Raw genomic sequence first — 55,470 nt, 5'->3', positions numbered from 1 at the left:
TGTGCAGCTTGGCAGTTGAAGGTTGTCCAGACCATTGCGAGGCCTTCGCGGAACCCCCTAATGTGCCGCGCATACGGGGGGAGACCGGTTCGTGGACGTACGGCGGGTGCCTGCCGTGGTGCGGGGGAGCGGGCACCACCGGCTGGTTCTGGTTGCCGCCGGGCTCGCGGTCCTGCTCGCCGCCACGGTGCTCGCCGCGCTCGCCGCCCTCACCGAGAAGGCCGTCGAGGGCGGGGTTCAGCGTCGGCCGGCCGCCGATCCGGCGGCCGTCGTCGAGGTGTCAGGGGGCTACCGTGCCGCCGGCGGACGGGAGTTGGACCGCGATGTGCGGGCCGCGCTCGACCGCACGTACGCAGGCGTGGCGCACCACACCTGGTCCGCGCTGCGGGCGCCGTCCGCCCGCTCCACCGAACTGCCCGTCGTGGAGGCCGCCGGGCGCCCGCGCTCCGACGCGACCGTCGCCGTCGGCGCCCTCGAAGGGGCCGGACAGCACGCCGAACTCGTGTCCGGGCGCTGGCCGCATGGCGGGGATGACCCCGAGACCGCCCTGAACGAGGTGCTCGCCTCCGGACTGGGCGTCCGCGCCGGTGACAGTCTCACCGTGCGTACCGCCGACAAGAAGCGGCTCCGGCTGCGGGTCTGTGGGCTGTACCGCACCGGAGACCGCAGCCCCGCCCTGTGGGCGAGCGTCGCCTCCGCCTTCGGCACGCCCGACACGATCGCCCTCGTGCCGCGCCGAGTGATCACGGACAGCGCCGGGCTCTCCCGGGACGCGAGCGAGCTGTGGCTCGGGGTGCCGGACGCGGGGCGGCTGCGGATCGACGACATCGGGCCGCTCGCCCGGCGCGCCGAGCGGTTCAGCGGCAGTGACGTCTCGCTGTCCGTGTACCGCGGCCGTACGCCCACCACCCGGCTCGGCGTCGTGCCCGGCCTGGAGAACGCGCTCGACGAGCTCGGCACCTCCGTCGCGGTGGCCCGCGCCGGCCTGTACGTGCCCGCGACCCTGCTGGCCGCCCTCGCCGCCACCGCGCTCGTCCTCACCGCCCGTCAACTCGCCGAACACCGCCGCCCCGAGCTGGCGGTGCACGCCGCGCGCGGCGCCGGCACGCCCCGTATCGCGGCCGCCACCGCAGCGCTGTGGGCGAGCGTCGCGCTGCCCGCCGGGCTCGCCGCGCCGTTCCTCGCGGGGCCCCGATGCGGCTCCTCGGCCGGGCCGGACTCGTCCCCGGAGGCGTACCCGAGCCGACCGCGGCCGCCACGGGCTGGGCCGCGGTCGCGCACTGCCGCGACCGGCGCCCCGCCGAGCTGTCCGGTGGTGAGCAGCAGCGCGTCGCGGTCGCGGTGGCGACGGCGAACGCGCCGCGTGTCCTGCTGGCCGACGAGCCCAGCCAGCGGGGAAAACGTGTTCGCGGCTCTGCGCCGGGCCAACGAGGAGCTGGGCGCGACCGTGCTCGTCGTCACCCACGACCCGCTCGTCTCCGGCCAGGTGCGCCGCACGGTCCGCATCCGCGACGGCCGCACCTCGACGGAGACGCTGCGCGAACGCGGGGAAGAGGGCGAGGAGTTCACGGTTCTGGACCGGGCGGGCCAGCTCCAGCTGCCGCGCGACCACGTGGAGCGGTACGGGCTCCGCGGCCGCGTCCGGCTCACCGGGGAGGCGGGCCACGTGGGCGTATGGCCGGATCGTGACGACCGCTCCGACGGCTGAACTGCGGCTCTTTCTTCACCTCTTGACGGAAGGCTGGTACGTACCTAGGGTCTCCGGCCAACAGCCGCGTTCATAAAGGCACTTCACGTTCACATAGAAGAACGGATGGCCCCCCACATGCCGAACACAACGGCCCCCGCGCGCCACCGGCGCAGACGACGTACCGCCCTCCTCGCCACCCTCGCGACGACGGTCACCGCACTCGTCGCGACCCTCCTCGCCTGGCCCGGCGCCGACCGCGCCGACGCCGCACCCGCCGCCTTCGCCCACCCCGGCGTCACCGTCTCCAAGGGCCAGCTGGACTTCGCCCGCGACAAGGTCAACGCAGGCGCCCAGCCCTGGAAGGGCGCGTACGACCAGATGCTGGCGAGCAAGTACGCCTCCCTCACGCGCACCGCCAAGCCCCGCGCCACCGTCGAGTGCGGCTCCTACTCGGACCCCAACTACGGCTGTACCGACGAGCGCGAGGACGCGATAGCCGCGTACACCGACGCGCTGGCCTGGTACATCACGCGCGACGACCGCTACGCGAAGAAGTCCATCGAGCTGATGGACGCCTGGTCGGCCACCATCAAGGAGCACACCAACAGCAACGCGCCGCTCCAGACCGGCTGGGCCGGCTCCTCCTGGCCCAAGGCCGCCGAGATCATCAAGTACACGTACACCGGCGGCTGGGCGAACGAGGGCCGTTTCCGGACGATGCTGCGCGACGTCTACCTCCCCAAGATCATCAATGGCTCGAATTCCAACGGGAACTGGGAGCTGTCGATGATGGAGGCCGCCGTCGGCATCTCCGTCTTCCTGGAGGACAAGACGTCGTACGACAAGGCCATGGCCATATTCCGTACGCGCACGGCCGCCTACGTCTACCTCGCCTCCGACGGTGATCTGCCGAAGACCGTGCCGAGCCAGCACCTCGACACCAAGGCCAAGATCGTCAGCTACTGGCAGGGGCAGTCCACCTTCGTCACCGGCCTCACCCAGGAGACCTGCCGCGACTTCACGCACACCGGATACGGCATCTCCGCCATCTCCCACATCGCCGAGACCAGCCGCATCCAGGGCCAGGACCTGTACGGCACCGACGTCGGGCAGCGCCTCCAGCAGGCCCTCGGCTTCCAGGCCAAGTACGAGCTGGGCGAGGCGCCGCCGAGCTGGCTGTGCGGCGGATCCGTCAAGCGCGGGCTCGGCCCCGTCACCGAGGTCGGCTACAACGCGATGCACACCCGCCTCGGCAACGCCATGACGAACACCCAGAAGCTCACCGAGCAGAACCGCCCGGCGGGCTCCAACAACCTGTTCGTCGCCTGGGAGACCCTGACCCACGCCGAGAACCCCAACTGATCCCGGCCATTGCCCGGCCGGGCGCCGCGTGACCATACTGGCGCCCGGCCGGGGAACGCACGGGGGAGCGCACATGAGTCAGAGCACGGAAGCGGGGACCGCCGTCGTCGACCGGGACGGCGCCGGCCCCATGGTCGTCATCGAGGACCTGCACCGGTCCTACGGCACCGGGGCCGCGGCCGTGCACGCCCTGCGCGGAGTCTCCTTCGAGGTGCCGCGCGGCGAACTCGTGGCCCTCAAAGGCCGCTCGGGATCCGGCAAGACGACGCTGCTGAACCTCGTCGGAGGGCTCGACGAACCCGACGGCGGCCGCATCACCGTCGACGGCCAGGACCTCTCCGGACTCGGCGAGAACGGGCTCCTGGAACTGCGCAGGGACCGCATCGGCTTCATCTTCCAGTCCTTCGGCCTGATCCCGATCCTGTCCGCCGCCGAGAACGTCGGGGTGCCGATGCGGCTGCGCAAGGCCGACCCACGCGAACGCGAGGAGCGCGTCGAGCTGCTCCTCGCTCTCGTCGGCCTCGCCGACCACGCCAAGCAGCGTCCCGGCGAGCTGTCCGGCGGCCAGCAGCAGCGCGTCGCCATAGCCCGCGCGCTCGCCAACCGGCCCGCCCTCCTCATCGCCGACGAACCCACGGGCCAGCTCGACGCCGAGACCGGCCTCGCCGTCATGGAACTGCTGCGCGCCGTCGTGCGCAGCGAACACGTCACCGCGCTCGTCGCCACGCACGACGCGGCGCTGCTCGACCTCGCCGACCGGGTCCTCGAACTGCGCGACGGCGAGATCACGGAGATCACCGCAGGTAAGGGGCGCTGACCGAAACGCCGCCGGTGCGGCGCGGCCCGCATCAGAGTTGCGTCAAAGACGCACGTCCGCCGCCCCCTCGCCCCATTTGCCGCAATTGGTGGCCGTAGGGTCGACGCTGCGTACAACACGTGAAGCGGGAAGACAATGGGGCCATGGGACGCGGCAAGCTTCGGATCTACCTCGGTGCGGCACCGGGCGTCGGCAAGACGTACGCGATGCTCTCCGAGGGCCACCGCCGAATCGAGCGGGGCACGGACTGCGCCGTCGGCTTCGTCGAGCACCACGGCAGGCCCCGTACGGAGGTGATGCTCCACGGCCTCGAACAGATCGCCCGCAAGGAGCTCACCCACCGCGGCGCCGTCTTCACCGAGATGGACGTCGACGCCGTACTGGCCCGGCACCCCGACGTCGCCCTGGTGGACGAACTCGCCCACACGAACGTGCCCGGCTCCCGCAACGCCAAGCGCTGGCAGGACGTCGAGGAACTCCTCGCGGCCGGCATCGACGTCGTGTCCACCGTCAACATCCAGCACCTGGAGTCACTCGGCGACGTCGTCGAGTCGATCACCGGCGTGCGCCAGCGCGAGACCGTCCCCGACGAGGTCGTGCGCCGCGCCGATCAGATCGAACTGGTCGACATGTCGCCGCAGGCGCTGCGGCGCCGCATGGCGCACGGCAACATCTACAAACCCGACCGGATCGACGCCTCCCTCTCCAACTACTTCCGCCCCGGCAACCTCACCGCCCTGCGCGAACTGGCCCTCCTGTGGGTGGCCGACCGCGTCGACGAATACCTCCAGCAGTACCGCGGCGAACACAACATCCGCACCACCTGGCAGGCCCGCGAGCGCATCGTCGTCGGCCTCACCGGCGGACCCGAGGGCCGCACCCTCGTCAGGCGCGCGGCGCGGATGGCCGCCAAGGGCTCGGGCAGCGAGATCCTCGCCGTCTACATCGCCCGCAGCGACGGCCTCACCGCCGCCTCCCCCAAGGAACTCGCGCTCCAGCGCACCCTCGTCGAGGACCTGGGCGGCACCTTCCACCACGTCATAGGGGACGACATACCGGCCGCGCTCCTCGAATTCGCGCGCGGCGTCAACGCGACCCAGATCGTCCTCGGCTCCTCGCGCCGCAAGACATGGCAGTACATCTTCGGACCCGGCGTCGGCATGACCGTCGCCCGCGAGTCGGGCCCCGACCTCGACGTGCACATCGTCACGCACGAGGAAGTGGCCAAGGGCCGCGGCCTGCCCGTCACGCGCGGTGCGCGCCTCGGCCGCTCCCGGATCATCTGGGGCTGGCTCGTCGGCGTCGCAGGACCCGCCCTGCTGGCCCTCGCGCTCATCCACGGCGAGGCCGATCTCGGCCTCGCCAACGACATGCTCCTCTTCCTGTCCGTGACGGTCGCCGCGGCCCTCGTCGGCGGCCTCCTCCCGGCACTCGCCTCGGCAGCCTTCGGCTCACTCCTCCTGAACTACTACTTCACGCCGCCCCTGCACCTGTTCACCGTCGCCGACCCCAAGAACATCGTCGCGATCGTGATCTTCGTAGGGGTCGCGGTGTCGGTCGCGTCCGTCGTCGACCTGGCGGCACGGCGCACCCATCAGGCCGCCAGGCTGCGGGCCGAGTCCGAGATCCTCTCCTTCCTCGCCGGCAGCGTCCTGCGCGGTGAGGACAGCCTCGACGCACTGCTCGACCGGGTCCGCGAGACCTTCGCCATGGACTCCGTGGCACTCCTGGAACGCGCCAGCGACGTCGAACCGTGGACCTGCGCCGCCGGCGTCGGGCCGCACCCGCTGGAACGGCCGGAGGACGCGGACGTCGACGTGCCCGTCGGCGACCACATGGCGCTCGCCCTGTCCGGCCGGGTGCTGCCCGCCGAGGACCGCCGCGTCCTGGCCGCCTTCGCGGCCCAGGCCGCCGTCGTCCTCGACCGCCAGCGCCTCCAGTCCGAGGCGGACCAGGCCCGCACCCTCGCCGAGGGCAACCGCATCCGCACCGCCCTGCTCGCCGCCGTCAGCCACGACCTGCGGACCCCGCTCGCCGGCATCAAGGCGGCCGTCTCCTCGCTGCGCTCCGACGACGTCGCCTGGTCCGAGGAGGACCAGGCGGAACTCCTCGCCGGTATCGAGGAGGGCGCCGACCGCCTCGACCACCTCGTCGGCAACCTCCTCGACATGTCCCGCCTCCAGACCGGCACCGTCACCCCGCTGATGCGCGAGATCGATCTCGATGAGGTGGTCCCGATGGCGCTGGTGGGCGTCCCGGACGGCAGCGTCGACCTCGACATCCCGGAGAGCCTGCCCATGGTCACCGTGGACAAGGGGCTCCTGGAGCGCGCCGTCGCCAATATCGTCGAGAACGCCGTCAAGTACAGCCCCGAGGACGAGACGGACGGCGTCGTGCTGGTCTCCGCCAGCACACTCGGCGACCGCGTCGAGGTCCGCGTCGTGGACCGCGGGCCCGGAGTCCCCGACAGCGCGAAGGACCGCATCTTCGCCCCGTTCCAGCGCTACGGTGACGCACCGCGCGGCGCCGGAGTGGGCCTCGGCCTCGCCGTCGCGCGCGGCTTCGTCGAGGCGATGAACGGCACGCTCACCGCGGAGGACACCCCCGGCGGAGGCCTGACCATGGTCCTCACGCTCACCGCCGCGCCCGGCCACCCGCCGGCCGCCCCCACCAGCTCAGCCATTGCTCAGAGAGGCAGGTACGCATGACCCGGGTGCTCGTGGTCGACGACGAGCCGCAGATCGTGCGCGCCCTCGTCATCAACCTGAAGGCGCGCAAGTACGAGGTGGAGGCCGCCGCCGACGGCGCGGGCGCGCTGCAGCTCGCCGCCGCGTTCCACCCTGACGTCGTCGTGCTCGACCTGGGCCTGCCCGACATGGACGGCGTCGAGGTGATCAGGGGCCTGCGCGGCTGGACCCGCGTACCGATCCTGGTGCTGTCCGCCCGGCACTCCTCCGACGAGAAGGTCGAGGCGCTCGACGCGGGCGCCGACGACTACGTCACCAAGCCGTTCGGCATGGACGAGCTCCTGGCCCGCCTGCGCGCCGCGGTCCGCCGGGCCGAGCCCACCGGCGGCGGCGAGGACGAGGGCATCGTCGAGACCGACGACTTCACCGTCGACCTGGCCGCGAAGAAGGTCAACCGCGACGGCCGCGACGTGCGCCTGACCCCCACCGAGTGGCACCTCCTGGAGGTCCTGGTCCGCAACACGGGCCGCCTGGTCAGCCAGAAGCAGCTCCTCCAGGAGGTCTGGGGCCCCTCCTACGGCACCGAGACGAACTATCTGCGCGTCTACATGGCCCAGCTCCGCCGCAAACTGGAGTCGGACCCCTCCCACCCGCGCCACTTCATCACGGAGCCCGGCATGGGCTATCGCTTCGAGCGCTGACCCGCTCATCCGTTGTCCCCGACCCCCGGTACGCTTCATATATGAGTGCTGTCCCTCGTTCCGATACGCCGTCCGAGAAGCCGGCAGGCCGCTTCCGGCGCATGCTCGACCGGCTGTCCTCCTCCCAGGAGGACCTGGAGTCGGAGGAGCTGCGCGAGGACTCGCAGACCACGGGCTGTACCCGCATCGGCGACTGCCAGGACCGGCAGATAGTCACCGTTACTGGTACCTTGCGCACGGTCACCCTCCGACCACGCGCCGGAGTCCCGGCCCTGGAGGCGGAGCTGTTCGACGGCTCCGCGGCTCTGGACGTCGTATGGCTCGGCCGCCGGTCGATCGTCGGCATCGAGCCGGGCCGCAAGCTGATCGCTTCCGGACGGGTCTCGATGAGCCGGGGCCGTAGGGTGCTCTTCAACCCGAAGTACGAACTCAGACCGCTCGGACGGGAGTAGCCGGTGACGTCCCTCGACAAGCCGACCGCGGATCAGGAATCCGACTCGAAGGCGGTGACCGAGGCCGCCCTCTTCGAGGCCTTCGGCGGCGTGCGGGGCTTGGTGGAGACCGTCGTTCCCGGTCTCCTCTTCGTGACCATCTTCACGATCAACAAGGACCTGCACATGTCGGCCATCGCGGCCCTCGCGGTGTCCCTGGTCCTGGTCGTGGTCCGCCTGGTCATGAAGGACACCGTCAAGCACGCCTTCAGCGGCGTCTTCGGCGTGGCCTTCGGCGTCGTCTTCGCGATGATGACGGGCAATGCCAAGGACTTCTACCTGCCCGGCATGCTCTACACGCTGGGCCTGGCCGTCGCCTACATCGTGACCACGCTGTGCGGGGTGCCCCTGATCGGCCTGATCCTGGGACCGGTCTTCAAGGAGAACCTCTCCTGGCGCACGCGCAACCCCGGCCGCAAGAAGGCCTACGCCAAGGCCAGTTGGGCCTGGGGCCTGATCCTGCTCGCCAAGTGCGCGATCCTCTTCCCGATGTACTGGTGGGCCGACACCACGAAGTTCGGCTGGGTCCTGATCGCCCTGAAGATCCCGCCGTTCCTCCTCGCCGTCTGGCTGACCTGGGTCTTCCTCGCGAAGGCGCCCGCGCCCATCGACGTGTTCGCGGAGATGGAGGCGGAGGAGAAGGCCGAGAAGGCCGAGAAGGAAGCCAAGGCCGCGGGCAAGGAGGCGGGCGCGCGTCATCGCCGGGAGGTGTGACCGCGCCGACGGCGGACGTCACGTGAAGCGGGGCCCCGGAGTTCGCACTCCGGGGCCCCGCTTCGTACCTACGGGAGAACCCTCAGCCCGCGACGTCCTCGCGGCGGACCGACAGCAGGTCCTCGAGCTGTTCCTCGCGGGCCTGGGCGGCCACGAACAGCAGCTCGTCGCCCGCCTCCAGGGAGTCGTCCTGGGACGGGGCGAGGACCCGGGTCCCGCGGATGATCGTCACCAGGGACGTGTCCTCGGGCCACTGGACGTCGCCCACGCGCGTGCCGGCCAGCGCCGACTCGGGCGGCAGCGTCAGCTCCACCAGGTTCGCGTCGCCGTGGCTGAAGCGCAGCAGGCGGACCAGATCGCCCACGCTCACCGCCTCCTCGACGAGCGCGGACATCAGGCGCGGCGTGGAGACCGCGACGTCGACGCCCCACGACTCGTTGAAGAGCCACTCGTTCTTGGGGTTGTTCACGCGGGCGACGACCCGCGGGACCCCGTACTCGGTCTTCGCGAGCAGGGAGACGACGAGGTTGACCTTGTCGTCGCCGGTGGCCGCGATGACCACGTTGCAGCGCTGGAGCGCCGCCTCGTCCAGGGACGTGATCTCGCAGGCGTCGGCGAGCAGCCACTCCGCCTGCGGGACGCGCTCGACCGAGATGGCGGTCGGCGCCTTGTCGATGAGAAGGACCTCGTGTCCGTTCTCCAGGAGCTCACCGGCGATGGAACGGCCCACCGCACCCGCTCCGGCAATGGCGACCCTCATCAGTGACCGCCCTCCTCTTCAGGACCCTCGGCGAACGCCGCTTCGACCTTCTCGACGTCGTCGGTGCGCATCATCACGTGCACCAGGTCGCCTTCCTGCAGCACCGTCTGCGACGTGGGCAGGATCGCCTCGCCGAGCCGGGTGACGAACGCGACCCGGACGCCGGTCTCCTCCTGGAGCCGGCTGATCTTGTGACCCACCCACGCCACCGAGGCGTGCACCTCGGCGAGTTGGACGCCCCCGGTGGGGTCGCGCCACAGCGGCTCGGCGCCGGACGGCAGGAGCCTGCGCAGCATCTGGTCCGCGGTCCACCGCACGGTCGCGACGGTCGGGATGCCCAGGCGCTGGTAGACCTCGGCGCGACGCGGGTCGTAGATACGGGCCGCGACGTTCTCGATGCCGAACATCTCGCGGGCCACGCGGGCGGCGATGATGTTCGAGTTGTCACCGCTGGAGACGGCCGCGAACGCGCCGGCCTCCTCGATGCCCGCCTCGCGCAGGGTGTCCTGGTCGAAGCCGACCCCGGTGACGCGGCGGCCGCCGAAGCCGGAACCAAGGCGCCGGAAGGCCGTGGGGTCCTGGTCGATGACCGCGACCGTGTGCCCCTGTTGCTCAAGGGTCTGTGCGAGGGCGGAACCCACCCGGCCGCACCCCATGATGACGATGTGCACCGGCCGCTACCCCGCACTCCTGGTCGCCCCGATGACCTGCGAAAACATCTCGCTCACTCTTCTCTCTCAGTCTGCCGGGCAACTAGAGGCAATCGCGTGCCGCGTTGCCAGGAGACGAGCTTAAGCCGCATGGCCTCCGTTGCCAGCATCCGCGTAGCCGGAAGCTTGATCAGCTTCGCGGCCCGCCGCCCCTGCCCGCAATCCCGGCCACGTCCCGCCTGAACGCCCACTTCAGGTCCGGCTCCATCGCGAAGCGGAAGAGGCGCTGTACGGGCGGCGTGCACAGGCTGGTGATGAGGGCGGCGGCGGCCAGCGTGACGGTGATCTCGCCGAGCGGGGTGTGCAGCCACTGAAGGTCGTACCAGTCCCAGAAGCGGGAGCCCTTGGCGACGAAGCCGTGCAGCAGATAGCCGTAGAGGGTGCCTGCGCCGAGCGCCGTGAACCACATCTTGCGGCGCGGGACCCACGCGAAGAAGCACGCGACGAGCACGACGGAGCAGCCGAACATGGCGAGCGTCATGACGGCGCCCGACCAGCCGGGGGCGGCGAGTTCCTGGGCGCTGTCACGGCGGTAGAACCAGGCCGCGTTCATCCGCGGGGCCGCCCAGTACGCGAACAGCAGCGCGGCCGCGAACACCGGTACGGCCAGGATCCGCGCCTCGCGACGCCGTACGAGCTGGAAGTGCTCCGGCTTGAGGACCAGCCCGAGCACGAAGAAGGGGAGGAACTGCAGGACGCGCTGGAGGTCGAGGTCGTCGCCGATGTCGGGGGAGACGGACGCGAGCACCGCGACGGCCAGCGCGAGCGGCACCGGCCAGTGGACGATCTTCCACAGCGGGGTGGTGAGCCGCCACACGAACAGCGCGACCAGGAACCAGGTGAGGTACCAGGGATCGAGCAGGCTGATCGGGTACGTCGGGTCGTCGTCCGCCCAGCGCTTGAAGAAGGTGTACGCGACCTCGAAGATCACGTACGGCACCGCCACCCCGGTCACCAGGCGCTTGAGGCGTGCCGGGCTCGCGTCGAAGCTGCGCGAGAAGTAGCCGGAGATGACGATGAACGCCGGCATGTGGAACGTGTAGACGGTGATGTAGAGCGCGGCCGCCGTCCGGCTGTCGCCGCGCAGGGGTTCCCAGGCGTGCCCCATCGCGACCAGGACGACGGCGAGGTACTTGGCGTTGTCGAAGAACGCGTCCCGCGGCTTGGCCGACTGTTTGGCCTGCTGCTTGGCAGGCCTCTCCGCGAGCGCCCGCGGCTCGTCCGCTCTCTCCGCTCCCTCCCCGTCCTGCCCGTGCGTCGTCGGCGGCTTCTCCAGCGGGAGCGTGGCGGGCACGGACGCGTATGCGGGCAACGGCGCGGCATGGTCACCCCGAGGCGTGACCGGCCGTTGCCCGGGAAGGTGGCTGCGGGACATCTCCCGCACCGTAACCACCCCTCCTCTCCCGCGTAAACCCGGGCCACAGCGGCGTTACCGGCGTCACAGGGCCCACCTAGACTGAGGTCCTCCTCGGCCCGGTGAGCCGAAGCGGATGTGGAAGAGGACGACGACGGTGGTGACGCGCGTACGCGAATTCGGTGACCGGCCCGCCTTCGACGACCCGCCCGCCGAGGTCATCGCCGAGGCGGCCGGCGCCTTCGGACTGCTCGCCTCCTCGGCCCGGCTGCACATCGTGTGGGCCCTTGCACAGGGTGAGAGCGATGTCACAGGGCTCGCCGAACGCGTCGGCGGCGCGCTGCCCGCCGTGAGCCAGCACCTCACCAAGCTGAAGCTCGCCGGGCTCGTGCGGTCGCGGCGCGAGGGGCGCCGCCAGGTCTACTTCGTGGACGACCCGGACATCGTGGCCGTGGTGCGGCTGCTCGTGGGCCGCCTCGCCGAACGCGCCGACGGGACCCCGGCCGCCCGGCTCCGCGGGGCCGGGGCCTAAGGGGACACTGCCCTAGGTCACGGCTGCGTTCGAACTAGGACAAGGTGGGGCGATCCGCCTCCCGTTCCGGCGGCGACCGGGGCCATGAGCCCTCGCCAGGACCGCCCGGCCAGGGGCCCGGTGTGAGGTTCCGGTGCACTTGGGGGGTGGTGGGTGGGCGGCCCCCCGTTCGAACGCTTACGATCCTCTGCGTGTCCAAACTGACCGACGTGCCCAAACGGATCTTGATCGGGCGCGCTCTGCGCAGCGACCGGCTCGGAGAAACGCTCCTGCCGAAGCGCATCGCCCTCCCCGTTTTCGCCTCCGACCCGCTGTCCTCCGTGGCCTATGCGCCGGGAGAGGTGCTGCTGGTCCTGTCTATCGCGGGCGTGTCGGCGTACCACTTCAGCCCCTGGATCGCCGTCGCGGTCGTGGTGCTGATGTTCACCGTGGTCGCTTCCTACCGCCAGAACGTCCACGCGTACCCGAGCGGCGGCGGCGACTACGAGGTCGCGACGACGAACCTCGGCCCCAAGGCCGGCCTCACCGTCGCGAGCGCCCTCCTCGTCGACTACGTCCTCACCGTCGCCGTGTCGATCGCCTCCGGCATCGAGAACCTCGGCTCGGCGATCCCGTTCGTCGTGGAGCACAAGGTCCTGTGCGCGGTCCTGGTCATCGTCCTGCTCACGCTGATGAACCTGCGTGGCGTGAAGGAGTCCGGGAAGCTCTTCGCCATCCCGACCTACGTCTTCGTGGCCGGCGTGTTCATCATGATCGCGTGGGGCGCGTTCCGCGGGCTCGTCCTCGACGACACCATGAAGGCGCCCACCGCCGACTTCCACATCAAGGCCGAGCACCAGGGCCTCGCGGGCTTCGCCCTCGTCTTCCTGCTGCTGCGCGCGTTCTCCTCCGGCTGTGCGGCGCTCACCGGGGTCGAGGCGATCAGCAACGGCGTACCGGCGTTCCGCAAGCCGAAGTCGAAGAACGCGGCGACCACGCTCGCGGCGATGGGCCTGCTGGCCGTCACCATGTTCTGCGGCATCATCGCCCTGGCCATGACGACCAAGGTCCGCATGGCCGAGAACCCGGCGACCGACCTGATCCACAACGGCGTCGCCGTCGGCGGGAGCTACGTCCAGAACCCGGTGATCTCCCAGGTCGCCGAGGCCGTCTTCGGCAAGGGCAGCTTCCTCTTCATCATCCTCGCGGCAGCCACGGCCCTGGTCCTCTTCCTGGCCGCCAACACCGCGTACAACGGCTTCCCGCTGCTCGGCTCGATCCTCGCGCAGGACCGCTACCTGCCGCGCCAGCTGCACACCCGCGGCGACCGCCTCGCGTTCTCGAACGGCATCGTGCTCCTCGCGGGTGCGGCGGCGCTCCTCGTCGTGATCTACGGCGCCGACTCGACGCGCCTGATCCAGCTGTACATCGTCGGCGTGTTCGTCTCGTTCACGCTGAGCCAGACCGGCATGGTCCGGCACTGGAACCGCCACCTGCGCACCGAGAAGGACCCGGCCAAGCGCCGCCACATGGTCCGCTCGCGCGCCATCAACACCTTCGGCGCGTTCTTCACCGGTCTCGTGCTCGTCGTGGTCCTCGTCACGAAGTTCACGCACGGCGCATGGGTCGCCCTCCTCGGCATGTGCATCTTCTACGCGACGATGACCGCGATCCGTAAGCACTACGACCGCGTGGCCGAGGAGATCCAGGCCCCCGAGACGCCGTCGGACGACAGCGTCCGGCCGTCCCGCGTCCACTCGATCGTGCTCGTCTCCAAGATCCACCGCCCGACGCTGCGGGCCCTGGCCTACGCCAAGCTGATGCGCTCGGACACCCTCGAGGCGCTCAGCGTAAACGTCGACCCGGCCGAGACGAAGGCGCTGCGCGAGGAGTGGGAGCGGCGCGGCATCGACGTACCGCTCAAGGTCCTCGACTCGCCCTACCGCGAGATCACCCGGCCGATCATCGAGTACGTCAAGGGCCTGCGCCGCGAATCGCCCCGCGACGCGGTCAGCGTGATCATCCCCGAGTACGTGGTCGGCCACTGGTACGAGCACCTGCTCCACAACCAGTCCGCCCTGCGCCTCAAGGGCCGCCTCCTGTTCACCCCCGGCATCATGGTCACCTCGGTGCCCTACCAGCTGGAGTCCTCCGAGGCAGCCAAGAAGCGGGCCCGCAGGCGCCAGGACTGGAACGCGCCGGGCGCCGTGCGCCGCGGCCCCGTCGAGAAGCGCCCGAAGGAGCCCTCGAACAAGGGCTGACCCCGTCGGCTGTCGTGTGGTGAGCGGCCGGACAACACCCACGTAGACTGGTGGGCTGTTGTCCGGCCGTTCGCCGTGTCCCTTGCTTTCTTACGTTGTGGAGTCCCCCGCCATGCAGGCAGAACCGAAGAAGTCGCTGGTCGGGGAGGAGTACGAGGTCGAGATCGGCCCCGTGGCCCATGGTGGCCACTGCATCGCCCGCACGAACGAGGGCCAGGTCCTGTTCGTCCGGCACGCGCTCCCCGGCGAGAAGGTCGTGGCTCGCGTCACGGACGGCGAGGAAGGCGCCCGCTTCCTGCGCGCCGACGCGGTCACGGTCATCGAGGCGTCCAAGGACCGCGTCGAGGCGCCCTGCCCGTACGCCGGCCCCGGCCGCTGCGGCGGCTGCGACTGGCAGCACGCCAAGCCGGGCGCCCAGCGCCGCCTCAAGGGCGAGGTCATCGCCGAGCAGCTCCAGCGCCTCGCGGGCCTCACGCCCGAGGAGGCCGGCTGGGACGGCACGGTCATGCCGGCCGAGGGCGACAAGCTCCCGGCGGGCGAGGTCCCGCAGTGGCGCACGCGCGTGCAGTACGCGGTCGACCCCGACACCGGGAAGGCGGGCCTGCGCCGCCACCGCTCGCACGAGGTCGAGCCCATCGAGCACTGCATGATCGCGGCGCCCGGCGTCTCCGAGCTCGGCATCGAGCAGCGCGACTGGACGGGCATGGAGTCCGTCGAGGCCATCGCGGCGACGGGCTCCCAGGACCGCCAGGTCATCCTGACCCCGCGCCCCGGCGCGCGCCTGCCCCTGGTCGAACTGGACAAGCCGGTCTCCGTCCTGCGCGTCGACGAGAAGGACGGCGGCATCCACCGGGTCCACGGCCGCGGGTTCGTCCGCGAGCGCGCCGACGGCCGCACGCACCGTGTCGGCAGCGGCGGCTTCTGGCAGGTGCATCCGCAGGCGGCGGACACGCTGGTCAAGGCGGTCATGCAGGGCCTGCTGCCCCGCAAGGGCGAGATGGCGCTGGACCTGTACTGCGGCGTCGGCCTCTTCGCCGGCGCGATCGCGGACCGCATCGGCGACCAGGGCGCGGTGCTCGGCATCGAGTCGGGCAAGCGCGCGGTCGAGGACGCCCGCCACAACCTGGCCGCGTTCGACCGCGTCCGCATCGAACAGGGCAAGGTCGAATCGGTCCTCCCGCGCACGGGCATCACCGAGGTCGACCTGATCGTCCTGGACCCGCCCCGCGCGGGCGCGGGCAAGAAGACGGTGGAACACCTGACATCCCTGGGCGCCCGCCGCATCGCCTACGTGGCCTGCGACCCGGCAGCCCTGGCCCGCGACCTGGCGTACTTCCGGGACGGCGGCTACAAGGTCCGGATGCTGCGCGCGTTCGATCTGTTCCCGATGACCCATCACGTGGAGTGCGTGGCGATCCTTGAGCCGGTCACGAAGGGCGCCTGACCTGCGGGTGTGACAGTGCATGTGAGGTGAGGAGCCCGGCCTTTCCCTCCCCGGCCAACTGTCTGCCGGCAGTTCACAGGCCGGCTCCGCCGCCGAGGGCTTCGACGATGGCTACCGCGGCGGTCACCGCCCGCGCGGAGACCTCCTCGCGGGACAGGTCTACGTTGCCTTCGAGCCGACTCTCCACCCGGGCGAGTATCGCGCCGACGACCCTGCGGGCGGCAATGGCGGCAATGGCGGCAATGGCGGCGTCGGTGGGATCGAGCGGGCGAGGGCCGTCGCGGGTGACGAAGAGAGCCCGGCCGACCAGGGCCGCCAGGTCGTCCAGGGCCGCTTCCCGGTGCGGAGCGACAGCGCCGGCTGCACGCTGGGCGGCGACGAGGAACCGGCCCTTGACCGGCCCGACGAGGACGGCCGGCGTGGCGGTACCGGCACGGCTCAGGCTCGTCCGGGGGCCGGGGGCCGGACCGTCGGCCCCCTCGTCGACCGACGCCTTGATCACGGTGCTGATCTCCTGCGTGATCGACACGAAGATCGCGGCGATCAGAGCGTGCCAGACTTTTGAAGCTCTCGTAGAAGCAGCGGCGGGTCAGGCCCAGCCCCACCCTTGTCCACCTGCCGACCCGAGGTCCTGAGCGGAATCCGTCCGAGTTTCTCGATGCCTACTGGAAGGCCATCGAAGACCCGCGACGTTCCAGCAGCGGCGCCGTAGGGTCCGGAGGCGGTTCGGCTTCACCATCCTGCCGCCCGACGAGGTGGTCGAGGAGTACGCCCGTGGGCTCGACGACTCGGCCCCGACTGTCGCTTGGCAACCAACCATCACTTGACAGTGTCGGTCGACAATGTCAAGTGATGGCGTTGCGTGACACGGTGGAGCCCGATCGTTTCTCGACGGAACGAAGTCAACCTCTTGACCCTTGTGGCTCAACCCACTAGTTTGCGGTCAGAGTCGATCCATGAACTACCGGAAGGAGGCGGCCAGCAGATGTACACCAGCTCTGATCTCGGTCGCCTCGCCCAGTGCACCGCCTGGGTTCCCGGTCGGATCGCGCACGGCTGCTGACTCGCGCCGTTCTGATGTGCCCGTTCGTGGCACGTCCTGATGTGCCCCTTCGCGGCACGTTCCAGGTTTCCCGTTCCCTGTTTAGGCACGTCGCTGTCGCGTGCCTTTCTGCGCCCACTGTTCTCACGTGGCGCGTCTGAACACAGAAAGCTGCCTGAAATTGGCGAACATGATGAATCGATCGATCGCTTACCGAAACGAAGGCCTGTCATGGTAGCGGCGCGGATCACGGTCAACGGGAAAGAAGCACCGATCTCACCGGCTGCACCCCACACCACGGCGCTGGATTTCCTGCGCGAGCGTGGCCTCACCGGCACCAAGGAGGGCTGCGCCGAGGGTGAGTGCGGCGCCTGTTCGGTCCTGGTGGCCCGCCCCGGAGTGAACAAGCCCACCGACTGGGTGGCGGTCAACGCCTGCCTGGTCCCCGCCGCGGCGCTCGACGGTCAGGAGATCATCACCTCCGAAGGCCTCGCCACCGTCGGCGAACCCGGCACACCGGCCACCCTGCACCCCGTGCAGGAGGAGATGGCGGTCCGCGGTGGCTCCCAGTGCGGCTACTGCACCCCCGGCTTCATCTGCAGCATGGCCTCCGAGTTCTACCGGCCGGACCGCTGCGCGCACGGCACGGACGGCGATGACGCAGCCGCCGAAGCCGATGCCGATGCCGAGCACGGTCCGAACGGCTTCGATCTGCACGCGCTGAGCGGAAACCTGTGCCGCTGCACCGGCTACCGCCCGATTCGCGATGCCGCGTTCGCCGTCGGTGAGCCCTCCGACGAGGACCCGCTCGCGCAGCGTCGCGACGAGGAGCCGCCGGCACCCGTCGCCACCGATTACACCCAGGACGGCAAGACGTTCCTGCGGAAGAACACCCTCGCCGAGACTCTGCAGTTGCTGAGCGAGCGGCCCGACGCCGTGGTGGTGGCCGGTTCCACCGACTTCGGCGTCGAGGTCAACATCCGTTCCCGCAGGGCGGATTGCGTCGTGGCGATCGACCGGCTGCCCGAACTGCGGGAGCTGCGCGTCGAATCCGACCACATCGAGATCGGGGCGGCGCTGACGCTCACCGAGATCGAACGCCGCCTCGACGGCGAAGTCCCGCTCCTCGCCGAACTGTTCCCGCAGTTCGCGTCCCGGCTCATCCGCAACGGTGCGACCCTCGGCGGCAACCTGGGGACCGGGTCCCCCATCGGTGACAGCCCGCCGGTGCTGCTCGCGCTGGAGGCGTCGCTGGTGCTCGCCGACGCCGACGGTGAACGCGTGGTCCCGCTGGCGGACTACTTCACCGGCTACCGGCAGAGCGTGCGCCGTCCCGGCGAGCTGATCCGCGCGGTGCGCATCCCCCGGCCCCTGTCGCCGGTCACGGCCTTCCACAAGATCGCCAAGCGGCGCTTCGACGACATCTCCAGCGTCGCGGTCGCTTTCGCGCTCGACATCCAGGACGGGATCGTCCGCAAGGCGCGCATCGGCCTGGGCGGCGTGGCCGCCACCCCGATCCGCTCCCTAGCCGCCGAGGCGGCCCTGGAGGGCAAGCCGTGGACGGCCGAGACCGTCCAGGAGGCGGCCCGGGAGTTGCGGGGCGAGGGCACGCCGATGAGCGACCACCGAGCCAGCTCCCTCTACCGATCCGCGATGCTCGGCCAGAGCCTGCTGAAGCTGCACGCACAGACCACCGAGGCGGTGTCGTCATGAGTCACTTGTCCGAGATACCCGAGAAGCCGGTAGTCGGCGTCTCGATGCCGCACGAGAGCGCCTACCTGCACGTCACCGGTACCGCGCTCTACACCGACGACCTGGTGCAGCGCACCAAGGACGTGCTGCACGCGTACCCCGTGCAGGTCATGAAGGCCCGCGGCCGGATCACCGCGCTGCGCACCGAGCCCGCGCTCGCCGTGCCCGGCGTGGTCCGCGTGCTGACCGGTGCCGACGTGCCCGGCGTCAACGACGCCGGCATGAAGCACGACGAGCCGCTCTTCCCCGACGAGGTCATGTTCCACGGCCACGCGGTCGCCTGGGTGCTCGGCGAGACCCTGGAGGCGGCCCGGCTCGGTGCGGCGGCCGTCGAGGTGGACCTCGAGGAACTGCCCTCGCTGATCACGCTCCAGGACGCGATGGAGGCGGGCAGCTACCACGGTGCCCAGCCCCTGATGGTGCACGGCGACATCGACGCCGGCTTCGCCGAGTCCGCGCACGTGATCAGCGGCGAGTTCCAGTTCGCCGGCCAGGAGCACTTCTACCTGGAGACGCACGCGGCGCTCGCCCTGGTCGACGAGAACGGGCAGGTGTTCATCCAGAGCAGCACCCAGCACCCGTCGGAGACCCAGGAAATCGTCTCCCACGTGCTCGGTGTGCCCTCCCACGAGATCACCGTGCAGTGCCTGCGGATGGGCGGCGGCTTCGGCGGCAAGGAGATGCAGCCGCACGGGTTCGCGGCCGTCGCCGCGCTCGGCGCGAAGCTCACCGGCCGTCCGGTCCGGTTCCGGCTCAACCGGACCCAGGACCTCACCATGTCCGGCAAGCGCCACGGCTTCCACGCCAAGTGGAAGATCGGCTTCGACGCAGAGGGCCGTATCCAGGCCCTCGACGCCGCCCTGGTGGCGGACGGCGGCTGGAGCCTCGACCTGTCCGAGCCGGTCCTCGCCCGTGCGCTGTGCCACATCGACAACACGTACTGGATCCCCAACGCGCGTGTCGCCGGTCGCATCGCCAAGACCAACACGGTCTCCAACACCGCGTTCCGCGGCTTCGGCGGACCGCAGGGCATGATCGTGATCGAGGACATCCTGGGCCGCTGCGCACCGCAGCTGGGCCTGGACCCGATGGAGCTGCGCGAGCGCAACTTCTACCAGCCGGGCCAGGGCCAGACGACGCCGTACGGTCAGCCGGTCACGCAGGCCGACCGGATCTCCGCAGTCTGGGAGCAGGTCAAGGAGGACGGCGGCGTAGCCGACCGCAAGCGCGAGATCGCGGCCTTCAACGCCGCGCACCCGAACACCAAGCGGGCGCTCGCGATCACGGGCATCAAGTTCGGCATCTCGTTCAACCTCACCGCCTTCAACCAGGGCGGCGCGCTGGTGCTGATCTACAAGGACGGCTCCGTCCTGATCAACCACGGCGGCACCGAGATGGGCCAGGGCCTGCACACCAAGATGATGCAGGTGGCCGCGACCACGCTGGGTATCCCGCTGCACAAGGTCCGCCTCGCCCCGACGCGTACGGACAAGGTGCCGAACACCTCCGCCACCGCCGCCAGCTCCGGCGCGGACCTCAACGGCGGGGCGATCAAGAACGCCTGTGAGCAGCTGCGCGAGCGGCTGCTGCAGGTGGCCGGCTCCCAGCTGGGCGCGAACGCTTCGGACGTACGCATCGTCGAGGGCGTCGCGCGCGCCCTGGGCAGCGACAAGGAGCTGGCCTGGGACGACCTGGTGCACACCGCGTACTTCCAGCGGGTCCAGCTGTCGGCGTCCGGCTTCTACCGGACCGAGGGGCTGCACTGGGACGCGAAGTCGTTCCGGGGCTCGCCGTTCAAGTACTTCGCCAACGGCGCCGCCGCGACCGAGGTGGAGGTCGACGGTTTCACCGGCGCCTACCGCATCCGGCGGGTGGACATCGTGCACGACGTCGGAGACAGCCTGTCCCCGATGATCGACATCGGTCAGGTCGAGGGCGGGTTCGTACAGGGCGCGGGCTGGCTCACGCTCGAGGACCTGCGCTGGGACGCCAGTGACGGGCCGAACCGCGGCCGGCTGCAGACCCAGGCGGCGAGCACGTACAAGCTGCCGAGCTTCTCGGAGATGCCCGAGGAGTTCAACGTCACGCTCATGGAGAACGCCACCGAGGAGGGCGCGGTCTACGGGTCCAAGGCGGTGGGTGAGCCTCCGCTGATGCTGGCGTTCTCGGTGCGTGAGGCGCTGCGGCAGGCCGCCGCCGCGTTCGGGCCGGACGGGGTCGGCGTCGAGCTGGCCTCGCCCGCGACTCCGGAAGCGGTGTACTGGGCGATCGAGGCGGCTCGCCAGGGCGCTGCCGCCCAGAACGGTCACGCCCGGGACTTCGCGGCCAACGGCCACGCCGCGGCCGGCAAGGTCCTCACTGACGCAACTGCGTTGAGCGGTGCCTGACATGACGTGGGTCGCCGCGGTCGCGCGGTTGCGGGCACGCCGGGAGTCCGGCGTGCTGGTGACCGTCGCGACCGTGCGCGGCCACGCCCCGCGCGACGCCGGAGCCAAACTGGTGGTGGGGCAGACCGAGGCGTGGGGTTCGATCGGAGGCGGCAATGTCGAGGCCGTCGCGATCGACCGGGCCCGGGAGATGATCACCGCGTCCAAGGCGGAGCCGGAGCTGATCGACTTCGCCCTGAACGACAAAGTGACCAACCAGCATGGCGTGCAGTGCTGCGGCGGAACGGTCTCGGTACTGCTCGAACCCCTGCCGGTGGTACGGGCGGTGGCGGTCTTCGGCGTGGGACACGTCGGGCTGGAACTGGCGCGCATCCTGGCACGTCAGGACCTCGACCTCCATCTGATCGACACCCGCTCCGACATGCTCACCAAGGAGCGGCTCGGCATACTCGCCGATGCGGTGGCGCAGGTGCATGTGCATCACACGCCGCTGCTGCCCGAGGAGGTCCTGGAGGAGCTGCCGCGCGGCACCCACATCCTGATCATGACCCATGATCACGCCGAGGACGCCGCCCTGTGCGACGCGGCCTTGCGCACCACCCACCTCGGCTCCATCGGGCTGATCGGGTCGGCGGCCAAGTGGGTACGGTTCCGCAAACGCCTCCAGACCGAGGGCGGCCACGACGACGCCACCATCGACCGGATCAAGACCCCGATCGGGCTGGCCGACATCACCGGCAAGGACCCCGCGACCATCGCCGTGAGCGTCGCTGCCGATCTGCTGCGCACCTTCGAAGCAGACTGGAGCTGACTCTTCCCCCGGGGGATCGACAGAACCAGATAGACAGGCCCGGACCGACAGGGGTGCCCCGCGCTCGTGCGAACGCACGTATGCGGGGCACCCCTTCGGCATGACCGGGCCGGTCACTTCGAGGCACCGCCAAGCCGGCCAAGAAATGCAAAAGCCCCAGGTCACGGAAAGCGATTCCGATGGCTGAGGCATTTGCGGAGCGGCCTACGCGTTATGACATCTACGTGTGATGAGACCTACGCGTTACGAGGCGTACGTATGGCGAGGTGTACGTATGACGAGTACGCCACAGGGTGAAGCGGGATTTCAGTAGTCGACGCGGTCGGACTTGGCCAGCCACTCGTCGAACGGCTCCGTACGGTTCGGCACGTCCACGCGCTCGATCGCCAGCGGCCACAGCTCCGCGGGCTTCTTCTCGAACAGGTCGTAGAACTTGCGGTCGTCGAAACCGGCCACCGCGGCGTCGTCCCGGTCAGCGGCGAAGATGATCCGGTCGACTCGCGCCCACAGCGCGGAGGAAAGACACATCGGGCACGGCTCGCACGAGGTCACCAGGACGCAGCCCTCGAGCGAGAAGGTGCCCAGCTTCTGGCAGGCGGCACGGATCGCGCTCACCTCGCCGTGCGCTGTCGGGTCCAGGCTCGAAGTGACCTTGTTGTTCCCGATCGCGACAATCTCGTCACCCTTGGCGATCAATGCGCCGAACGGGCCGCCGCCGTTCCTCACGCTGGTGGTGGCAAGGCCGATGGCCTCGTCCATCCAGGTGCGCTCAAGCTCCTGGACGCTCTTTTCTTGGGTGTTCGCGGTCATGGTCACTCCTTTTGTCGCATGCGGTCGGGACTCCCCGGATGCTCTGACCGTGCTCTGTCCGTACCGGACACCGCACGGTGAGAGCGTTCGGGGCAACAATTCGCAAAGCGGATGGCGTTCGTGACCGCCGGTGTGGCGGAAACGGTGGGCTTGATCACGGCCCGTCAGAGCTTGTCCTCCGCCGACAGATCCGAGGAGAAGGTGAACTCCCCGCGCACCTTGAGCGTTCCGTCCGGGCGCGGAGGGCTGTCGCCCCACCGGGGATCGGCTCGTCGATGTCCGTCGATGTTCTGCGGGGTACGCGCGGGAGAAGACTGGGTGGTCATCAGGAGGCCTCCACTGTCCCTTCCGTGAGTCGTTCAGATGCTGTTAAGGCGGAGTAGCGCAAGTACATCGGCCGGGCCCAGCCGAGGGCAGTCACCGAAACCATGAAGGAGTTGGCTGGTCGGACGGCCCCTCTTGTGCTTTCGTATGAAAGGCGGACTACCTGCGATGCGGCCGCTTGCCGCGGACCATGATCCACGGCCGCTTCGGTCCCGAGACGTTCTGGGGCGAGGGCCGGGATGCGTTCCCGCGCGGCGTCGCGTCCGGGCATGCCGTTGACAATTGGTCGGTGACCAACTCTACTGAGGTCGGGAATTGGTCACCGACCAATACTGCGCGACTCCACCGATCTGAGGAGCACAGCATGTCCGTCAAGACGTGGTTCATCACCGGCGCTTCCAAGGGTTTCGGAAGGGAGTGGGCCGAGGCCGCGCTCGAACGCGGTGACCGGGTCGCCGTATCGAGCCGAACCCCCGGCGCCTTCGACGAGTTGGTCAAAACCCACGGCGACGCCGTGCTGCCGATCCAGCTCGACGTCACCGACCGCGCGGCCGTCGACGCCGCGGTGCGGCACGCCGTCGATCACTTCGGGCAGCTCGACGTCGTGGTCAACAACGCCGGATACGGCCTGTTCGGGATGGTCGAGGAGGTGAGCGAGCAGCAGGCCCGCGACCAGCTCGACGTGAACCTGCTCGGGCCGCTGTGGGTCGTCCACGCCGCCCTGCCGCACCTGCGGGCGCAGGGGTCGGGGCACATCGTCCAGGTGTCCTCGATCGCCGGCGTGTTCTCCCTGCCCGGCCTCGGGATCTACCACGCCTCGAAGTTCGGCCTGGAGGGATTCACCGCCAGCCTCGCCGCGGAGGTCAAGGACTTCGGCATCAAGGTCACGCTGGTCGAACCGGCCGGATACGCCACCGACTGGGCCGGCCCGTCCGCAGTCCAGGCCGACCGGCTGGCCGCCTACGACGACTTCCGCGCCGGCATGCGACGCCCGGCCGGTGAGCGGGGCGAGCCCGGTGCGACGCGCGCCGCGCTGCTCGAACTCGTCGACACGGACGAGCCGCCGCTGCGGATCTTCTTCGGAAAGGGGCCCCTCGACGTGATCAAGGCGGAGTACGCGGCACGGATCAGCGAGTGGGAGCGCTGGGACGCGGTGTCCCAGGCGGCGTTCGGCGTCTGACCTGGCCCCGGGCGGCCGACTTGTACGATGACCAAAGGTGCGGTCGCTGGTTAGCGTAAAGGCAGGAACACCGGGAAGGGCGGGAGCGAGATGCGCTGGACGCAGGACGACGTCATCGAAGCGGCGTTCACCACGCTCGAGGCCGAAGGGCTCGACCGGCTGTCGCTGCGCGGGGTCGCCCGGACGCTCGGCTCCCACCTCAACTCGGTGAGCTGGTACGTCAAGACGAAGCAGACGCTCATCGAAACGATGGCCGACACCATCGTCGGCAGCGTCGACGTCACCGACCTGCCCGCCGAACCGATCGAACGGGTCCGCACCGTCGCCGGGCGCTACCGGGCCGCGCTGCTCGCCCGTCGTGACGGCGGCCGCCTGGTAGCCGGCACGTTCACCGGCACCGGCAAGACATTGCGCGTCGCCGAATCCGTCGTCGGCGCCCTGCTCGAAGCCGGCTACCGCGAGTCCGACGCGGCGCGCCTGTGCTGGTCGATCGTCTACTTCGCCCTGGGCCTGACCCAGGAAGAGCAGACCCCGTCGGACAACCCGCGCGGGTCGTTCGGTGAACTCGTCGCCACCGACACCTATCCCGCGCTCGCCCAGGTCGGCGAACAGCTCATGGTCGCCGACTCCTTCGACGCCCGCTTCGACTACGGCCTGGCCCGCCTGCTGGGCGTTGCCTGACCGGCAGCGCTCCGCCCGCACGAGTCTGCCCGTCCCAGGTGTCTCCGGTGGCCTCGGTGTGTTCCGTCGTATGTAGGCCGTTCAGGCGCTGTCTCTCGTGCGACGGTCCCGGCCTGCCGACATCACTGAGCGGTGCCCGTGTTCACCGTCCGGCAGGCGGTCCGGCCATGGGCCTCCATCTGCCGTGCGCCGCACACCACTTGGAGACACGATGTCCATGCGTCACCGCCGATCGCACTCGGCCCTGATCGTCGCCGCCCTGTGCCTGGTCACCACCCTCACAGGTTGCTCGGACTCGGGCGACGGATCCTCGTCCAGCAGTACCCCGCCCGCATCCGCGTCGGTATCCGCGTCCGCGTCCGTATCCGCGTCCGCATCGGTGTCGTCCTCCGAGAGCGGCAAAGGCGAAGTGAGGGTCACCATCAAGGACTTCGCCTTCCAGCCGGCCGAGTTGGAGGTCGGCCCCGGCACGAAGATCACCGTCACGAACGAGGACTCGGCCCCGCACACGCTGACCGCCGACGACAAGTCCTTCGACACCGGTGACCTCGCGCAGGGGGAGTCGGCCACGATCACCGCGCCGTCCAAGCCGGGCTCGTACTCCTACATCTGCACCGTCCACCCGAACATGAAGGGCACTCTCACGGTCCGCTGACGCCGGCGTACCCCGCACGCCCTCGTTCTCGGGAGCCCCAGCCATGTCCCACGAACCGACCGACCCGCCGGCCTCGCGCCCCGCCCGCCGGCCGTGGCGCGCGGCGGCCCGCGTCCTCGCCGCCGCCGGACTCGCCGTCAACGCGTACGTGCACGCGGACCTCGCGTCGCGCTACGACCCCGTCAGGGCCACGATCAGCCAGGGCTCCTTGTTCAGGATCGAGACCGCCCTCGCCGCGCTCGCCGCCGTACTCGTCGTGTTCTGGCGCCGCTCCCTTGGCGATGTCTTCGCCTGGCTCACCGCGGCCGGCGGCCTCGCGGCCCTGCTGGTCTACCGCTACGTCGACGTCGGCGCGCTCGGCCCGCTGCCCGACATGTACGAACCTCTCTGGTACGCGGAGAAGGGCCTCGTCGTGATCTCGCAGCTCGTGACCGTCGTGGCGATGACGCTGCTCCTGGTGAGCCGGGGGCGCGAACGGCTCCTGGCCCGTCGGCACGGTTCCGGCCGTTGAGCGAATACCTGTTCCGGCGAGTGCAGAAATTGCTTGCGGGGGCCTGAAGTTTTTCCGGTCGGTGGGACCGGGAAAACTTGGAGTTCTGCGGGATTTCCAGATGGCATGCTACTGTTGTATTCAGTTGCAGTTGTGGTTCCCAAAAACTTCGAGTGCCTCCGCCGGAACATTTCGTTCGGCGGGTGCGCTTCTGTGTTTCCGGTGTCTTTCCGGGCGGGGCGATGATCGCGGCGACAGGAGTTCGCACAGTGTGGGCTCCGGGCACTGCCCCGAAGGAGATATGACATGGCTACTGGCACCGTGAAGTGGTTCAACGCGGAAAAGGGTTTCGGCTTCATCGAGCAGGACGGTGGCGGCCCCGACGTCTTCGCCCACTACTCGAACATCGCCTCCTCAGGCTTCCGTGAGCTGCAGGAAGGCCAGAAGGTGAACTTCGACATCGGTCAGGGCCAGAAGGGCCCGACGGCCGAGAACATCGTTCCCGCCTGACGTTCCCCCCTGGCGTCGTAGCTGACGCGCAGACCGTAGCTGGGGCCCGCACCTTGGGGTGCGGGCCCCAGCTCGTTGCTTTTCCGGGTGCCGTTCTGGATTTCGGCAGCCAATCATTCGGCTCGTTCCTGCGATGCCCTGTGCTGTTCAAATGCCGCGGGAATTCCTTGACGCGTGCCGTGCATTTTCGTGCCGCGTCAAGGAAGGTTTTCTGACCATGAAACGTACGTATGGGGCCGGTCGATCCGGGCGAACGAGTCGGACTGTGGTTTCCGGGGAGTTCGCGTTGCCGAAGAGCGTACAGCCGGGCCTCCCCGCCGTCTCTTCCTTCGGGGAGCTCGCTCTGCCGGACGAACTGCTGCGGATGCTCACCAGCCTCGGCATGAACGAGCCGTTCCCCATTCAGGCCGCCACCCTGCCCAACTCCCTCGCCGGGCGTGACGTGCTCGGGCGCGGCCGTACCGGGTCCGGCAAGACCCTCGCGTTCGGGCTCGCCCTCCTCGCCCGTACGGCCGGGCGCCGGGCCGAGCCCGGCAGGCCGCTCGCCCTGGTCCTCGTCCCCACCCGCGAACTCGCCCAGCAGGTCACCGAGGCACTCGCCCCGTACGCGCGCTCGCTGAAGCTGCGGACGGCCACCGTCGTGGGCGGCATGTCCATCGGACGTCAGGCCGGAGCGCTGCGCGGGGGCGTCGAGATCGTCGTCGCCACCCCGGGGCGGCTCAAGGACCTCATCGACCGAGGCGACTGCCGGCTCGACGAAGTGGCCGTCACCGTGCTCGACGAGGCCGACCAGATGGCCGACATGGGCTTCATGCCCCAGGTCACGGCCCTGCTCGACCAGGTGCGGCGGGAGGGGCAGCGGATGCTGTTCTCCGCCACGCTCGACCGCAACGTCGACCTTCTCGTGCGCCGCTATCTCCACGACCCCGTGGTCCACTCCGTCGACCCGTCGGCCGGCGCGGTGACGACGATGGAACACCACGTCCTGCACGTGCACCCCGTCGACAAGCATGCGGCCACCACGGAGATCGCCGCCCGCGACGGCCGGGTCATCATGTTTCTCGACACCAAGCACGCCGTGGACCGGCTGACCCGGGACCTCCTCGGCGTCGGTGTGCGCGCCGCCGCCCTGCACGGCGGAAAGTCCCAGCCGCAGCGCACCCGCACTCTCGCCCAGTTCAAGAGCGGCCACGTCACCGTCCTGGTCGCGACCAACGTCGCCGCCCGCGGCATCCACGTCGACAGCCTCGACCTCGTGGTCAACGTCGACCCGCCGAGCGACCACAAGGACTACCTGCACCGCGGCGGCCGTACCGCCCGTGCCGGTGAGTCCGGCAGCGTCGTCACCCTCGTCCTGCCGAACCAGCGCAGGGACATGAGCCGACTGATGCACGACGCCGGGATCACCCCGCAGATCGCCCAAGTCCGGTCGGGTGAGGCTGAGTTGAGCCGCATCACGGGTGCGCGGGCGCCGTCCGGTGTGCCGGTCGTGATCACCGCGCCGGTGGCGGAACGCCCTCGGCGCAGCGGGTCGAGCACGCGTGGCCGCCGCAGCCGTTCCGCCGAGGCCCGGCGCGCCGCCGATCCGAGGCGCATCGCCGACCAGCCGCGCACGGGGCCGGGAGCGGCAACCACCTCCTGGCAGCCCGCTTCCCCGGTCGCCGCGGCGTCCTGACCTGTCACGCCGCAGCCCTTCACCCCATCTCCCTTGGTCCTATCTCCCTGTCGTTCCAACCCGCCATCCCGTAGGAGGCACTTTGACACTGGTCGAGACACATCCGCGCGAGACGGCCCGACCCCCTTCGGGGAACGCGTCCCTGAGGCCGTCGGGACCTCACGTCTGGGCCGACATGACCGTCGAGGTCGCCCTGTCCGTCCTCAACAGCTCCCGTGACGGTCATCTCCTCCTCTGCGACGAGGACGGCCGCTGCACCGGTACGGTCAGCCGCGCCGAGCTGAGCGCCGCGCGTGACAGCGCCCGCTACACCGATCGCATCCAGCTGCGGGACATCGTCCACAGCTTCGGACCGTCCCCTTCCCTGTGAGGCCCTCATGCGCTGTGTCATCGCCAGATTCCCCTTCGACCTGTTCAGCAGCGACGTGCTGGACGCGATGAAGGGCGTCAAACCCGAACCCGTCACCGGCGACTCCGTGCTCATCGGGCGGCGCCGCTACCCCGTCAAGCAGGTCGGGGCCGTCATCACCCGCCAGGACCGGCGCGACTTCACCTCCGGTGAGGTGGTCAGGGCGCTGACCGCGCTCGGCTTCGTCTGTACCGAGGTCTCCGCGGGCGGCTCCGCGAGGGCTGAACTCACCCCGCTCCAGGTCGCGTCGGCCCTGATGGGGTCGCCCGCCCCCGCGTAGACGCACCACCGCCGGGCCACTCAGGCCGGGCAGTGCTGAGGGCCCCGACCGGTTCGCAGGTCGGGGCCCTCGGCGTGCGCGCGGCCCGGCGGCGGCGCGACCGTGCGGACGCATGGTGTTCAATTTGCCCCGGGCACGGCCGCCGTGACGGCGCCGGGGGCCCTCCATGCGCCCCTCGACGAGGTGAAATGACAGCAGAAGGACCGCTGGGCCGTCTCGACGACGACGATTACCCCGCCTTCACGATGGGACGGGCCGCCGAGATGATCGGCACCACGCCCGCCTTCCTGCGGGCGATCGGCGAAGCACGCCTGATCACTCCGCTGCGGTCGGCCGGCGGACACCGCCGCTACTCCCGCTACCAGCTGCGTATCGCGGCACGCGCCCGCGAACTCGTCGACCGGGGCACCCCGGTCGAGGCCGCCTGCCGCATCATCATCCTTGAGGACCAGCTCGAGGACGCCCTGCGCATCAACGAGGAGTTCCGCCGCGCGGCGGTGGAGCCGGACGCCGGGTCCGAGGACTAGGAATCACATCTCGAGCGCCCGGCTGGTGCTCGCGTCGAGGTGGATGAACAGGGACAGGAAAAAGACCCCCGGAATTCTCCCGGAAGGTCGTTCTGAAGGGCGCTCTGAAGGTCGCTTCGGTAAATTTCCGGAAACCCGGTAACCCTTGAACCCGTGAACCCGCGAAATCAATTCACCACATGAGCATCAACGGCATCAAGAACGGCGACGATGCGGAGAAGGCCCGCCTCAGCCCCGCACGGCGACGTGGAACGACGAGGCCCACAGCACCAGCGCGGCGCCCAGGCCGACCACCACGCGCACGGTCTCCATGGTCGTACCGGCCGCCGCGACCACCAGACCCGCCACCGCGACGGCCGTCAGCAGGACAGCCGTCCACTTGTACTGCCACTGGTCGAAGAGGCGGGCGAGCGGGAAGAAGTGCAGGCCCACGACCAGGCAGATGCCGGGCGGGATCAGCTCCGGGTGGCCGCTCGCGTTCGACGCGGCGATCACCACGAAGATCGCCACCAGCTCGGCCATGTTCACCAGGCCGACCCCGCGGTTCCACTTCTCCGGGAGCCGCACCATGCGCGAGGCTTGACCGGCCCCGCCGCGGAACGCCAGGACCACCGCCGCGACGGTCACCGCGGCGGCGAGTATGCCGACCGTCACCGAAACCCCCACGGCGCTTATGCCGGAGCCGCCCGCAAAAGCCCACACCAGGGCAAAAACCGCGAGGACGATCGCCCCGCGGCGGCGCAGGTTCTGCGTGAGTGCCAGGCACTCCGTGTCCGTAGTCATGGCCGGAGAGTACAGCGATCTTCGCGCGTGCCTGCCGGTTTTCGCCCAACCCGTGCGTGACGCGGCAGGCACCGGCGTCACGAAAGCGGTGACGTATGCAAGCGGTCGTCCCGGATTCCCTTTTCGGGTGCAAGATGCCGCCGGGGAATTCCAGTCAGAACATTCAGCCGGATCTGTTGAAGACTTCCTGGCAGGTGCGCAGAACGTGGGCGAACGGGGCGCCCCGAGAAGCCGGGCGCCGTGGCCCGGGCGGTGCCCGTGACAGTGGATCAGTTCGGCGGGACGAGGAACGACTCGGTCACGAGCCGCACCTTGTCCACGACCTCTTCGTCGCCGAGCCGCAACGCGGTGTTGGCGGCGAGGAGTACCGCATCGAGCTGGAAGGCGGCGAGGCCGGCGTCGAGCTGAGCGATCTCTCCGGCGTGGACGGCATGGCGCAGCTCGGCGGCGATGAGGTCACGCCAGTCGCGCTGGCTGCGGAACAGCGCGTCACGCACCGGCCCGGATCGGCTGTCGAAGCCGGCCAGGTTCGCCGCCCAGAAGCAACCGCCCGGGAACAGCGGCACCGACGCGTACTCGATCCAGCGTTCGATGAGCGCGCGCACCCGCGCCGCTCCGCGAGGCGCGGACTGTGCGGGGCGGACGACCGCGTCCCCGAACACGTCACGTGCGCAACTGACCGCCGCGACCTGCAGGTTCTCCTTCGTCCCGAAGAGGGTCTGCACGCCGCTCTTGCTGATCCCGAGGTCGGTGGCCAGTCGGCCGATGCTGAGCCCGTCGAGTCCTTCCAGCGATGCCACGTCCACGGCATGGCGGACGATCGTGCGTCGGGACCGCGCACCACGCAGCACGCGCCGATCCGACGTACCCACGTCAGCGCCGTCGGTGGAACCGGCAACGCCCCGCTGCTCCACTTCGCTCATCGCCCCATCCTCCTGCCGGATTCCTCTTGCGATTAACGTACGACCGATCGTACGTTATTTCTTGGAGCGGGCAATCAGGAGGTGCGCGACGTGGACAGCCGTCGAATGTCAGAGCTGGCACAGGCGTTGGCCACTGCGAAGAGCCGGCAGGACGTGCCCGCAGCCATGGAGCTCTTCCACCGGGACATGGTCCTGGACGCTCCGGCTTTCGGGACGAGGGCTCAGGGCCTGGCCGCGAACGAAAGGGCACTGACCGGATTCTTCGCCTCCTTCCCCGACTACCAGGTCGCTCTCGAAGGGCACGCTGCCGACGGCGACGCACTGGTCTGCTGGGGGACGGTGAGGATGACCATGACGGGTGACCGATTCGGCGTGCACCCCAATGGCAGGCGGGCCGAGTTGCCGGTGTTCATTCAGTTCGCCTTCAAGGACGGCCTGATCGCAGGCGAGCGCTTCTTCTTCGATCTGTCGGAGCTGTGTGCCCAGTCAGGCGTCTCGACGGACGCGGTCAGGCGAAAGCTGTTCGGAGCGGCCGCGTCCACGCCCTCCGCTCCGGGGACCGAACCCATTCGAACGTGAGGGGACATGGCAGCAGACGCTCGGCTGAGAGACATCGACGAGATCAGGACGACGCATCTCTTCGACATGGCCGTGGACTTGAACCCGCGGCTGGACATCGGCCCCGGCCCGTTGGGCCGACGGGTCCTCTTCGGCTCCGCGGGAGGGACGTTCGAGGGGCCGGGCCTACGCGGCGAGGTTCTCCCCGGGGGCGGGGACTGGACGTTGTTCCGCCCAGACGGCGTGATGACGCTCGACGTCCGGCTGACCTTGCGGACGCACGACGGCGACCTGCTGCACATGACCTACGGCGGCCGCTGGGTCACCCCGCCCGAACTGCGGGCCGACATCGCCGATCCCGCCACGCGGCACCGAGTCGACCCCGCCCGCTACTACTTCCGGACGAACCCCCTCTTCGAAACGGGGGCGGAGCGATACGCATGGCTGAACGACGTCGTCTGCGTGGGCTCGGGGTACCTGATCGAAGGTGGAATCGCGTACAAGGTCTCGCGAGTTGTCTGAACGGCCTGTCTGAACGACCTGTGTGAACGGCCTGTCTGAACGACCTGTCTGAACGAGCTGTCTGAACGACCTGTGCGAAGAGCTGTGTGGCAGCAGGAGATGCGACCACGCAGTCACCGGCCCACGCCAGGACGTGCTCTTTCTGGCCGGTGACTGCGTGGTCAGGGCACTAGAGTTCCGCGCATGCAGTCCTACACCATCGGGCAGGCGGCGCGTCTGCTGGGCGTCAGCCCCGACACGGCACGCCGCTGGGCGGACGCGGGCCGCGTCGCCACCCACCGCGACGAGGGTGGTCGCCGCCTGATCCGCGGCCAGGACCTGGCGGCCTTCTCCATCGAGGTCGGCCAGTCGGGCGGCGACGACGAGGACGCCTCGTACACCTCCGCCCGCAACGCCTTCCCCGGCATCGTCACCGGCGTGAAGCTCGGCGACGTGGCGGCCCAGGTCGAGATCCAGGCGGGCCCGCACCGGCTCGTCTCCCTCCTGACCCGCGAGGCCGTCGAGGAGCTCGGCCTCGAAGTGGGCATGCAGGCCACCGCCCGCGTGAAGTCGACCAACGTACACATCGACCTCACCTGACCCGGCCCGCCGGGCACCCGGACGTGAGAGGTGTACGTAGCAACACCCGAGGTCCGGTGCGTACGCCCCATGTGCCGGGCCGCCGCCGTCCCTAACGTCGTGGACATGGCGCAGTCAGCGCCGTGACGACGACGGTGGACGGGGAGAGACCATGTTCCGACGTACGGGCCGGGCGGGCGGCAGCGGACCGGCAGGGCACGGCGGCGAGGCCCTGCGCCTCGTCAAGGTCAGCAAGACGTACGGGGCCGGGGAGGGCGCCGAGAACGCCGTCACCGCCCTCGACGACGTGACCCTGAGCCTGCGGGCCGGGACGTTCACCGCCGTGATGGGGCCCTCCGGCTCCGGCAAGTCGACGCTCCTGCAGTGCGCGGCCGGCCTCGACCGGCCCGACAGCGGCATCGTGATGGTCGACGGCGAGGAGATGACGGGCGGCACCGAGGCCGCCCTCACCAAGTTCCGCCGCCGCCGGATCGGCTTCGTCTTCCAGCAGTACAACCTGCTGCCGACGCTGACCGTCGCCCAGAACACCACCCTGCCGCTCCGGCTCGCCGGGCGGCGGGTGAACCGGGTCCGCGCGCAGGAGATCCTCACCCAGGTCGGCCTCGGTGACCGGCTCGGCCACCGGCCCGACCAGCTCTCCGGCGGCCAGCGTCAACGCGCCGCCATCGCCCGCGCGTTGGTCACCGAGCCCAGCGTCATCTTCGCGGACGAACCCACCGGCGCCCTCGACACCCGCAGCGCGCGCGACGTCCTGCGCCTCCTCCAGGAAGCCGTGCGCCTGCACGGCAGGACCGTCGTCATGGTGACGCACGACCCGGTCGCCGCCTCGTACGCGGACTGCGTGCTCTTCCTCGCGGACGGCCGCCTCGCAGGCGAGATGACCGCACCCACCGTCGACGCCGTGGCCGAGCGCCTCGCGCACCTCGGTGACACCACGCCGGCGGGGGTGTGAGCCGTGTTCGCACTCGCCCTGCGCTCCGTCCGGCTGCGCCCCGGACGCCTCCTCGCGACGCTCCTGTCCGCGTTCCTCGGCGCGGCGATCATCATGACGTTCAACTCGCTGCACGACACGGCGGGCGCCCCCGGCGTCGACCACGTCAGCGCGGACACCCTCACCACCGCGGCGAGCGTCGTCGGCGGGTACGGAACGCTCCTCGTGTTCTTCGCCGTCGCCTCCACTCTGACCGTCAACGTCCGCCAACGCACCGACGAGATCACCCTCCTGCGCCACACCGGCGCCACCCCCGCCCAGATCAAGCGCATGATCGTCGGTGAGTCCGTGATCGTCGCCCTCGCCGGTGCGGTGCTCGCCGTCGGACCCGCGACGCTCGGCGGCAACGCCCTGCTCGACGTGTTCAAGGACAGCGGCCAGGTCGCCGACGGCGTCAGCTACGTGTTCGGCCCCGTCGCCCTCATGTCCGGCGTCGCCGTCACCCTGCTCGCCTCCGCGGGCGCCGCGTTCCTCGCGGTGCGGCGGGCCACGAGGGCGGCCGCCGGGATGCGCCAAGGCCGGGGCAGGGCACGGAAGTTCGCGGCCTGGGGCGCCCTCGCCGCCGGCGCCGCCGGTGTCCTGTGCACCTTCGCCATGAAGTCCACCGACGCGGCCCTCATGGCGGCGCCCGCCTACGGCGCGATCCTGCTCTCCGTAGGCTTCGCGCTCCTGTCCCCGGCCCTGCTGCGCGGCTTCCTCGGCCGCGCGGAACCCCTGCTCACCGCACTCACCGGTGCGAGCGGCTATCTGACGGTACGGAACATGCGGCAGCGCGCCGACCAGCTCTCCGGCGTCCTGATGCCGCTGATCCTGTTCACCGGCATGGCCACGGCCACCCTCTACATGCAGGCCGTGGAGAGCGACGCGATCAAGGCGTCCGGCGTCGCCAAGTCCGTCGGGGACAAGAACCTGGAGACCCTCAACTTCGTGGTCGTCGGCATCATCGTCGTCTTCGCCTGCGTCATGCTCGTCAACACCCTGTACGCGGCGACGTCCTATCGGGTCGGCGAGTTCGGCCGGCAGCGCCTCGCCGGTGCCACGCCGGGCCAGGTCCTCGGGACGGTCGCGGTCGAGAGCCTCGTCCTCACGGTGACGGGTGTGTTCTTCGGCACGGTCGCGGGCCTCGCGGGAATCGTGCCCTTCACCGCGGTCCGCACCGACTCGCTCCTGCCCGGCCAGGGCCTCGGAATCTGGCTCACGGTCGTGGCATTGGCGGCCACGGCGACACTCGTGACCAGTCTGGGTACGGCCCGCAGGACCCTGCGCGTCAAGGCCGTGGACGCCGTCTCGGTCGCCGCCTGAACCCGGATCCGCCCGCCCGGCACGGTACGCGCCCGCCACCACGGCGGATGCGGACCGTGTCGCTGTTGGGCTGAACGGGTGACTTGGCGTAAGAATGGCGGGTGCAGACAAAAGTACGAGCCCGGACGGGGTGGGGGCAGTGAACAGCCACGACGTCACTGACGAACAATGGGAAGGGCTCGCCCAGGTAGTACCTCTGCGCGGCCGGAACGCATGGCCGTCGGCGGTCGACCACAGGGCCGTCCCCGAAGCGGAGACCGAGGCGCGGCGACGGTTCGTCGTGCTGCGGGTCAATGTGTTCGCGGACGCCCGCGAGGTCGCCGAGACCGTCATGACGGGCATCCCCGTGCTGCTCGACCTCAGCGGTGCCGAGTCCGATGTCGCCAAGCGCGTCCTGGACTTCAGCAGCGGAGTGGTCATGGGCCTCGGCTGCGGCATGCACCGCGTCGACCGCAATGTCTTCCTGCTCGCCCCTCCCGGCACCGAGGTGCAGGACTTCGTGGCGGGGGCTGTTCCCCGGGCGTAGGGCCTGTCGTTTGGATCAGGCCGGATCAGGGAGCGGGGTCTGGTCCAAACGACAGGCCCTAGTCACCCGGCCAAGGCTCCTGGTCCCCCGATCGTAGGAAGATCCGTCCAGAGGAACGGTTCGCCGGACCCGCCGCCGCATACCGTCCGGAACATGAGCTTGCTCGCGCGGGGCGCACCCCCGGCCCCCCAGGACCGGCCGAGCGTCACCGAACTGCGGCTCTCCGCCTTCGCCGCGCACCGCGGTGCCGGTTTCGCGCTCGGCCCGCTGACCCTCTTCGCGGGACCGAGCGGGAGCGGCAAGTCCAGCGCCCTGAAGGCCTACGAAGGTCTGGCCCGGCTCGGGGGCGGCGCGGCTCTCGACGAGGTGTTCTCCGACCCGTCCGCCTGTGTGCCGGACCGGGCCCGGCCCGACGCGCAGCGACGCCGCGGCTTCCGCATCGGCTGCACCGTCACCGGAGCCGTCGGACCGGTCCGCCTCGACCTCGCCGTCCAGGCGGAGCCCGAACTGCGCATCGTGGGCGAACGGTTGACCTGCGACGGCCACACCCTCCTGGAGACCGCGCTGCGCGACCCCGGACGCCGCGTCGTCCAGGCCGCCTGGCACACGGCGGGCGCGACCGCGGTGACCCGCGCGCCCCTGCCGGACGACCTGCTCGGCACGGCGCTCCTGCCGTTGCGCGTCGCAGGCAAGACGGAGGGCCAGCGGCTCGTCATCGCCGCCGCCGAACAGGTGGTGGTCGCCCTGCGCTCCGTCTTCCCCTGCGACCCCCAGCCCGCCCGCATGCGCGGCCCCGCCCAGGCCACCGCCGACCGCCTCCTGACCGGCTGCGACAACCTCGCCGCCGTCCTGTGGCGCACGCGCTCCGAGTGCGGCATCCGGCACGCGCTGCTCGTCGCCGCCGCCCGGGCCGGCTGCGCGGGACCTGTCGTCGACGTCCTGTCGGAGGACCTCGGCAACGGCACGGTACGGGCCGTGCTCGACCGCGGTGACGGCCTTCGTACCCCCGTCGACCGGCTCGGGGACGGCGAGTTGAGGTATTTGGCGCTCGCCCTGGTCCTGCTCACCGGACCCCGGGTGCTCGCGGTCGACCCGGTCGCGGAGGTCCCCGAGGCGTACCAGACGCTCACCGTCCTCGCCGACGGCCTCGACCGCAGCCTCGACCCGCGGCAGCTGCGGGAGCTGACGGCGCTCGCGGAGCGGATGTGCGGGCGCGGGCACATCCGCCTCGCGGGGGCGGTCGGCGACGGGACGTGGGCGGCGCGGGAGCACGGCGCGGCGGTGGTAGACCTGGGGCCGTGACAGAACTTGATGTGGCGGCGCTGCAGCGCCGACTGGCGCAGTTCGCTGCGGCCAGGAACTGGGAGCAGTACCACACGCCGAAGAACCTGGTGGCCGCGCTGAGCGTGGAGGCGTCCGAACTGGTCGAGATCTTCCAGTGGTTGACGCCACAGGAGTCGGCCGACGTGATGACGGACCCGGAGACCGCGCACCGGGTGCGTGACGAGGTGGCAGACGTCCTCGCCTATCTGCTGCAACTGTGCGAGGTGCTCGGGATCGACGCGCTGGCGGCCCTGTCGGCGAAGATCGACCGCAACGAGGCACGGTTTCCGGTGCCGGGGGAGGGCTGAGGCCGACGGCCGGCACCGGCGGCTGAGACCGGGTGGTAGGGCCGCACGACCGCTCTTGTCACTCTATGGAGTCACAGAATTATCAACATTGGATTCCGTGTCCACAGATTTCGGTCGTCCTCTGGCTTTTCGCCACTCTGACCCTCACTCTGGGTAGTGGACAAGGGAGTTGAGGACGGGGGCGGCGTATGGACGCGGTGCGACTCATCAGGGCGAGCCGACGGGCCCTGGCGGAGAGCCAGGACGCGCCGGCCATCACACGGGAGGCATGGCAGGCCCAGGCCCTCGCACAGGCCATGGGGAACAGGCTGGCGCGGGAGGGCCCGCCGGAGCTCAGGGGCGAGGCGCTCGGACTCAGCGAGGCGGGCGGCAGAGGCTGCTCGGGCTCGGCGATCCCGGTCATCGGCGCGGGCGGCATACGGGCGGCGCAGCTCACGGACCTGCCGGAGGCGCAGAAGGCGTTGACCGGTCTGGCCGCGCTGCTCGGGGAAGTGGGGATCGCCCTGGTGGGCATCGCCAGCGAGGCGGAGGAGGAGGGGGATTACTGGTACTGCATGGATGCCATCGACGCCGCGGACGAATCACGCGACAGGGTCCTCGAGATAATCCGCCGACTCGAGCTGCGCCACGACGCGATGTCGGAATCGGAGCCGGACTCGGCGGCGTAGGAGGCCGCCGAGCCGGTGCGGCGGCGGGCTTCGGGGGCGCACCGGCATCCGTGCGACGCGCGCGCCCCCGGCGGGGTCAGAGGCGGTGGCCCTCGTCGGCGAACGGGGCGCCGGGTCCGGTGGACTGCTGAAGGTCGGCGTCGAGTTGTGACAGATCCGCGTTGAGCGCGGCCATCAGCTCTTCCATCTGCTGGAGCAGCCCCTTGGGCGCGCCCTGCTGATCCGGCAGGGCCGGTTCGTGCACGACCTGTTCGGACATGGCTTCCTGGGACATGACGGCCTCCTCGGCCCTCGCCTTCCCCGCGGGGGAAGGCAGTTCACGCAAGCGTCGCCCTGGCAGCGGCGGCCGCCGCCGGAGCGGGTGCCGGACGGTCCGGCACCGCCCGAGGCAACGATCACTCGGCTGGCCGGGTCACTGGCGCGGGCACCCGCCACGTGCCCGGTTGACGGATATTCACCCGACCGGGGCGGGGCCGGAGCGCCCGGGACCGGCGGAGTTGACGCCCCGCGTGGTGCAGCCGGGCGGCGGCGCGGCTGCGCGCCGCTCAGCTCGCGCGCCGCTCAGCTCGCGCGCCGCTCAGGCCGCGCGCTGCTCAGGTCGCCGGGGCTGCACGCCGCTTGGCTTGCGCGCTGCTCAGGTCGCCGGGGCTGCACGCCGCTCAGGCCGCGCGCCGCTCAGGCCGCACACCGCTCAGGTCGCCGGGGCTGCACGCCGCTCAGCTCGCGCGCCGGTCCGGTCGCCGGGGCCGCGCACCGCTCGGGCCGCACGTTGCTCAGGCCGCTGCGGCCGCGCACCGCTCAGCCCATCGTGACCGATCGGCGACCGCTCGGCCGCTCAGGAAGCCATCGCGCGTGGCGGCCTAGGACAGCTGGGGCATCACCTCGGTGGCGATCAGCTCCAGGTGGTCCAGGTCGTCCAGGTCGAGCATCTGGAGATACATCCGCTGCGAGCCGACGGACTGGTACGCGGCGATGCGCTCGACGACCTCGGCCGGCGACCCGGCGAGCCCGTTCGCCTTGAGCTCGTCCACATCGCGGCCGATGGTGGCGGCGCGGCGCCGCACGTCGGTGTCTGTCTTCCCGACGCACGCCACCAGGGCGTTGGAGTAGACGAGGCTGTCGGCGCTGCGGCCGCGCTCCGCCGCCGCCGTACGTACGCGCTTGAACTGCTGCGCCGTGTCGGCGAGCGAGGCGAACGGGATGTTGAACTCGTCGGCGTACTGCGCGGCGAGCGCCGGGGTCCGTTTGGCACCGTGCCCGCCGATCAGGACCGGCACCTTGCTCTGCTTCGGCTTCGGCAGCGCGGGGGAGTCCTTCAGCTGGTAGTACGTGCCGTTGAAGTTGAAGTGCTCGCCGACGGGCGTACTCCACAGGCCCGTGACGATGGCGAGTTGCTCCGCCAGGCGGCCGAACTTCTCCTTCGGGAAGGGGATTCCGTAAGCGTCGTGCTCCGCCTCGTACCACCCTGAGCCGAGGCCCAACTCCACACGGCCGCCCGACATCTGGTCGACCTGCGCGACCTGGATCGCGAGAACGCCGGGGAGGCGGAAGGTGCCCGCGGTCATCAGCGTGCCCAGGCGGATCCGCTGTGTCTCGCGTGCGAGGCCGGCCAGCGTGATCCAGGCATCGGTGGGGCCGGGGAGCCCGTCGGCGGAGCCCATGTGCAAGTAGTGGTCAGACCGGAAAAACGCTCCGTAATTGAGGTCTTCAGCGGCCTTCGCGACGCGGAGAAGCGTCTCGTAGGTCGCGCCCTGCTGCGGTTCTGTGAAGACTCGAAGATCCATTCATCCATCATGCACCGGTCACTTCAGGTGACCCTTTAGAACCGCAGCGTCCCCGGAGAGAAATGCGTGGTCGGAGGCGGTACGGGCGGACCATACTCGGACACGTGTTCCTGACGATCAGCACGACCGGCACCCCTGAACGCCCCGCGACCGACCTCGGGTTTCTGCTGCACAAGCATCCCGACAACGCGCAGGCGTTCTCCACCTCGCACGGAACCGCGCACGTCCTGTACCCGGAGGCGTCCGCGGAGCGCTGCACCGCGGCGCTGCTCCTGGAGGTGGATCCGGTCGCGCTCGTGCGTCGCGGCAAGGGCAAGGGCCGCGGTGGCGCCCCGGACGCGGCGCTCGCGCAGTACGTGAACGACCGGCCGTACGCCGCGTCGTCCCTGCTCGCCGTGGCGATCGGCAACGTGTTCTCCAGCGCCCTGCGCGGGCAGTGCAAGGCCAGGCCCGAGCGGGCCGAGCAGCCGATGCCGCTGCGCATCGAGGTGCCCGCGGTGCCCGCGCGCGGCGGTGCGGCGCTGGTGCGCCGGCTCTTCGAGCCGCTCGGCTGGGCCACGGTGACGGCCGAGCCGGTGGCGCTCGACGAGCAGTTCCCCGAGTGGGGCGACTCGCGCTACGTGCGTCTCGCCCTGGAGGGCGAACTGCGGCTCGCCGAGGCACTGCGGCACCTGTATGTGCTGCTCCCCGTGCTCGACGACGCCAAGCACTACTGGGTGTCGGACGACGAGGTCGACAAGCTGCTGCGGGCGGGTGAGGGCTGGCTGCCCACGCATCCCGAGCAGAAGCTCATCACCAGCCGCTACCTCTCGCGACGCTGGGCGCTCACCCGCCGCGCCATGGAGCGCCTGGAGCTGGTCCGGCTCGCCGAGACGGACGACACCGACGTCGAGGACATCGACAACGCGGTCGACGAGGCGACGGACACCGAGGAGCGGCCCGTACCGCTGGCCGTTCAGCGGCGCGACGCCATCATCGCGGCACTCAGGGCGGCCGGGGCCGGGCGGGTGCTCGACCTGGGCTGCGGGCAGGGCCAGTTGGTGCAGGAGCTGCTCAAGGACACCCGGTTCACCGAGGTCGTGGGTGTCGACGTGTCGATGAGGGCCCTGACGATCGCCGCCCGCCGCCTCAAGATCGACCGGATGGGCGAGCGCCAGGCCTCCCGCGTCACGCTGCTTCAGGGCTCGCTCGCGTACACCGACAAGCGGCTCAAGGGGTATGACGCGGCGGTCCTCAGCGAGGTCGTCGAGCACCTCGACCTGCCGCGGCTGCCCGCGCTGGAGTACGCGGTGTTCGGCTCCGCGCGGCCGGGGACGGTCCTCGTGACGACGCCGAACGTCGAGTACAACGTCCGCTGGGAGACCCTGCCCGCCGGGCACGTGCGGCACGGCGACCACCGCTTCGAGTGGACCCGCGAGGAGTTTCGCACCTGGTCGCACGCGGTGGCCGAACGGCACGGCTACGGCGTCGAGTTCGAGCCCGTAGGACCCGACGACCCCGAGGTCGGCCCGCCTACACAGATGGCCGTCTTCACCCTGACCGACCAGCCCCGGACCGGCCGGGCCGTGACCGACCGGACCCGAACCGGCCAGCCGCGAACCGACCAGCCCCGGACCGGCCAGCCTCGAACCGACCAGCCCCGGACCGGCCAGCCTCGAACCGACCAGCCCCGGACCGACCGGGCCGTGACCGACCGGACCCGGACCGGCCAGCCTCGAACCGACCAGCCCCGGACCGACCGGGCCGTGACCGACCGGACCCGAACCGACCAGCCTCGAACCGCCCCGAGCCCGAAGGAGGCGAAGGCCGCATGACCGCCACCCCCGGTTCCCACGCTCGTACGCTCCCCGTCACCGACCTGTCCCTCGTCGTCCTCGTCGGCGCCTCGGGGTCCGGCAAGTCGACGTTCGCGCGGCGGCACTTCAAGCCCACCGAGATCATCTCCAGCGACTTCTGCCGGGGGCTCGTCGCCGACGACGAGAACGACCAGAGCGCCAGCCGCGACGCCTTCGACGTGCTCCACTACATCGCGGGCAAGCGTCTCGCGGCCGGGCGGCTCACCGTCGTCGACGCGACCAACGTCCAGCAGGAGAGCCGCAAGCAGCTCGTCGACCTGGCGCGGCAGTACGACGTGCTGCCCATCGCCATCGTCCTCGACATCCCCGAGGAGGTCTGCGCCGCGCGCAACGCGGAGCGCGCCGACCGCGCCGGTATGCACCGCCGCGTCATCTCCCGGCACACCCGTGAACTGCGGCGCTCCCTGCGTCACCTGGAGCGTGAGGGCTTCCGCAAGGTCCACATCCTGCGCGGCGCGGAAGAGGCCGACAGCGCCGAGGTCGTACGCGAGAAGCGCTACAACGACCTCACGCACCTCACGGGCCCCTTCGACATCATCGGCGACATCCACGGCTGCGCCTCCGAGCTGGAGACGCTGCTCGCCAGGCTCGGCTACGCGGACGGTGTCCACCCCGAGGGCCGTACGGCGGTGTTCGTCGGCGACCTCGTCGACCGGGGGCCCGACTCCCCGGGCGTCCTGCGCCGCGTCATGTCGATGGTCAGGTCGGGCAACGCGCTGTGCGTGCCCGGGAACCACGAGAACAAGTTCGGCCGTTACCTCAAGGGCCGAAAGGTCCAGCACACGCACGGCCTGGCCGAGACCGTCGAGCAGTTCGCGGGCGAGAGCGAGGAGTTCACGCAGGAGGTCGCACGGTTCGTCGACGGCCTCGTCAGCCACTACGTCCTCGACGGGGGCAAGCTCGTGGTGTGCCACGCGGGCCTGCCCGAGAAGTACCACGGGCGCACGTCCGGACGGGTGCGCTCGCACGCGCTGTACGGGGACACGACCGGCGAGACCGACGAGTTCGGCCTGCCGGTGCGCTACCCGTGGGCCGAGGACTACCGCGGCAGCGCGGCCGTCGTCTACGGCCACACACCGGTCCCGCAGGCCACCTGGCTGAACAACACCATCTGCCTGGACACGGGCGCCGTGTTCGGCGGCAAGCTGACCGCGCTGCGCTGGCCGGAGCGCGAACTGGTCGACGTACCCGCCGAGAAGGTCTGGTACGAGCCGTCGAGGCCGCTGCGGGCCGAGGCGCCCGGCGGGCACGACGGGCGGCCGCTCGACCTCGCCGACGTGCACGGACGGCGGGCCGTCGAGACCCGGCACGCCGGACGCGTAGCCGTGCGCGAGGAGAACGCGGCGGCGGCCCTGGAGGTCATGAGCCGCTTCGCCGTCGACCCGCGCCTGGTCCCGTACCTGCCGCCGACGATGGCGCCGACGGCGACGTCAAGGGAAGACGCCCGCGGCAAAGCCGCTGATGAACACTTCCTGGAGCACCCCGCCGAGGCCTTCGCCCAGTACGCCGCCGACGGGGTGGGGCGCGTCGTGTGCGAGGAGAAGCACATGGGCTCGCGGGCCGTGGCCCTGGTGTGCCGGGACGTGGATGTGGCGCGGGAGCGCTTCGGCGTTCCGGCAGGGCCCACCGGCGCGCTCTACACCCGTACCGGACGGTCCTTCTTCGCTGACGCGCAGGTCACCGAGGAGATCCTCGGCCGGGTGCGCGCCGCCGTCACGGACGCGGGCCTGTGGGACGAACTCGACACGGACTGGCTGCTGCTCGACGCGGAGCTGATGCCCTGGTCGCTCAAGGCGTCTGGCCTGCTGCGCTCGCAGTACGCCGCCGTGGGCGCCGCGTCCGGTGCCGTGTTCCCGGACGCGCTCGCCGGTCTGGAAGCGGCGGCGGCGCGCGGCGTCGACGTGGGCGAACTGCTCGGCAGGCAGCGTGAACGGGCCGCCGGCGCGGCCGCGTTCACGGACGCCTACCGACGCTACTGCTGGACGACGGACGGACTCGACGGGGTCCGGCTCGCACCGTTCCAGATCCTGGCCGTGCAGGGACGGTCGCTGGCCGCGCTGCCGCACGACGAGCAGCTCGCGTTCATCGACCGCATGGTCGAGCACGACGGCTCCGGGCTCCTGCAGACCACCCGGCGGCTCTTCGTGGACACCGGCGACGAGGCGTCCGTGAACGCCGGTGTCGACTGGTGGCTGGAGATGACGGGCCGCGGCGGCGAGGGCATGGTCGTCAAGCCGGTCGAGCCGCTCACGCGCGACGGCAAGGGCCGGCTCGTTCAGCCGGGCATCAAGTGCCGGGGCCGTGAGTACCTGCGGATCATCTACGGTCCCGAGTACACGCGCCCCGACCATCTGGAGCGCCTGCGCGGCCGGTTCCTCGGGCACAAGCGCTCGCTCGCGATCCGCGAGTACGCGCTCGGTCTCGAGGCGCTCGACCGCCTCGCGGACGGGGAGCCGCTGTGGCGGGTCCACGAGGCCGTGTTCGCGGTCCTCGCGCTCGAGTCGGAGCCCGTCGACCCGAGGCTGTGAGCGCGCGGATGTGAGCCGCCACCCAGCTCCTTGATTGCGGGGGCGCGGGCCGTCCGGCCGGGGAAAGATGGGTCCATGGGATTCCACGTCGACTCCGAGGCCGGGCGGCTGCGCCGCGTCATCCTGCACCGCCCCGATCTGGAGCTCAAGCGGCTCACCCCGAGCAACAAGGACGCGTTGCTCTTCGACGACGTGCTGTGGGTGCGCCGGGCCAGGCAGGAGCACGACGGGTTCGCCGACGTGCTGCGGGACCGGGGCGTGACCGTGCACCTCTTCGGCGACCTGCTCACCGAGACGCTCGCCATCGGGGACGCCAGGTCCCTCGTGCTCGACCGGGTCTTCGACGAGAAGGAGTACGGGCCGCTCGCCACCGACCACCTCAGGGCCGCCTTCGAGACGATGCCGGCCACGGACCTGGCCGAGGCGCTGGTCGGCGGCATGACCAAGCGGGAGTTCCTCGACCGGCACCCCGAGCCGACGTCGGTCCGCTTCCATGCGATGGACCTCGACGACTTCCTGCTCGGCCCGCTCCCCAACCACCTCTTCACCCGCGACACCTCGGCCTGGATCTACGACGGTGTCTCCATCAACGCGATGCGGTGGCCCGCCCGGCAGCGCGAGACCGTCCACTTCGAGGCGATCTACCGGCACCATCCGCTGTTCCGCGACACGGGCTTCCACCTCTGGTCGCAGGGGCAGGCCGACTACCCGTCCACGATCGAGGGCGGTGACGTCCTGGTGATCGGGCAGGGCGCCGTCCTCATCGGGATGAGCGAGCGCACCACCCCGCAGGCCGTCGAGATGCTGGCGCACAAGCTGTTCGCGGCGGGTTCCGCGAAGACGATCGTGGCGCTCGACATGCCGAAGCGGCGGGCGTTCATGCACCTCGACACCGTGATGACGATGGTCGACGGCGACACGTTCACGCAGTACGCGGGGCTCGGCATGCTGCGCTCGTACACCATCGAACCGGGCGCGGGGGAGCGGGAGTTGAAGGTCACCGACCATCCTCCGGAGCACATGCACCGGGCCATCGCCGCCGCGCTGGGCCTCAGTGAGATCCGGGTCCTGACCGCCACGCAGGACGTGCACGCGGCCGAGCGGGAGCAGTGGGACGACGGGTGCAACGTGCTGGCCGTGGAACCGGGCGTCGTCGTCGCCTACGAGCGCAACGCCACGACGAACACCTATCTGCGCAAGCAGGGCATCGAGGTCATAGAGATCCTGGGCAGCGAGCTGGGGCGGGGCAGGGGCGGCCCGCGCTGCATGAGCTGCCCGGTCGAGCGGGATCCTGTGTAGAGCGACGGTGTCCTGTATGGACCGGCGGTGTCGTGGACAGACCGATCGTGTCCTGTATAGAAATGTGGAGCGTCGTATAGACTTCCAGTATCTCTGAAGCATGAGCCCTTTACGCGTACCCCAGGAGCGCCCCATGGCGACAGTCCGTCCCGACCTCACCGGCCGCCACTTCCTCAAGGAGGTGGACTTCACCGCCGAGGAGTTCCGCGGCCTGATCGACCTCGCCGCCGAGCTGAAGGCGGCCAAGAGGGCGGGGACGGAGACGCGGCACCTCGCGGGCCGGAACATCGCGCTGATCTTCGAGAAGACCTCGACCCGTACGCGCTGCGCCTTCGAGGTCGCCGCGGCCGACCAGGGCGCGTCCACGACCTACCTGGACCCGTCCGGCTCTCAGGTCGGCCACAAGGAGTCCGTGCGGGACACGGCCCGGGTCCTCGGCCGGATGTTCGACGCCATCGAGTACCGCGGGGACAGCCAGTCCGGCGTGGAGGAGCTCGCCGCGTACGCGGGCGTGCCGGTCTACAACGGCCTGACCGACGACTGGCACCCCACGCAGATGCTCGCCGACGTCCTCACGATGGTCGAGCACTGCGGCAAGCCGCTCGACCGGATCGCCTTCGCCTACCTCGGTGACGCCCGGTTCAACATGGGCAACTCGTACCTGGTGACCGGCGCGCTGCTCGGCATGGACGTCCGGATCGTGGCGCCGCGGGCGTACTGGCCGGCCGAGGAGGTCGTCGCGCAGGCCCGCAAGCTCGCGGAGGCGAGCGGTGCCCGCCTCACGCTCACCGAGGACGTCGCCGAGGGCGTCGCGGAAGCCGACTTCGTCGCCACCGACGTCTGGGTCTCCATGGGTGAGCCCAAGGAGGTGTGGGCCGAGCGCATAACCGCTCTCAAGCCGTACGCCGTGACGATGGACGTCCTGCGCGCCACCGGGAACGCGGACGTCAAGTTCCTGCACTGCCTGCCCGCCTTCCACGACCTGGGAACCAAGGTCGGGCGCGAGATCCACGAGACGTACGGCCTGGACTCGCTGGAGGTCACGGACGAGGTCTTCGAGTCGGCGCACTCGGTCGTCTTCGACGAGGCCGAGAACCGGCTGCACACCATCAAGGCGATCATGGTCGCCACACTGGCCTGACGTCCGCGCCGCCAGAGCGGGCGCGTACCACTGCGGGCTCGGTGCGCTGCGTCGGCCTATTCCGGGCTCGTCCGCTGTGCCGGCACCGCGGGAAGGGTGAACCAGACCGCCTTGCCGGACGCGGTGGGGCGATGTCCGCAGGACGAGCTCAGGGTGCGGATCAGCAGCAGGCCGCGCCCGTGCTCCTGCCACGGGTCCGGCTCCTTCGCCGGGACGGGCAGGGTCAGGTCGCCGGGCGGTGCCGGGTCCCCGTCGTGCACCTCGACCTGGCAGCCCGACGCCAGTAGCTCCACGACCAGCTCGATGGGGCCGCTGCCCGCCGTGTGCTCGACGGCGTTCGCCACCAGCTCCGCCGTGAGCAGCTCCGCCGTGTCGCTGTCGGCGACGGGTGACTCGATCTCCGCCAGGGCTGTGCGCACCAGGGCACGCGCGACCGGCACCGCTGCCGCTGTATGCGGCAGCGCGATGCGCCAGGAGGTGGGGGCAGGCGGTGTGGGCACGGCGGGTCCGTTCAGGGTGCAGGTGTCCTGACAGGGGGTGACAGGGGCTGACAGCGGATGGGCTGTCCTGCTTTCAACCATACGAATGGTAAGGCGTCGCCGGAAAGGGCCGTTCGACACCCTTCTCCGTGATGTCCGGCACCCGCCTCCCTGTGTGCTTCCTACATAGGCCGAACGCCCGCGGCAGGGGCTCGCGTATCGCGTACTCGTGACGGAAGTCACGAAGCGGTGATAACTTCGTGGAGCGACGTGCCCGAGGCAGGCGCGCCGTACCGTCCGCCGCCCCCGCCCGAGGAGGCCGCACCGCCATGAGTCCCTTCACCGGCTCCGCGCCCCGCACCGACGACTGGCGGCATCTGAGGTACGCCGTCGACGACGGTGTCGCCACCGTCACCCTGGCCCGCCCCGACAAGCTCAACGCGCTCACCTTCGGCGCCTATGCCGACCTGCGCGACCTGCTCGCCGAGCTGTCCCGGGAGCGTTCCGTACGCGCCCTCGTCCTGGCCGGCGAGGGCCGCGGATTCTGCTCCGGCGGTGACGTGGACGAGATCATCGGCGCCACCCTCGCCATGGACACCGCCCAGCTCCTCGACTTCAACCGGATGACCGGCCAGGTCGTACGCGCCGTGCGTGAGTGCCCCTTCCCCGTGATCGCCGCCGTGCACGGGGTCGCGGCGGGGGCGGGGGCCGTCCTCGCGCTCGCCGCCGACTTCCGCGTCGCCGACCCGAGCGCCCGCTTCGCGTTCCTCTTCACCCGCGTCGGCCTGTCCGGCGGCGACATGGGCGCCGCGTATCTGCTGCCCCGCGTCGTCGGCCTCGGCCACGCGACGCGGCTGCTCATGCTGGGCGAGCCGGTACGCGCCCCCGAGGCCGAGCGCATCGGCCTGATCAGCGAGCTGACCGACGAGGGCCGGGCCGACGAGGCCGCGCAGGCCCTGGCCCGCCGCCTCGCCGAGGGCCCCGCCCTCGCGTACGCCCAGACCAAGGCGCTGCTCACCGCCGAACTCGACATGCCGCTGGCCGCCGCGGTCGAAATGGACGCCGCGACCCAGGCCCTCCTCATGAACGGCGAGGACTACGCCGAGTTCCACGCGGCCTTCACGGAGAAACGCGCACCCAAGTGGCGGGGGCGGTGACCGTGCGACCTCTGCGCGTGGCCGTCATCGGCGGCGGACCCGGCGGCCTGTACGCCGCCGCCCTCCTCAAGCGGCTCGACCCGCGCCGCGACATCACCGTCTGGGAGCGCAACGCCCCCGACGACACCTTCGGCTTCGGCGTAGTCCTCTCCGACGAGACGCTCGGCGGCATCGAGCACGCCGACCCCGTCGTCCACGCCGCGCTCCAGGCCGAGTTCGTGCGCTGGGACGACATCGACGTCGTGCACCGCGGCACCCGCCACACCTCGGGCGGTCACGGCTTCGCCGCGCTCGGCCGCCGCAGGCTTCTCGAAATCCTCCACGAGCGCTGCCGGGAGCTCGGCGTGCACCTCCGCTTCCGCGCCGAGGCGCCGCCGGCGGCGGACCTCGCCCGCGACCACGACCTGGTCGTCGCCGCCGACGGAGTGCACAGCGCGACCCGCGAGGCCCACGCCGACGTGTTCCGGCCGCGCGTCGAGGAACACCGCTGCCGCTACATCTGGCTCGCCGCCGACTTCGCCTTCGACGCGTTCCGCTTCGAGACGGCCGAGACCGAGCACGGCGTCATGCAGCTGCACGGATACCCCTATGCCCGCCCGTCTCCCGACCACCGCCCCTCAACGGGGCCCTCCGGGCCGCACCTTCCTGTCGGCAACAGCACCGTCATCGTCGAGATGCGCGAAGAGGTCTGGCGGGCGGCCGGGTTCGACGAGCTCGACGTGCGCGAGTCCGTCGAGCGCTGCGCCAAGATCTTCACCGAGGCCCTCGGCGGCCGCGCCCTCAGGTCGAACAACTCGGCCTGGACCGCCTTCCGTACGGTCGTGAACGAGAAGTGGTCGCACGAGAACGTCGTCCTCGTCGGCGACAGTGCGCACACCGCGCACTTCTCCATCGGCTCCGGCACCAAGCTCGCCGTCGAGGACGCCCTCGCACTCGCCGCCTGCCTCCAGGAGCAGCCCACCACGGCGGAGGCCCTGGCCGCGTACGAAGCGGAGCGGCGGCCCGTCGTCGCCTCCACGCAGCGCGCCGCCCGCGCCAGCCTGGAGTGGTTCGAGAACCTCGGCCTCTACCTCGACCAGCCCTCACGCCAGTTCGCGTTCAACCTCCTCACCCGCAGCCGCCGCGTCACGCACGACAACCTGCGCCTGCGCGACCCCCGTTTCACCGAGGCCGTCGAGCACGACTTCGGCTGCCCGCCCGGCACACCTCCCATGTTCACGCCGCTACGCCTGCGCGAGCTGACCCTGCGCAACCGCGTCGTCGTCTCGCCCATGGACATGTACTCGGCCAAGGACGGCGTCCCCGGCGACTTCCACCTCGTCCACCTCGGCGCGCGGGCCCTCGGCGGCCCCGGGCTCGTCATGACCGAGATGGTGTGCGTCAGCTCCGAGGGCCGCATCACCCCGGGCTGCACCGGTCTCTACACGCCGGAACAGGCCGCGGCCTGGCGTCGCATCACCGAGTTCGCGCACACCCAGGCGCCCGGCACGGCGATCGGCGTCCAGCTCGGACACAGCGGCCGCAAGGGCTCCACGAAGCTGATGTGGGAGGGCATCGACGAACCGCTCCCCGACGGGAACTGGCCGCTGGTCGCCGCGTCCCCGCTCCCGTACAAGCCGGGCAGTCAGACCCCCCACGAGCTGACGCGAGACCAACTCACGGATATTCGCGGGCAGTTCACGTCAGCGGCCCAGCGCGCCACCGAGGCCGGCTTCGACCTCCTCGAACTGCACTGCGCCCACGGCTATCTGCTGTCCGGCTTCCTCTCGCCGCTGACCAACCACCGCACGGACGCGTACGGCGGCTCGCTCACGAACCGGCTGCGCTTCCCGCTCGAAGTCTTCGACGCCGTACGTGAAGTGTGGCCCGGTGACCGGCCCATGACCGTCCGGATCTCCGCCACCGACTGGGCGGACGGCGGCACGGGCGCGGCCGACGCCGTGGAGATCGCCCGTGCCTTCGCCGCGCACGGCGCCGATGCGATCGACGTGTCGACCGGACAGGTCGTCGCCGACGAGACACCCGCGTACGGGCGCTCCTACCAGGTGCCGTTCGCGGACCGGATCCGCAACGAGACCGGCATCCCGGTGATCTCGGTCGGCGCGATCTCCTCCTGGGACGACGTCAACTCGCTGATCCTGGCCGGGCGCACCGACCTGTGCGCGTTGGCCCGCCCCCACCTCTACGACCCGCACTGGACGCTGCACGCGGCGGCCGAGCAGGGCTACACCGGTCCGGGTGTCGCGTGGCCGAAGCAGTACGCGGCGGGCAGCCGGCCGCCGCAGACCGGCCGTCTTGACGCCCCCAAGCCCCGGCTCAGACTGGGCGATTGAGAGTGCTGAACGCCGCGCCCGCGAACGCCGCCCCCGCGTCCCGCAGCCGCTCGTGCAGGGCCCGGAACACGCTCGCCGACCTGATGCCCGGCCACCGGTCCGGCAGCAGTCCGGCGGGCAGCCCCGGGTCGGCGTACGGCAGATGGCGCCAGGAGTCGAGGGCGAGGAGATAGTCCCGGTAGGCCTCCTCGGACGGGGCGTCGCCGGGGGAGCGGTCCTGCCAGGCGGCGAGGACCGGCGCGTGCTCGGCGAGGAACGCCTCGTGCAGCGCGGCGAGTCGGTCCAGGTCCCACCAGCGCGCGACCGCGTCCGCCGTCGCCGCGAACCCCAGGTGCTCGCCGCGGAACAGATCGACGTACGGGGAGAGCCCGAGGCGTTCCAGGGTGTGCCGGGTCTCCTCGTGCAGGCCCGCCGGGGCGATCCACACGCCGGGCGCCGCCGATCCGAAGCCGAGCCCGGCGAGCCGTGAGCGCAGGACGTGGCGCTTGGCGCGCTCGGCCTCCGGCACGGAGAACACCGCGAGCACCCAGCCGTCCGCCCCGCCGGCCGGCGCCCCGTAGATGCGCCGGTCGCCGTCGTCCAGGAGCTGGCGCGCGGCGGGCGACAGCGCGTACCCGGCGGCGCCCGACCCCGTGCGCTCCGGCAGGAGCAGCCCACGCCGCTTGAGGCGGGACACGCAGGACCGCACGGCGGGCGCGTCGACGCCGACCGCGCCGAGCAGACGGATCAGCTCGGCGACCGGCACGGGGCCGGGAAAGCCGCGCCCGTAGGCGCCGTAGAGGGTGACGATCAGGGACCGGGGAGTGTGCAGCTCGGACACGTGATCACTCTAGATCGCCGGCGGAGCGCAGCCGGAACCGCTGCAGCTTCCCGGTCGCCGTGCGCGGCAGGGAGTCCAGGAACACGATCTCGCGCGGGCACTTGTACGGCACCAGCTCGGCCGTCACGAACGCCCGGAGCGCGCCCGGGTCCTGGCGGGCACCCTCGCGCAGCACGACGTAGGCGACCGCGATCTGCCCGCGCTGGTCGTCGGGGCGGCCGACCACCGCGGTCTCCGCGACGTCCGGATGCCGCAGCAGCGCGTCCTCGACCTCGGGGCCCGCGATGTTGTAGCCCGCCGAAATGATCATGTCGTCGGCGCGGGCGACGTACCGGAAGTAGCCGTCGCTCTCGCGGACATACGTGTCCCCGGTGATGTTCCAGCCGCCGCGGACGTACGTCGTCTGCCGCTCGTCGGCGAGATAGCGGCAGCCCACCGGGCCGCGCACGGCGAGCAACCCCGCTTCCCCGTCCGGCAGTTCGGCCCCCGTCTCGTCGACCACGCGGGCCTGCCAGCCGGGCACGGGCACGCCCGTCGTGCCGGGGCGGATCGCGTCGTCGGCGGCGGAGATGAAGATGTGCAGGAGCTCCGTGGCCCCTATGCCGTTGATGATGCGGATGCCCGTCGCCTCGTGCCAGGCCCGCCAGGTCGCGGCCGGCAGGTTCTCGCCCGCGGAGACGCACCGCCGCAGCGATGAGAGGGCGTGCCCGCCGGTGCCGCGGATCCCGTCGAGGAGCGCGCGGTACGCGGTCGGCGCGGTGAACAGGACGGACACGCCGTGCTCGGCGATCGCGGGCAGCAACTGCCTCGGACCCGCCTGTTCGAGGAGCAGGGACGAGGCGCCGGCCCGCAGCGGGAAGATGACGAGCCCGCCGAGCCCGAACGTGAAACCGAGCGGCGGGCTCCCCGCGAACACGTCGTCCGGCGTCGGCCGCAGTACGTGGCGCGCGAAGGTGTCGGCTATGGCGAGCACGTCCCGGTGGAAGTGCATGCAGCCCTTGGGGCGTCCGGTCGTGCCCGAGGTGAACGCGATCAGGGCGACGTCGTCGGCGGCGGTCGCCACGGCCTCGTACGTCTCGGGCAGTCCGGTGCCGCGGTGCAGGAGGTCGTCGGACCCCTCGCCGCCGAACGGCGTGATGCGCAGCCCGGGGACCTCGGCCTTCACGAGGTCGTCCAGCGTCCTCGCGTCGCACAGCGCGTGCGAGACCTGCGCGATGGAGCAGATCGTCGCCAGCTCCTGCGCCCGAGCCTGCGCGAGCACGGTGACGGCGACCGCGCCCGCCTTCATCACGGCCAGCCAGCAGGCCGCGAGCCAGGGCGTGGTGGGACCGCGCAGGAGTACCCGGTTCCCCGGCCGCACGCCCAGTTCGCCGCTGAGCAGATGCGCGATCCGGTCGACGCGGCGGCGCAGCTCCCCGTACGTCCACACCTCACCGTCGCCCGTGCGGAAGGCGGGACGCTCCGCGCCGAACCGCTCGATGGTGCGGTCGAGCAGCTCGGCCCCGCAGTTGAGCCGCTGTGGATAGTGCAGCTCGGGGAGGTCGAAGACCAGGTCGGGCCAGAGTTCGGGCGGCGGGAGATGGTCGCGCGCGAAGGTGTCGACGTGGGCCGACGAGTGCCGCGGCGGAGCGTCTGTCATGGCCGTGCGCCCCCTTGTCATGGTGGGCTCGCGCAAACATGTATCGGTGGGCTCGCGGAACGAGCGTATCGTGATGGTGACGACAGTCAACGGTCCGCGATACCGTGACGGAGCCGGCCCGAGCCGCCGGCGAACCGGGAGGCGCCGCCAGATGACCGGAAAGTCCGCAGCTCCGTCATTCTCGCTCGACCCAGTACAGACCGCCTGGTGTGCGGAGCTGTGCGCGCTCGCCGCCGAGCGGCTCGCACCCCTCGCCGAGAAGGGCGAGCCCGGCAAGGTGAACCGGCCGCTCGTCGCCGAGCTCGGCCGGCTCGGCCTCCTGGAGCGGCTGTTCCGCTCCGGTGCCCTCGACCTGTGCCTCATGCGCGAGTCCCTCGCCCGCGTCTGCACGGAGGCCGAGACCGCGCTAGCCCTCCAGGGGCTCGGCGCGCACCCCGTGCACGCGTACGGCACCGACGCGCAGCGCGCACGCTGGCTGCCGCGCGTCAGCGACGGCACGGCCGTCGCGGCCTTCGCGCTGAGCGAGCCGGGCGCGGGCTCCGACGCGGCGGCCCTCGCCCTGCGGGCCGAGCCGGACGGCACCGGAGGCTGGTGCCTCAACGGCGAGAAGACCTGGATCTCGAACGCCCCCGAGGCCGACTTCTACACCGTCTTCGCCCGTACGGCCCAGGACGCCGGCGCCCGAGGCGTCACCGCGTTCCTGGTCCCCGCCGACCGCCCCGGCCTCTCCGGCACCCCGCTGGACATGCTCTCCCCGCACCCCATCGGCTCCCTGGACTTCGACGCGGTCCCGGTCACCGCCGACGACGTGCTCGGCGAACCCGACCGCGGATTCCGCGTCGCCATGACCACCCTGAACCTCTTCCGCCCGAGCGTCGGCGCCTTCGCCGTCGGGATGGCGCAGGCCGCGCTCGACGCGGCGCTCGACCACACCGCCCAGCGTGACGCCTTCGGCGGCAAGCTCAAGGACCTTCAGACGGTCGCCCACCAGGTGGCCGATCTCGCCCTGCGCACGGAGGCGGCCCGGCTCATGGTCTACGCGGCGGCCTCGGCGTACGACGCGGGCGCCCCCGACGTGCCGCAGCGCGCCGCGATGGCGAAGCTCCTGGCCACCGAGACCGCCCAGCACGTCGTCGACACGGCCGTCCAGCTGCATGGCGCCCGTGCCCTGCAGCGCGGCCACCTCCTCGAACACCTCTACCGCGAGGTGCGGGCCCCCCGCATCTACGAAGGGGCGAGTGAGGTCCAACGCGCCATCATCGCCAAGGAGTTGTACGCGTGAGCAGCATCGAGCGGATCAACCCGCCTGAACTCTCTCCGCCCACCGGCTTCTCGCACGCCGTCACCGCCACCGGCGGCCGCCTCGTCTTCCTCGCCGGCCAGACCGCCCTGGACGCGGACGGCAAGGTCACCGGCGACACGCTCCCGGAGCAGTTCGAGCGGGCCCTGACCAACCTCCTCACCGCCCTGCGCCACGCGGGAGGCACCCCTGATGCCCTCGCCCGCGTCACCGTCTACGCCACCGACATCGCCGACTACCGGCTCCACGCCCGCGAACTCGGCCGTATCTGGCGCGAGTTGGCGGGCCGCGACTACCCCGCGATGGCGGTGATCGGCACGACCCGCCTGTGGGACGAGCAGGCCCTGGTGGAACTGGACGGCGTGGCGGTCGTGGCGGACTAGGGGGTGTCCGGCGGATCAGGGCCGGGGTCGCGGCGTCTGGCACGGCACCTCGCCGCGTTGCCGAAACGCCCGAGCAGCTCCGCTATCAGGGCGCTCCGACGCCGTGCGATGCACCGCGACCTACCCGCCCCTGATCCGCCGGACACCCCCTGGGGCTTCTCGGTCCCGGCCGGCTACTGCTGCGGCAGGATCACCGCGCGCCCGCGCACGGTCCCGTCGTGCAGCCGCTGGTACGCGGTGGGCGCGTGGTCGATCCCGTACGTCTCCACGTGCACGGAGAGGACCCCGGCCCGCGCCAGGTCGAGCACCTCCATCAGTTCGCCGCGGCTGCCCCAGTACGGCGCGGTCACCGACACCTCGTACGGTGTGGTGCCGAACCCGACCGGGAGGCTGCCGCCGCCGAGACCGACGATCGTGACATCGCCCTCGACCGCCGCGCAGCCGCCCGCCGTCGCCACCGTGGGCGCCGCCCCGACGAAGTCGAAGACCGCCTCGGCGCCCTTGCCGCCGGTCAACTCCCGCACCTCTTCGATGGATTGGGAGTCCGACAGGAGCGCCTCATGGGCACCCACCTCACGGGCGAGCGCCAGTTTCTCCTCGTTCACGTCGAGTGCGATCACCCAGGCCGGGGACAGTGCGCGCAGGAGCTGGATCGCGACGTGCCCGAGACCGCCCGCGCCGATCACGACGGCCGTCGACCCCGGCACCAGCTTGGGCAGCGACCGCTTGATCGCGTGGTACGGGGTCAGGCCGGCGTCGGTCAGCGGCACCGCCTGCACCGGGTCGAGGCCGCCGAGCGGCACGAGATGGCGAGGGCTGTCCACGACCATGTACTCGGCCATGGCGCCGGGCGCGCCGAGGCCGGGCGGGAAGACGCCGAGTTCCCTGGCGCGCAGGCAGTAATTCTCCTTGCCCTCCGCGCACTTGGCGCAGGTGCCGCAGCCCCACGGCCCGTAGACGGCGACGGCGTCGCCGACCTCGACGGCCGTCACCCCGTCACCCACCTCGGCGACGGTGCCGACGCCCTCGTGGCCGAGCGTGAGCGGCAGCGGGAAGTCGAGCTGCTCGGCGGGCAGGCTCATCACGGCGAAGTCGGAGTGGCAGACACCGGCCGCCGTCATCCGCAGCAGCACCTGGCCGGGACCGGGGGCGGGCACGGGGACCTGCACGACTTCGGGGGCGGCACCCACAGCGCGGTACTGGACGGCCTTCATCAGCTCGGTCATCGTGCGT

Annotated in this window: 53 protein-coding genes and 1 pseudogene; 39 read left to right on the top strand and 15 right to left on the bottom strand. The window is 70.9% G+C overall.

Annotated features, from left to right (window positions below):
* Positions 1-280: 280 nt before the first annotated feature.
* Positions 281-1,087 carry a hypothetical protein gene (locus ACIPWY_RS09585; RefSeq protein WP_393700359.1) on the bottom strand — a complete coding sequence of 269 codons (807 nt, stop codon included), beginning with the start codon at positions 1,085-1,087 and terminating at the stop codon, positions 281-283.
* A 185-nt stretch (positions 1,088-1,272) separates the two neighbouring features.
* Between ACIPWY_RS09585 and ACIPWY_RS09580 the strand changes: the two are divergent.
* From ACIPWY_RS09580 to ACIPWY_RS09550, 7 genes and pseudogenes are all read left to right on the top strand, one after another.
* Positions 1,273-1,708: pseudogene (locus tag ACIPWY_RS09580) on the top strand (ATP-binding cassette domain-containing protein); the annotation flags it as partial.
* A gap of 117 nt (positions 1,709-1,825) precedes the next feature.
* A complete protein-coding gene (locus tag ACIPWY_RS09575; RefSeq protein ID WP_362906886.1) occupies positions 1,826-3,052 on the top strand; it encodes an alginate lyase family protein in 1,227 nt (408 codons plus the stop codon).
* A 73-nt stretch (positions 3,053-3,125) separates the two neighbouring features.
* Complete coding sequence (locus ACIPWY_RS09570) at positions 3,126-3,869, top strand: ABC transporter ATP-binding protein (RefSeq protein ID WP_362906884.1); 744 nt, start codon at positions 3,126-3,128, stop codon at positions 3,867-3,869.
* A gap of 143 nt (positions 3,870-4,012) precedes the next feature.
* Complete coding sequence (locus ACIPWY_RS09565; protein ID WP_393700356.1) at positions 4,013-6,577, top strand: ATP-binding protein; 2,565 nt, start codon at positions 4,013-4,015, stop codon at positions 6,575-6,577.
* Positions 6,574-7,257, top strand: a complete 684-nt coding sequence (locus ACIPWY_RS09560; protein ID WP_100591173.1) for a response regulator — start codon at positions 6,574-6,576, stop codon at positions 7,255-7,257. Before ACIPWY_RS09565 ends, ACIPWY_RS09560 begins: the two co-directional genes overlap by 4 nt.
* 41 nt (positions 7,258-7,298) lie before the next feature.
* The gene (locus tag ACIPWY_RS09555) at positions 7,299-7,709 is read left to right on the top strand and encodes an OB-fold nucleic acid binding domain-containing protein (protein WP_100591174.1); all 411 of its coding nucleotides are present in this window, start codon (positions 7,299-7,301) and stop codon (positions 7,707-7,709) included.
* Between the two features lie 3 nt (positions 7,710-7,712).
* On the top strand, positions 7,713-8,462 hold the full coding sequence (locus tag ACIPWY_RS09550) for a DUF3159 domain-containing protein (protein ID WP_383893407.1): 750 nt from the start codon (positions 7,713-7,715) through the stop codon (positions 8,460-8,462).
* A gap of 82 nt (positions 8,463-8,544) precedes the next feature.
* On the opposite strand, the gene ACIPWY_RS09545 is transcribed toward ACIPWY_RS09550, so the two are convergent.
* From ACIPWY_RS09545 to ACIPWY_RS09535, 3 genes are all read right to left on the bottom strand, one after another.
* On the bottom strand, positions 8,545-9,222 hold the full coding sequence (locus ACIPWY_RS09545; protein WP_100591176.1) for a TrkA family potassium uptake protein: 678 nt from the start codon (positions 9,220-9,222) through the stop codon (positions 8,545-8,547).
* Entirely contained in the window at positions 9,222-9,893 is a 672-nt protein-coding gene (locus ACIPWY_RS09540) for a TrkA family potassium uptake protein (protein WP_100591177.1), read from the bottom strand. The genes ACIPWY_RS09545 and ACIPWY_RS09540 overlap by 1 nt, the downstream gene beginning before the upstream one ends.
* 169 nt (positions 9,894-10,062) lie before the next feature.
* On the bottom strand, positions 10,063-11,307 hold the full coding sequence (locus tag ACIPWY_RS09535; protein ID WP_401532600.1) for an acyltransferase family protein: 1,245 nt from the start codon (positions 11,305-11,307) through the stop codon (positions 10,063-10,065).
* Between the two features lie 139 nt (positions 11,308-11,446).
* Here ACIPWY_RS09535 and ACIPWY_RS09530 point away from each other — a divergent pair, with 139 nt between their 5' ends.
* The 3 genes from ACIPWY_RS09530 (at position 11,447) to ACIPWY_RS09520 (ending at position 15,502) form a co-directional block, all read left to right on the top strand.
* Positions 11,447-11,818 carry a metalloregulator ArsR/SmtB family transcription factor gene (locus ACIPWY_RS09530; protein ID WP_362907049.1) on the top strand — a complete coding sequence of 124 codons (372 nt, stop codon included), beginning with the start codon at positions 11,447-11,449 and terminating at the stop codon, positions 11,816-11,818.
* 191 nt (positions 11,819-12,009) lie between these two features.
* Entirely contained in the window at positions 12,010-14,058 is a 2,049-nt protein-coding gene (locus ACIPWY_RS09525; RefSeq protein ID WP_362906874.1) for an APC family permease, read from the top strand.
* 112 nt (positions 14,059-14,170) lie between these two features.
* Positions 14,171-15,502, top strand: coding sequence for a class I SAM-dependent RNA methyltransferase (locus ACIPWY_RS09520; protein WP_393700349.1), 1,332 nt, complete (start codon positions 14,171-14,173; stop codon positions 15,500-15,502).
* Positions 15,503-15,575: 73 nt separating this feature from the next.
* On the opposite strand, the gene ACIPWY_RS09515 is transcribed toward ACIPWY_RS09520, so the two are convergent.
* On the bottom strand, positions 15,576-16,031 hold the full coding sequence (locus ACIPWY_RS09515; RefSeq protein WP_401532597.1) for a hypothetical protein: 456 nt from the start codon (positions 16,029-16,031) through the stop codon (positions 15,576-15,578).
* A gap of 744 nt (positions 16,032-16,775) precedes the next feature.
* Between ACIPWY_RS09515 and ACIPWY_RS09510 the strand changes: the two genes are divergently transcribed.
* The 3 genes from ACIPWY_RS09510 to xdhC are packed head-to-tail and all read left to right on the top strand — an operon-like array spanning position 16,776 to position 21,494.
* The gene (locus ACIPWY_RS09510) at positions 16,776-18,257 is read left to right on the top strand and encodes a xanthine dehydrogenase small subunit (protein WP_401532594.1); all 1,482 of its coding nucleotides are present in this window, start codon (positions 16,776-16,778) and stop codon (positions 18,255-18,257) included.
* Positions 18,254-20,683, top strand: coding sequence for a xanthine dehydrogenase molybdopterin binding subunit (xdhB, locus tag ACIPWY_RS09505; protein ID WP_401532592.1), 2,430 nt, complete (start codon positions 18,254-18,256; stop codon positions 20,681-20,683). Before ACIPWY_RS09510 ends, xdhB begins: the two co-directional genes overlap by 4 nt.
* A gap of 1 nt (position 20,684) precedes the next feature.
* Positions 20,685-21,494 (top strand): xanthine dehydrogenase accessory protein XdhC, encoded by an 810-nt coding sequence (gene xdhC / locus ACIPWY_RS09500; protein WP_362906856.1) that lies wholly within the window; start codon positions 20,685-20,687, stop codon positions 21,492-21,494.
* Between the two features lie 306 nt (positions 21,495-21,800).
* On the opposite strand, the gene ACIPWY_RS09495 is transcribed toward xdhC, so the two are convergent.
* Together ACIPWY_RS09495 and ACIPWY_RS09490 are read right to left on the bottom strand one after the other, a co-directional pair.
* Positions 21,801-22,304: a nucleoside deaminase gene (locus ACIPWY_RS09495; RefSeq protein WP_362906854.1), complete on the bottom strand. Its 504-nt coding sequence runs from the start codon at positions 22,302-22,304 to the stop codon at positions 21,801-21,803.
* Between the two features lie 164 nt (positions 22,305-22,468).
* Complete coding sequence (locus ACIPWY_RS09490) at positions 22,469-22,630, bottom strand: hypothetical protein (protein ID WP_393700340.1); 162 nt, start codon at positions 22,628-22,630, stop codon at positions 22,469-22,471.
* A 362-nt stretch (positions 22,631-22,992) separates the two neighbouring features.
* On the opposite strand from ACIPWY_RS09490, the gene ACIPWY_RS09485 reads away from it, so the two are divergent.
* The 9 genes from ACIPWY_RS09485 to ACIPWY_RS09445 all read left to right on the top strand — a co-directional run bounded on the left by ACIPWY_RS09485 (position 22,993) and on the right by ACIPWY_RS09445 (position 29,035).
* Positions 22,993-23,808: an SDR family NAD(P)-dependent oxidoreductase gene (locus tag ACIPWY_RS09485; RefSeq protein WP_362906852.1), complete on the top strand. Its 816-nt coding sequence runs from the start codon at positions 22,993-22,995 to the stop codon at positions 23,806-23,808.
* A 90-nt stretch (positions 23,809-23,898) separates the two neighbouring features.
* Positions 23,899-24,489 carry a TetR/AcrR family transcriptional regulator C-terminal domain-containing protein gene (locus ACIPWY_RS09480; protein ID WP_362906850.1) on the top strand — a complete coding sequence of 197 codons (591 nt, stop codon included), beginning with the start codon at positions 23,899-23,901 and terminating at the stop codon, positions 24,487-24,489.
* 217 nt (positions 24,490-24,706) lie between these two features.
* Positions 24,707-25,144, top strand: a complete 438-nt coding sequence (locus ACIPWY_RS09475; protein WP_401532588.1) for a cupredoxin family copper-binding protein — start codon at positions 24,707-24,709, stop codon at positions 25,142-25,144.
* A gap of 43 nt (positions 25,145-25,187) precedes the next feature.
* Positions 25,188-25,655, top strand: a complete 468-nt coding sequence (locus ACIPWY_RS09470; protein ID WP_362906846.1) for a hypothetical protein — start codon at positions 25,188-25,190, stop codon at positions 25,653-25,655.
* 285 nt (positions 25,656-25,940) lie between these two features.
* Positions 25,941-26,144 (top strand): cold-shock protein, encoded by a 204-nt coding sequence (locus ACIPWY_RS09465; RefSeq protein WP_362906844.1) that lies wholly within the window; start codon positions 25,941-25,943, stop codon positions 26,142-26,144.
* A gap of 217 nt (positions 26,145-26,361) precedes the next feature.
* Positions 26,362-27,819 carry a DEAD/DEAH box helicase gene (locus ACIPWY_RS09460; RefSeq protein WP_401532586.1) on the top strand — a complete coding sequence of 486 codons (1,458 nt, stop codon included), beginning with the start codon at positions 26,362-26,364 and terminating at the stop codon, positions 27,817-27,819.
* Positions 27,820-27,994: 175 nt separating this feature from the next.
* On the top strand, positions 27,995-28,189 hold the full coding sequence (locus ACIPWY_RS09455) for a hypothetical protein (RefSeq protein ID WP_362906840.1): 195 nt from the start codon (positions 27,995-27,997) through the stop codon (positions 28,187-28,189).
* Positions 28,190-28,196: 7 nt separating this feature from the next.
* The gene (locus tag ACIPWY_RS09450; protein ID WP_362906838.1) at positions 28,197-28,508 is read left to right on the top strand and encodes an SCO5918 family protein; all 312 of its coding nucleotides are present in this window, start codon (positions 28,197-28,199) and stop codon (positions 28,506-28,508) included.
* A gap of 188 nt (positions 28,509-28,696) precedes the next feature.
* On the top strand, positions 28,697-29,035 hold the full coding sequence (locus tag ACIPWY_RS09445) for a MerR family transcriptional regulator (protein ID WP_362906836.1): 339 nt from the start codon (positions 28,697-28,699) through the stop codon (positions 29,033-29,035).
* A 228-nt stretch (positions 29,036-29,263) separates the two neighbouring features.
* On the opposite strand, the gene ACIPWY_RS09440 is transcribed toward ACIPWY_RS09445, so the two are convergent.
* On the bottom strand, positions 29,264-29,818 hold the full coding sequence (locus ACIPWY_RS09440) for a DUF7010 family protein (protein ID WP_362906834.1): 555 nt from the start codon (positions 29,816-29,818) through the stop codon (positions 29,264-29,266).
* Positions 29,819-30,087: 269 nt separating this feature from the next.
* Positions 30,088-30,741, bottom strand: coding sequence for a TetR/AcrR family transcriptional regulator (locus tag ACIPWY_RS09435; protein ID WP_362906832.1), 654 nt, complete (start codon positions 30,739-30,741; stop codon positions 30,088-30,090).
* 105 nt (positions 30,742-30,846) lie between these two features.
* On the opposite strand from ACIPWY_RS09435, the gene ACIPWY_RS09430 reads away from it, so the two are divergent.
* The 9 genes from ACIPWY_RS09430 (at position 30,847) to ACIPWY_RS09390 (ending at position 37,518) form a co-directional block, all read left to right on the top strand.
* On the top strand, positions 30,847-31,320 hold the full coding sequence (locus ACIPWY_RS09430; RefSeq protein ID WP_401532582.1) for an ester cyclase: 474 nt from the start codon (positions 30,847-30,849) through the stop codon (positions 31,318-31,320).
* A 6-nt stretch (positions 31,321-31,326) separates the two neighbouring features.
* A complete protein-coding gene (locus ACIPWY_RS09425; RefSeq protein WP_362906828.1) occupies positions 31,327-31,821 on the top strand; it encodes a DUF3237 domain-containing protein in 495 nt (164 codons plus the stop codon).
* 183 nt (positions 31,822-32,004) lie between these two features.
* Complete coding sequence (locus ACIPWY_RS09420) at positions 32,005-32,400, top strand: helix-turn-helix transcriptional regulator (RefSeq protein ID WP_362906827.1); 396 nt, start codon at positions 32,005-32,007, stop codon at positions 32,398-32,400.
* 151 nt (positions 32,401-32,551) lie between these two features.
* A complete protein-coding gene (locus tag ACIPWY_RS09415) occupies positions 32,552-33,352 on the top strand; it encodes an ABC transporter ATP-binding protein (RefSeq protein WP_362906825.1) in 801 nt (266 codons plus the stop codon).
* Positions 33,353-33,355: 3 nt separating this feature from the next.
* Positions 33,356-34,693 (top strand): ABC transporter permease, encoded by a 1,338-nt coding sequence (locus ACIPWY_RS09410; RefSeq protein ID WP_362906823.1) that lies wholly within the window; start codon positions 33,356-33,358, stop codon positions 34,691-34,693.
* Between the two features lie 139 nt (positions 34,694-34,832).
* Positions 34,833-35,219: a cell division protein SepF gene (locus tag ACIPWY_RS09405; RefSeq protein ID WP_362906821.1), complete on the top strand. Its 387-nt coding sequence runs from the start codon at positions 34,833-34,835 to the stop codon at positions 35,217-35,219.
* A 153-nt stretch (positions 35,220-35,372) separates the two neighbouring features.
* Positions 35,373-36,521, top strand: a complete 1,149-nt coding sequence (locus tag ACIPWY_RS09400; protein WP_362906819.1) for an ATP-binding protein — start codon at positions 35,373-35,375, stop codon at positions 36,519-36,521.
* Positions 36,518-36,850 (top strand): nucleotide pyrophosphohydrolase, encoded by a 333-nt coding sequence (locus ACIPWY_RS09395; RefSeq protein ID WP_362906817.1) that lies wholly within the window; start codon positions 36,518-36,520, stop codon positions 36,848-36,850. The genes ACIPWY_RS09400 and ACIPWY_RS09395 overlap by 4 nt, the downstream gene beginning before the upstream one ends.
* A 188-nt stretch (positions 36,851-37,038) precedes the next feature.
* A complete protein-coding gene (locus ACIPWY_RS09390) occupies positions 37,039-37,518 on the top strand; it encodes a DUF6099 family protein (RefSeq protein WP_362906815.1) in 480 nt (159 codons plus the stop codon).
* 76 nt (positions 37,519-37,594) lie between these two features.
* Here the strand turns inward: ACIPWY_RS09390 and ACIPWY_RS09385 are convergent, their stop codons facing one another.
* Entirely contained in the window at positions 37,595-37,792 is a 198-nt protein-coding gene (locus ACIPWY_RS09385) for a hypothetical protein (protein WP_362906813.1), read from the bottom strand.
* Between the two features lie 586 nt (positions 37,793-38,378).
* On the bottom strand, positions 38,379-39,302 hold the full coding sequence (locus tag ACIPWY_RS09380) for an LLM class F420-dependent oxidoreductase (RefSeq protein WP_401532577.1): 924 nt from the start codon (positions 39,300-39,302) through the stop codon (positions 38,379-38,381).
* A gap of 104 nt (positions 39,303-39,406) precedes the next feature.
* Between ACIPWY_RS09380 and ACIPWY_RS09375 the strand changes: the two genes are divergently transcribed.
* The 4 genes from ACIPWY_RS09375 (at position 39,407) to argF (ending at position 46,126) form a co-directional block, all read left to right on the top strand.
* Positions 39,407-41,116 carry a 3' terminal RNA ribose 2'-O-methyltransferase Hen1 gene (locus tag ACIPWY_RS09375; RefSeq protein WP_401532575.1) on the top strand — a complete coding sequence of 570 codons (1,710 nt, stop codon included), beginning with the start codon at positions 39,407-39,409 and terminating at the stop codon, positions 41,114-41,116.
* A complete protein-coding gene (locus ACIPWY_RS09370) occupies positions 41,113-43,686 on the top strand; it encodes a polynucleotide kinase-phosphatase (RefSeq protein ID WP_401532573.1) in 2,574 nt (857 codons plus the stop codon). Before ACIPWY_RS09375 ends, ACIPWY_RS09370 begins: the two co-directional genes overlap by 4 nt.
* A gap of 75 nt (positions 43,687-43,761) precedes the next feature.
* Positions 43,762-44,985 carry an arginine deiminase gene (locus tag ACIPWY_RS09365; protein WP_362906805.1) on the top strand — a complete coding sequence of 408 codons (1,224 nt, stop codon included), beginning with the start codon at positions 43,762-43,764 and terminating at the stop codon, positions 44,983-44,985.
* A gap of 133 nt (positions 44,986-45,118) precedes the next feature.
* Positions 45,119-46,126 carry an ornithine carbamoyltransferase gene (argF, locus tag ACIPWY_RS09360; RefSeq protein WP_362906803.1) on the top strand — a complete coding sequence of 336 codons (1,008 nt, stop codon included), beginning with the start codon at positions 45,119-45,121 and terminating at the stop codon, positions 46,124-46,126.
* Between the two features lie 56 nt (positions 46,127-46,182).
* Here argF and ACIPWY_RS09355 read toward each other — a convergent pair whose 3' ends face one another.
* Entirely contained in the window at positions 46,183-46,641 is a 459-nt protein-coding gene (locus ACIPWY_RS09355) for an ATP-binding protein (protein ID WP_401532678.1), read from the bottom strand.
* A gap of 293 nt (positions 46,642-46,934) precedes the next feature.
* Between ACIPWY_RS09355 and ACIPWY_RS09350 the strand changes: the two genes are divergently transcribed.
* Together ACIPWY_RS09350 and ACIPWY_RS09345 are read left to right on the top strand one after the other, a co-directional pair.
* Positions 46,935-47,762 (top strand): enoyl-CoA hydratase family protein, encoded by an 828-nt coding sequence (locus tag ACIPWY_RS09350; RefSeq protein WP_362906801.1) that lies wholly within the window; start codon positions 46,935-46,937, stop codon positions 47,760-47,762.
* A complete protein-coding gene (locus tag ACIPWY_RS09345) occupies positions 47,759-50,095 on the top strand; it encodes a bifunctional salicylyl-CoA 5-hydroxylase/oxidoreductase (protein ID WP_362906799.1) in 2,337 nt (778 codons plus the stop codon). The genes ACIPWY_RS09350 and ACIPWY_RS09345 overlap by 4 nt, the downstream gene beginning before the upstream one ends.
* Here ACIPWY_RS09345 and ACIPWY_RS09340 read toward each other — a convergent pair.
* Positions 50,079-50,915 (bottom strand): PaaX family transcriptional regulator C-terminal domain-containing protein, encoded by an 837-nt coding sequence (locus ACIPWY_RS09340; RefSeq protein WP_362906797.1) that lies wholly within the window; start codon positions 50,913-50,915, stop codon positions 50,079-50,081. The genes ACIPWY_RS09345 and ACIPWY_RS09340 overlap by 17 nt on opposite strands.
* 4 nt (positions 50,916-50,919) lie before the next feature.
* Positions 50,920-52,554, bottom strand: coding sequence for an AMP-binding protein (locus tag ACIPWY_RS09335; protein ID WP_362906795.1), 1,635 nt, complete (start codon positions 52,552-52,554; stop codon positions 50,920-50,922).
* Between the two features lie 151 nt (positions 52,555-52,705).
* Between ACIPWY_RS09335 and ACIPWY_RS09330 the strand changes: the two genes are divergently transcribed.
* Both ACIPWY_RS09330 and ACIPWY_RS09325 read left to right on the top strand, forming a co-directional pair.
* The gene (locus ACIPWY_RS09330; RefSeq protein WP_393700315.1) at positions 52,706-53,836 is read left to right on the top strand and encodes an acyl-CoA dehydrogenase family protein; all 1,131 of its coding nucleotides are present in this window, start codon (positions 52,706-52,708) and stop codon (positions 53,834-53,836) included.
* Positions 53,833-54,237 (top strand): RidA family protein, encoded by a 405-nt coding sequence (locus tag ACIPWY_RS09325; RefSeq protein ID WP_362906791.1) that lies wholly within the window; start codon positions 53,833-53,835, stop codon positions 54,235-54,237. The genes ACIPWY_RS09330 and ACIPWY_RS09325 overlap by 4 nt, the downstream gene beginning before the upstream one ends.
* Before the next feature lie 173 nt (positions 54,238-54,410).
* Here ACIPWY_RS09325 and ACIPWY_RS09320 read toward each other — a convergent pair whose 3' ends face one another.
* Positions 54,411-55,451, bottom strand: a complete 1,041-nt coding sequence (locus tag ACIPWY_RS09320; protein ID WP_393700462.1) for an NAD(P)-dependent alcohol dehydrogenase — start codon at positions 55,449-55,451, stop codon at positions 54,411-54,413.
* Positions 55,452-55,470 lie beyond the last annotated feature (19 nt).

Origin of the sequence: Streptomyces sp. NPDC090032 (assembly GCF_044748025.1) — a bacterium.
Lineage (GTDB): Bacteria > Actinomycetota > Actinomycetes > Streptomycetales > Streptomycetaceae > Streptomyces.
The sequence above is the reverse complement of the archived record's forward strand: the minus strand, read 5'-3'. Positions and strand labels throughout refer to the sequence as shown.

What these genes read in the sequence shown, in the direction of transcription:
- ACIPWY_RS09545 (WP_100591176.1), bottom strand. Translation starts at nt 9,222, where the DNA reads ATGAGGGTCGCCATTGCCGGAGCGGGTGCGGTGGGCCGTTCCATCGCC.
- xdhB (WP_401532592.1), top strand. Translation starts at nt 18,254, where the DNA reads ATGAGTCACTTGTCCGAGATACCCGAGAAGCCGGTAGTCGGCGTCTCG.
- ACIPWY_RS09370 (WP_401532573.1), top strand. Translation starts at nt 41,113, where the DNA reads ATGACCGCCACCCCCGGTTCCCACGCTCGTACGCTCCCCGTCACCGAC.
- ACIPWY_RS09555 (WP_100591174.1), top strand. Translation starts at nt 7,299, where the DNA reads ATGAGTGCTGTCCCTCGTTCCGATACGCCGTCCGAGAAGCCGGCAGGC.
- ACIPWY_RS09320 (WP_393700462.1), bottom strand. Translation starts at nt 55,451, where the DNA reads ATGAAGGCCGTCCAGTACCGCGCTGTGGGTGCCGCCCCCGAAGTCGTG.
- ACIPWY_RS09535 (WP_401532600.1), bottom strand. Translation starts at nt 11,307, where the DNA reads ATGTCCCGCAGCCACCTTCCCGGGCAACGGCCGGTCACGCCTCGGGGT.
- ACIPWY_RS09485 (WP_362906852.1), top strand. Translation starts at nt 22,993, where the DNA reads ATGTCCGTCAAGACGTGGTTCATCACCGGCGCTTCCAAGGGTTTCGGA.
- ACIPWY_RS09495 (WP_362906854.1), bottom strand. Translation starts at nt 22,304, where the DNA reads ATGACCGCGAACACCCAAGAAAAGAGCGTCCAGGAGCTTGAGCGCACC.
- ACIPWY_RS09430 (WP_401532582.1), top strand. Translation starts at nt 30,847, where the DNA reads ATGTCAGAGCTGGCACAGGCGTTGGCCACTGCGAAGAGCCGGCAGGAC.
- ACIPWY_RS09425 (WP_362906828.1), top strand. Translation starts at nt 31,327, where the DNA reads ATGGCAGCAGACGCTCGGCTGAGAGACATCGACGAGATCAGGACGACG.
- ACIPWY_RS09385 (WP_362906813.1), bottom strand. Translation starts at nt 37,792, where the DNA reads ATGTCCCAGGAAGCCATGTCCGAACAGGTCGTGCACGAACCGGCCCTG.
- ACIPWY_RS09490 (WP_393700340.1), bottom strand. Translation starts at nt 22,630, where the DNA reads ATGACCACCCAGTCTTCTCCCGCGCGTACCCCGCAGAACATCGACGGA.
- ACIPWY_RS09335 (WP_362906795.1), bottom strand. Translation starts at nt 52,554, where the DNA reads ATGACAGACGCTCCGCCGCGGCACTCGTCGGCCCACGTCGACACCTTC.
- xdhC (WP_362906856.1), top strand. Translation starts at nt 20,685, where the DNA reads ATGACGTGGGTCGCCGCGGTCGCGCGGTTGCGGGCACGCCGGGAGTCC.
- ACIPWY_RS09415 (WP_362906825.1), top strand. Translation starts at nt 32,552, where the DNA reads ATGTTCCGACGTACGGGCCGGGCGGGCGGCAGCGGACCGGCAGGGCAC.
- argF (WP_362906803.1), top strand. Translation starts at nt 45,119, where the DNA reads ATGGCGACAGTCCGTCCCGACCTCACCGGCCGCCACTTCCTCAAGGAG.
- ACIPWY_RS09510 (WP_401532594.1), top strand. Translation starts at nt 16,776, where the DNA reads ATGGTAGCGGCGCGGATCACGGTCAACGGGAAAGAAGCACCGATCTCA.
- ACIPWY_RS09450 (WP_362906838.1), top strand. Translation starts at nt 28,197, where the DNA reads ATGCGCTGTGTCATCGCCAGATTCCCCTTCGACCTGTTCAGCAGCGAC.
- ACIPWY_RS09440 (WP_362906834.1), bottom strand. Translation starts at nt 29,818, where the DNA reads ATGACTACGGACACGGAGTGCCTGGCACTCACGCAGAACCTGCGCCGC.
- ACIPWY_RS09470 (WP_362906846.1), top strand. Translation starts at nt 25,188, where the DNA reads ATGTCCCACGAACCGACCGACCCGCCGGCCTCGCGCCCCGCCCGCCGG.
- ACIPWY_RS09455 (WP_362906840.1), top strand. Translation starts at nt 27,995, where the DNA reads ATGACCGTCGAGGTCGCCCTGTCCGTCCTCAACAGCTCCCGTGACGGT.
- ACIPWY_RS09380 (WP_401532577.1), bottom strand. Translation starts at nt 39,302, where the DNA reads ATGGATCTTCGAGTCTTCACAGAACCGCAGCAGGGCGCGACCTACGAG.
- ACIPWY_RS09400 (WP_362906819.1), top strand. Translation starts at nt 35,373, where the DNA reads ATGAGCTTGCTCGCGCGGGGCGCACCCCCGGCCCCCCAGGACCGGCCG.
- ACIPWY_RS09435 (WP_362906832.1), bottom strand. Translation starts at nt 30,741, where the DNA reads ATGAGCGAAGTGGAGCAGCGGGGCGTTGCCGGTTCCACCGACGGCGCT.
- ACIPWY_RS09475 (WP_401532588.1), top strand. Translation starts at nt 24,707, where the DNA reads ATGCGTCACCGCCGATCGCACTCGGCCCTGATCGTCGCCGCCCTGTGC.
- ACIPWY_RS09460 (WP_401532586.1), top strand. Translation starts at nt 26,362, where the DNA reads ATGAAACGTACGTATGGGGCCGGTCGATCCGGGCGAACGAGTCGGACT.
- ACIPWY_RS09575 (WP_362906886.1), top strand. Translation starts at nt 1,826, where the DNA reads ATGCCGAACACAACGGCCCCCGCGCGCCACCGGCGCAGACGACGTACC.
- ACIPWY_RS09480 (WP_362906850.1), top strand. Translation starts at nt 23,899, where the DNA reads ATGCGCTGGACGCAGGACGACGTCATCGAAGCGGCGTTCACCACGCTC.
- ACIPWY_RS09570 (WP_362906884.1), top strand. Translation starts at nt 3,126, where the DNA reads ATGAGTCAGAGCACGGAAGCGGGGACCGCCGTCGTCGACCGGGACGGC.
- ACIPWY_RS09465 (WP_362906844.1), top strand. Translation starts at nt 25,941, where the DNA reads ATGGCTACTGGCACCGTGAAGTGGTTCAACGCGGAAAAGGGTTTCGGC.
- ACIPWY_RS09330 (WP_393700315.1), top strand. Translation starts at nt 52,706, where the DNA reads ATGACCGGAAAGTCCGCAGCTCCGTCATTCTCGCTCGACCCAGTACAG.
- ACIPWY_RS09365 (WP_362906805.1), top strand. Translation starts at nt 43,762, where the DNA reads ATGGGATTCCACGTCGACTCCGAGGCCGGGCGGCTGCGCCGCGTCATC.
- ACIPWY_RS09420 (WP_362906827.1), top strand. Translation starts at nt 32,005, where the DNA reads ATGCAGTCCTACACCATCGGGCAGGCGGCGCGTCTGCTGGGCGTCAGC.
- ACIPWY_RS09565 (WP_393700356.1), top strand. Translation starts at nt 4,013, where the DNA reads ATGGGACGCGGCAAGCTTCGGATCTACCTCGGTGCGGCACCGGGCGTC.
- ACIPWY_RS09390 (WP_362906815.1), top strand. Translation starts at nt 37,039, where the DNA reads ATGGACGCGGTGCGACTCATCAGGGCGAGCCGACGGGCCCTGGCGGAG.
- ACIPWY_RS09560 (WP_100591173.1), top strand. Translation starts at nt 6,574, where the DNA reads ATGACCCGGGTGCTCGTGGTCGACGACGAGCCGCAGATCGTGCGCGCC.
- ACIPWY_RS09445 (WP_362906836.1), top strand. Translation starts at nt 28,697, where the DNA reads ATGACAGCAGAAGGACCGCTGGGCCGTCTCGACGACGACGATTACCCC.
- ACIPWY_RS09520 (WP_393700349.1), top strand. Translation starts at nt 14,171, where the DNA reads ATGCAGGCAGAACCGAAGAAGTCGCTGGTCGGGGAGGAGTACGAGGTC.
- ACIPWY_RS09350 (WP_362906801.1), top strand. Translation starts at nt 46,935, where the DNA reads ATGAGTCCCTTCACCGGCTCCGCGCCCCGCACCGACGACTGGCGGCAT.